Annotated in this window: 39 protein-coding genes and 2 tRNA genes (1 of these 41 running past the window's edge); 24 read left to right on the forward strand and 17 right to left on the reverse strand. The window is 71.8% G+C overall.

The genetic code is table 11. From position 1 onward, the window contains the following. Positions 1-421: 421 nt before the first annotated feature. On the forward strand, positions 422-622 hold the full coding sequence (locus AB0B14_RS26860; protein ID WP_357066579.1) for a hypothetical protein: 201 nt from the start codon (positions 422-424) through the stop codon (positions 620-622). Between the two features lie 107 nt (positions 623-729). Here the strand turns inward: AB0B14_RS26860 and AB0B14_RS26865 are convergent, their stop codons facing one another. From AB0B14_RS26865 to AB0B14_RS26880, 4 genes are read right to left on the reverse strand one after another with little or no spacing between them, the layout of a single operon-like run. Next, positions 730-1,158: an Rrf2 family transcriptional regulator gene (locus AB0B14_RS26865; RefSeq protein ID WP_357524805.1), complete on the reverse strand. Its 429-nt coding sequence runs from the start codon at positions 1,156-1,158 to the stop codon at positions 730-732. Between the two features lie 3 nt (positions 1,159-1,161). After that, on the reverse strand, positions 1,162-2,046 hold the full coding sequence (locus tag AB0B14_RS26870; protein WP_357066583.1) for an ABC transporter permease: 885 nt from the start codon (positions 2,044-2,046) through the stop codon (positions 1,162-1,164). After that, a complete protein-coding gene (locus tag AB0B14_RS26875) occupies positions 2,036-2,815 on the reverse strand; it encodes an ABC transporter ATP-binding protein (protein WP_357066585.1) in 780 nt (259 codons plus the stop codon). Before AB0B14_RS26875 ends, AB0B14_RS26870 begins: the two co-directional genes overlap by 11 nt. Next, complete coding sequence (locus AB0B14_RS26880; protein WP_357524807.1) at positions 2,812-3,879, reverse strand: ABC transporter substrate-binding protein; 1,068 nt, start codon at positions 3,877-3,879, stop codon at positions 2,812-2,814. Before AB0B14_RS26880 ends, AB0B14_RS26875 begins: the two co-directional genes overlap by 4 nt. 141 nt (positions 3,880-4,020) lie before the next feature. Between AB0B14_RS26880 and AB0B14_RS26885 the strand changes: the two genes are divergently transcribed. From AB0B14_RS26885 to nudC, 4 genes are read left to right on the forward strand one after another with little or no spacing between them, the layout of a single operon-like run. Continuing rightward, on the forward strand, positions 4,021-5,148 hold the full coding sequence (locus AB0B14_RS26885; RefSeq protein WP_357524809.1) for an LLM class flavin-dependent oxidoreductase: 1,128 nt from the start codon (positions 4,021-4,023) through the stop codon (positions 5,146-5,148). Between the two features lie 10 nt (positions 5,149-5,158). Beyond that, the gene (locus AB0B14_RS26890) at positions 5,159-6,469 is read left to right on the forward strand and encodes a pitrilysin family protein (RefSeq protein ID WP_357524811.1); all 1,311 of its coding nucleotides are present in this window, start codon (positions 5,159-5,161) and stop codon (positions 6,467-6,469) included. Next, on the forward strand, positions 6,466-7,821 hold the full coding sequence (locus AB0B14_RS26895) for a pitrilysin family protein (RefSeq protein ID WP_357524813.1): 1,356 nt from the start codon (positions 6,466-6,468) through the stop codon (positions 7,819-7,821). Before AB0B14_RS26890 ends, AB0B14_RS26895 begins: the two co-directional genes overlap by 4 nt. Then, a complete protein-coding gene (gene nudC, locus AB0B14_RS26900; RefSeq protein WP_357066595.1) occupies positions 7,818-8,777 on the forward strand; it encodes an NAD(+) diphosphatase in 960 nt (319 codons plus the stop codon). Before AB0B14_RS26895 ends, nudC begins: the two co-directional genes overlap by 4 nt. A gap of 129 nt (positions 8,778-8,906) precedes the next feature. Here nudC and AB0B14_RS26905 read toward each other — a convergent pair whose 3' ends face one another. The 3 genes from AB0B14_RS26905 to AB0B14_RS26915 form a co-directional block, all read right to left on the reverse strand. Then, positions 8,907-9,182, reverse strand: a complete 276-nt coding sequence (locus AB0B14_RS26905; protein ID WP_357066597.1) for a hypothetical protein — start codon at positions 9,180-9,182, stop codon at positions 8,907-8,909. 211 nt (positions 9,183-9,393) lie between these two features. Next, positions 9,394-9,633: a DUF397 domain-containing protein gene (locus AB0B14_RS26910; protein ID WP_357524815.1), complete on the reverse strand. Its 240-nt coding sequence runs from the start codon at positions 9,631-9,633 to the stop codon at positions 9,394-9,396. A gap of 73 nt (positions 9,634-9,706) precedes the next feature. Next, positions 9,707-10,687: a helix-turn-helix transcriptional regulator gene (locus AB0B14_RS26915; protein WP_357524817.1), complete on the reverse strand. Its 981-nt coding sequence runs from the start codon at positions 10,685-10,687 to the stop codon at positions 9,707-9,709. 219 nt (positions 10,688-10,906) lie between these two features. Between AB0B14_RS26915 and AB0B14_RS26920 the strand changes: the two genes are divergently transcribed. Next, positions 10,907-12,211 (forward strand): MFS transporter, encoded by a 1,305-nt coding sequence (locus tag AB0B14_RS26920; RefSeq protein WP_357524819.1) that lies wholly within the window; start codon positions 10,907-10,909, stop codon positions 12,209-12,211. A 68-nt stretch (positions 12,212-12,279) separates the two neighbouring features. Here the strand turns inward: AB0B14_RS26920 and AB0B14_RS26925 are convergent, their stop codons facing one another. Continuing rightward, on the reverse strand, positions 12,280-12,522 hold the full coding sequence (locus tag AB0B14_RS26925) for a mycoredoxin (protein WP_357066605.1): 243 nt from the start codon (positions 12,520-12,522) through the stop codon (positions 12,280-12,282). Between the two features lie 92 nt (positions 12,523-12,614). On the opposite strand from AB0B14_RS26925, the gene AB0B14_RS26930 reads away from it, so the two are divergent. The 3 genes from AB0B14_RS26930 to AB0B14_RS26940 all read left to right on the forward strand — a co-directional run bounded on the left by AB0B14_RS26930 (position 12,615) and on the right by AB0B14_RS26940 (position 15,645). After that, entirely contained in the window at positions 12,615-14,777 is a 2,163-nt protein-coding gene (locus AB0B14_RS26930) for an ATP-dependent DNA helicase UvrD2 (RefSeq protein WP_357524822.1), read from the forward strand. 123 nt (positions 14,778-14,900) lie between these two features. Continuing rightward, the gene (locus tag AB0B14_RS26935) at positions 14,901-15,149 is read left to right on the forward strand and encodes a hypothetical protein (protein WP_357066609.1); all 249 of its coding nucleotides are present in this window, start codon (positions 14,901-14,903) and stop codon (positions 15,147-15,149) included. Positions 15,150-15,279: 130 nt separating this feature from the next. Further along, positions 15,280-15,645: a WhiB family transcriptional regulator gene (locus AB0B14_RS26940; RefSeq protein ID WP_328420094.1), complete on the forward strand. Its 366-nt coding sequence runs from the start codon at positions 15,280-15,282 to the stop codon at positions 15,643-15,645. A gap of 307 nt (positions 15,646-15,952) precedes the next feature. Here AB0B14_RS26940 and AB0B14_RS26945 read toward each other — a convergent pair whose 3' ends face one another. From AB0B14_RS26945 to AB0B14_RS26955, 3 genes are all read right to left on the reverse strand, one after another. Beyond that, positions 15,953-17,299, reverse strand: coding sequence for an AarF/ABC1/UbiB kinase family protein (locus tag AB0B14_RS26945; protein ID WP_357066611.1), 1,347 nt, complete (start codon positions 17,297-17,299; stop codon positions 15,953-15,955). Beyond that, the gene (locus AB0B14_RS26950) at positions 17,296-18,408 is read right to left on the reverse strand and encodes a hypothetical protein (RefSeq protein WP_357524824.1); all 1,113 of its coding nucleotides are present in this window, start codon (positions 18,406-18,408) and stop codon (positions 17,296-17,298) included. The genes AB0B14_RS26945 and AB0B14_RS26950 overlap by 4 nt, the downstream gene beginning before the upstream one ends. A 186-nt stretch (positions 18,409-18,594) precedes the next feature. After that, positions 18,595-18,765, reverse strand: a complete 171-nt coding sequence (locus AB0B14_RS26955) for a DUF5679 domain-containing protein (protein WP_167457767.1) — start codon at positions 18,763-18,765, stop codon at positions 18,595-18,597. A gap of 515 nt (positions 18,766-19,280) precedes the next feature. Between AB0B14_RS26955 and AB0B14_RS26960 the strand changes: the two genes are divergently transcribed. Next, the gene (locus AB0B14_RS26960) at positions 19,281-19,811 is read left to right on the forward strand and encodes a M48 family metallopeptidase (protein ID WP_357524826.1); all 531 of its coding nucleotides are present in this window, start codon (positions 19,281-19,283) and stop codon (positions 19,809-19,811) included. 164 nt (positions 19,812-19,975) lie between these two features. Continuing rightward, on the forward strand, positions 19,976-20,584 hold the full coding sequence (locus AB0B14_RS26965) for a hypothetical protein (RefSeq protein ID WP_357524828.1): 609 nt from the start codon (positions 19,976-19,978) through the stop codon (positions 20,582-20,584). A 102-nt stretch (positions 20,585-20,686) separates the two neighbouring features. On the opposite strand, the gene AB0B14_RS26970 is transcribed toward AB0B14_RS26965, so the two are convergent. After that, entirely contained in the window at positions 20,687-21,907 is a 1,221-nt protein-coding gene (locus AB0B14_RS26970; RefSeq protein ID WP_357067187.1) for a zinc-dependent metalloprotease, read from the reverse strand. Between the two features lie 184 nt (positions 21,908-22,091). Here AB0B14_RS26970 and AB0B14_RS26975 point away from each other — a divergent pair, with 184 nt between their 5' ends. The 6 genes from AB0B14_RS26975 to AB0B14_RS27000 all read left to right on the forward strand — a co-directional run bounded on the left by AB0B14_RS26975 (position 22,092) and on the right by AB0B14_RS27000 (position 28,173). Then, positions 22,092-23,105, forward strand: coding sequence for a PDZ domain-containing protein (locus AB0B14_RS26975; RefSeq protein WP_357066620.1), 1,014 nt, complete (start codon positions 22,092-22,094; stop codon positions 23,103-23,105). Between the two features lie 96 nt (positions 23,106-23,201). Beyond that, positions 23,202-26,231, forward strand: a complete 3,030-nt coding sequence (locus AB0B14_RS26980; protein ID WP_357066623.1) for a UPF0182 family protein — start codon at positions 23,202-23,204, stop codon at positions 26,229-26,231. Between the two features lie 187 nt (positions 26,232-26,418). After that, positions 26,419-26,928 carry a SigE family RNA polymerase sigma factor gene (locus AB0B14_RS26985; RefSeq protein WP_357066625.1) on the forward strand — a complete coding sequence of 170 codons (510 nt, stop codon included), beginning with the start codon at positions 26,419-26,421 and terminating at the stop codon, positions 26,926-26,928. Further along, a complete protein-coding gene (locus tag AB0B14_RS26990) occupies positions 26,918-27,811 on the forward strand; it encodes a hypothetical protein (RefSeq protein ID WP_357066627.1) in 894 nt (297 codons plus the stop codon). Before AB0B14_RS26985 ends, AB0B14_RS26990 begins: the two co-directional genes overlap by 11 nt. Before the next feature lie 84 nt (positions 27,812-27,895). Next, positions 27,896-27,969 (forward strand) — tRNA-Met (locus AB0B14_RS26995). Between the two features lie 127 nt (positions 27,970-28,096). Further along, a tRNA-Met gene (locus AB0B14_RS27000) sits at positions 28,097-28,173 on the forward strand. 79 nt (positions 28,174-28,252) lie between these two features. Here AB0B14_RS27000 and AB0B14_RS27005 read toward each other — a convergent pair. Further along, complete coding sequence (locus tag AB0B14_RS27005) at positions 28,253-31,066, reverse strand: BTAD domain-containing putative transcriptional regulator (RefSeq protein WP_357524830.1); 2,814 nt, start codon at positions 31,064-31,066, stop codon at positions 28,253-28,255. Between the two features lie 184 nt (positions 31,067-31,250). Here AB0B14_RS27005 and AB0B14_RS27010 point away from each other — a divergent pair, with 184 nt between their 5' ends. The 3 genes from AB0B14_RS27010 (at position 31,251) to AB0B14_RS27020 (ending at position 46,895) form a co-directional block, all read left to right on the forward strand. After that, the gene (locus AB0B14_RS27010) at positions 31,251-37,403 is read left to right on the forward strand and encodes an RHS repeat-associated core domain-containing protein (RefSeq protein WP_357524832.1); all 6,153 of its coding nucleotides are present in this window, start codon (positions 31,251-31,253) and stop codon (positions 37,401-37,403) included. A 97-nt stretch (positions 37,404-37,500) separates the two neighbouring features. Beyond that, entirely contained in the window at positions 37,501-43,629 is a 6,129-nt protein-coding gene (locus AB0B14_RS27015; protein WP_357524834.1) for an RHS repeat-associated core domain-containing protein, read from the forward strand. Positions 43,630-43,649: 20 nt separating this feature from the next. Further along, positions 43,650-46,895 carry a LamG-like jellyroll fold domain-containing protein gene (locus AB0B14_RS27020; protein ID WP_357524836.1) on the forward strand — a complete coding sequence of 1,082 codons (3,246 nt, stop codon included), beginning with the start codon at positions 43,650-43,652 and terminating at the stop codon, positions 46,893-46,895. A gap of 64 nt (positions 46,896-46,959) precedes the next feature. Here the strand turns inward: AB0B14_RS27020 and AB0B14_RS27025 are convergent, their stop codons facing one another. Beyond that, positions 46,960-50,718, reverse strand: a complete 3,759-nt coding sequence (locus tag AB0B14_RS27025; protein ID WP_357524838.1) for a S8 family serine peptidase — start codon at positions 50,716-50,718, stop codon at positions 46,960-46,962. 182 nt (positions 50,719-50,900) lie between these two features. Here AB0B14_RS27025 and AB0B14_RS27030 point away from each other — a divergent pair, with 182 nt between their 5' ends. After that, positions 50,901-51,155 carry a hypothetical protein gene (locus AB0B14_RS27030; RefSeq protein WP_357524840.1) on the forward strand — a complete coding sequence of 85 codons (255 nt, stop codon included), beginning with the start codon at positions 50,901-50,903 and terminating at the stop codon, positions 51,153-51,155. Between the two features lie 59 nt (positions 51,156-51,214). Here AB0B14_RS27030 and AB0B14_RS27035 read toward each other — a convergent pair whose 3' ends face one another. Next, positions 51,215-52,546, reverse strand: a complete 1,332-nt coding sequence (locus AB0B14_RS27035) for an extracellular solute-binding protein (protein ID WP_357524842.1) — start codon at positions 52,544-52,546, stop codon at positions 51,215-51,217. Between the two features lie 138 nt (positions 52,547-52,684). Here AB0B14_RS27035 and AB0B14_RS27040 point away from each other — a divergent pair, with 138 nt between their 5' ends. Continuing rightward, entirely contained in the window at positions 52,685-53,518 is an 834-nt protein-coding gene (locus AB0B14_RS27040; protein ID WP_357066644.1) for a phosphoribosylaminoimidazolesuccinocarboxamide synthase, read from the forward strand. 16 nt (positions 53,519-53,534) lie between these two features. On the opposite strand, the gene glpK is transcribed toward AB0B14_RS27040, so the two are convergent. Then, the gene (glpK, locus tag AB0B14_RS27045; protein WP_357524844.1) at positions 53,535-55,019 is read right to left on the reverse strand and encodes a glycerol kinase GlpK; all 1,485 of its coding nucleotides are present in this window, start codon (positions 55,017-55,019) and stop codon (positions 53,535-53,537) included. 102 nt (positions 55,020-55,121) lie between these two features. On the opposite strand from glpK, the gene AB0B14_RS27050 reads away from it, so the two are divergent. Continuing rightward, on the forward strand, positions 55,122-56,060 hold the full coding sequence (locus AB0B14_RS27050) for a ribose-phosphate pyrophosphokinase (protein WP_357524846.1): 939 nt from the start codon (positions 55,122-55,124) through the stop codon (positions 56,058-56,060). 230 nt (positions 56,061-56,290) lie between these two features. On the opposite strand, the gene AB0B14_RS27055 is transcribed toward AB0B14_RS27050, so the two are convergent. After that, on the reverse strand, positions 56,291-56,746 hold the full coding sequence (locus AB0B14_RS27055) for an ATP-binding protein (protein ID WP_357524848.1): 456 nt from the start codon (positions 56,744-56,746) through the stop codon (positions 56,291-56,293). A 119-nt stretch (positions 56,747-56,865) separates the two neighbouring features. On the opposite strand from AB0B14_RS27055, the gene AB0B14_RS27060 reads away from it, so the two are divergent. Next, on the forward strand, positions 56,866-57,671 hold the 5' portion of the coding sequence (locus tag AB0B14_RS27060) for a DUF5931 domain-containing protein (protein ID WP_357524850.1). 328 nt of this gene lie beyond the right edge of the window; 806 of the gene's 1,134 nt are visible here — the first part of the coding sequence; its start codon is at positions 56,866-56,868; the stop codon falls past the right edge of the window.

A 57,671-nucleotide genomic window follows, 5' to 3' on the forward strand; every position in this document is an offset into this window, starting at 1 on the left:
CCACGTCCAGGCTGCGCGAGTGCTCATCCGCCAGCGGCTACCCACCAGGAGTCTGCCGCACCCACCAGCCAACTCCCAGAACTCATTAGGCGGCGAGCGGGGGGTCCGCTCCTCCTGGCCGGCCACGTCGCTCACTCGGTGGGCCGGCCACGTCGCTCACTCGGTGGGCCGGCCACGTCGCTCACTCGGTGGGCCGGCCACGTCGCTCACTCGGTAGGCCGGCCACGCGGCTCACTCGGTAGGCCGGCCACGCCGCTCAATCGGTGGGCCGGCCAAACCTCTTGGTCGGCGGGCCGACCGAACCGTTCAGTCGGTAATCAGCCTCGGCTGGGTCGGCTGGCCGATTGTGCCCCGGCTGGCCGTGGTCGAAGCTGGCCAGCGGGGTACGTCGGGCGGGGGGCCCGACGCGGGAGGGATGGCCATGGCGGGCGAAGCCGGCTCGGGTGCACTGCACGAGCTGATCCTGGTGGTCGCGGTCGCGCTCGCAGGTCTGTTGCTCGCCATGGTTGCGGCCTTCGCACCGTGGCATGCCACCCTGGCGGGCGACGCTCCCGCTGGCCTGGTGGAACTGCACAGCCCCGACAATCCGGGCTCCGGCGCGGTGGTCGCACACGTGGGCTGAGCGGTGGCCGGCCGACCGGTGCCGGCGGAGGGGCCGGCCCGGTCAGGAACGGTACGAGAGGTGGTCGGGTCGGCGGGGCGCCGACCCGACCACCTCGCCTCCGGCGCTCAGGTGGTGGGGGCGTGGTCCGTCGAGTGGCGGCTGAGCAGGTTGGCCAGGGTGGTGCTGTCGACCACCGTGGCGATCGCCCCGTGCACCGCCAGCCAGACGTCGGTCAACCCCGCGGCCACTCCGTGGTAGCCGGCGCGCTCGGCCGGCAGGCCGCGCACCGTGGTGAGCGAACCGCCGACCGCGCGCAACACGTCCCCGACGGTGATCTCGTCGGCTGGGCGGGTCAGCTCGTACCCGCCGTCAGCGCCACGATGACTGTGCAGCAGACCCGCTCGGCGTAAGTCGAGCAGGATGCCCTGGAGGAAGCTGAGCGGGATGTCCTGCACCTCGGCGAGGCTGGCCGCCTTGACCAACTCGCCGCCACCACCGGCGGCGACGGCGAGCATCGCCCGGAGCGCATAGTCGCTGCGCGCGGAGACGTACACCGGTCAGTTGCCCGCCTGGTCGAGCACGCCCCAGCGGCGCCGGATCGCCTTGTCCGCGGCACCGAAGGCGGCGTCCACGCCGAGACCGAGCACCAGGATGACGATCATGGTGGAGAGCAGCCAGGGTGCGTCGGACAACTCGCGCGAGTAGGTCAGTTGGGCGCCGAGCGAGGTCTGTGAGATGCCGACCACGAGCAGTTCACCGGCCATCAGGCTGCGCCAGGAGAAGGCCCACCCCTGCTTCAGGCCGGCGACGATCGCCGGCAGGGCGGCCGGTGCGATGACGTACCGGTAGAGGTTGAGCCCTCGGGCACCCAGGTTGCGGCCGGCGCGCAGCAGCAGCGGCGGCACATAGTCCACACCGGAGATCACCCCGTTGGCGATGGACGGCGCGGCACCGAGCACCACCACGAAGAAGATCGCCTTCTCGCTCAGCTCGAACAGCAGGATGGCCAGCGGGAACCAGGCGATCGACGGCATGGTCTGCAACGCCGTGATCATCGAGCCGATGGCCGCCCGGAGCACCTTGGACCGGGCGACCGCGAGGCCCAGCAGCAGGCCGACGGCGACCGAGAAGACGTACCCGAGGGCAGCCCGGCGCAACGTCGTCACCAGGCCCTCCCAGAGCTGTGGGCCCTGGGCCTGGGCGACCAGCTCACGGCCGACCTCCAGTGGCCCCGGCAGCGAGTACGGCGGCTTCCAGCCCGACCAGACCACGAGCTGCCAGGCCAGGATGGCGATGGCCAGCGCCGCCAACTTGGGCCAGGTGGCGGCCCAGAAGCGGGCACCCCGGGAGACCTCCTTGTCCCGGCCGGCGATGTCCAGCGCGTCCAGGCCGGAGATCTGCGCGTCGGTACGCGCCGAGTCGGTGAGGGTGTCACTGGCCATGGCGGCCCACCTCCGTACGGAGCCGCTCGGTGACCTCGGCGGCGATGGCGGCGACCTCGGGGGAGTCGATCCGCCGTGGGCGCGGGATGTCCACCTCGGCGGAGTAGATGATCCGGCCGGGGCGGCTGGAGAGCAGGATGATCCGGTCGGCCAGCCGGGCGGCCTCGCGGACGTTGTGCGTCACGAAGAGCACCGAGAGTTGGCGCTCGGACCAGATGCGTTCCAGTTCGTCGTGCAGGATGTCGCGGGTCATCGCGTCCAGTGCGCCGAACGGCTCGTCCATCAGCAGCACCGGGGTGTCCAGGGCCAGCGTGCGGGCCAGCGCGACCCGCTGGCGCATGCCGCCGGACAGCTCGTGCGGACGCTTGCGGCCGAAGTCGCCCAGGTGCACCGTGCGCAGCAACTCGGCGACCCGCTCGCGGCGTTCGGCCCGGGGCATCCCGCGTAGTTTGAGCGGCACCTCCACGTTGCCCTCGACGGTCAGCCACGGAAACAGCGCCGGCTCCTGGAACATCAGCCCCGGGTTGGCGTCGCCGGCCAGCCCGATCTGCCCGCCGCTGGGCCGGTCCAGCCCGGCGACCAGGTTGAGCAGGGTGCTCTTGCCGCAGCCGGACGCACCGACCAGACAGACGAACTCGCCGGGTGCGACGTCCAGCGACACGCCGTCCAGGGCCAGGACGGCGTTCGCCCCGCGCCCGTACACCTTCGTCACGCCGGAGAGCGCGACCGCGGTGGTCGCGCTCTGCGGCGTCGTCGTGGTCGACGTCATGGCTGGACGACCTCGGGCTTGCCGGCCGCCTTGAGGGCGTTGTTGAGGTACTTGAGGTCGTACAGGCCCTTGAGGTCGACCGGGTCGGTCAGCTTGACCTCGACGGCGTGGTCGAGGCCCGCCTTCAGGGAGGACGGGATGGGGTCGTTGGTGAACTCCAACGTCGGCCACGCCTGCTTGATCAGCTTCAGGTCCAGCGGCTTACCGGTGATCTGGCCGATCGCGTCGGAGATGGCCTGCTGGGCCTCCTCGGGCTTGCTGTTGACGAACTCGTTCGCGGCCACCTGGCCGTCGACCAGCTTCTGCACCACGTCCGGGTGTGCCTTGAGGAACTTCGTGCTGACCAGCAGGTTGGTGATGACGAACTTCTTGTCCGGCCACAGGTCGCGCTCGTCGACGAGCACCTTGCCGCCGGCGTTGACCAGGCGGGAGACGAACGGCTCGGGCACCCAGGCGCCGTCGATCGCACCGCTGTTGAACGTCTCGACAGTCTGGGCGTTCTCCTGTGGCACGATCTTGACGTCGCCGCCACCCTCCTTGGTGGTGGTCAGACCCTGCTGCTTGAGCCAGTAGCGGATCGCCACGTCCTGGGTGTTGCCCAGCTGCGGGGTGGCGATCTTCTTGCCCTTCAGGTCCGGCGCGCCGGTGATGCCGGGCTTGACGACCAGGGCCACGCCGCCGGAGGCGGCGCCGGAGATGACGCGGACGGCTTCGCCCTTGGACTTGGAGAAGGCGTTGACCGTCGGGTTCGGACCGATGTAGGTGGCGTCCAGCGCACCGGAGAAGACAGCCTCGATGGCCGCCGGGCCGGCGTTGAAGGTCTTCGGTTCAAGCTTGACGTCGGCGCCGAGCTTCTCGGCGAAGATGTTCTTCTGTACGCCGACGACCGCCGGCGCGTGGGTGATGTTGGGGAAGTAGCCGAGACGCAGCGTCACCGGGCCGCCGGAGGCGCCACCGGTGCCATCGCTGTCGTCTCCGCACGCGGCGGCGCTGCCCACGGTCGCCGCCCCGAGGGCGGCAAGGGTGGCCAGGGTGACCAACCGGCGCAAGGGGAGCCGTCTCATCGTCCATCCAATCCGCAGTATTCCTACTTAGTTGGTAGGAAGACTGGGCCAGGGCGGAGCCAGCGTCAAGGCTCATCCACATGCCGGGAAGGGGCGTCTCAGTCATGTCGGTATTTCCTACTGATTAGCTAGGGTAGGCGGGTGACCCGATCGATGACCTTCCACTGGTTCCTGCCCACCTCCGGCGACGGCGACCAGGTTGGCGCCGCCACCGTCACCGCGGGTGCCGCCCGGCACGACCGGGCCGCCACCGTGGCGTACCTGGCCGAGGTCGGCCGGGCCGCCGAGACGCACGGCTTCACCGCCGTCCTCACGCCGGTGGGCGCCGGCTGCCCCGACCCGTGGATCGTCTGCGCCGCGGTCGCCCAGCACACCGAGCGGCTGGGCATGCTCGTCGCGGTACGGGCCGGCTTCGCGCTGCCCACCCTGATCGCCCAGCAGGCCGAGGCGTTCCAGGCCGTCTCCGGTGGCCGACTGTCGCTCAACATCGTGACCGGCGGCGACCCGACCGAGCAGCGGGCGTACGGCGATTTCCTCGGGCACGACGACCGCTACGCGCGTACCGGCGAGTTCATCGAGGTGCTCCGCCGCGCCTGGGCCGGACGGCCCTTCGACTACGCCGGGCGGCACTACCGGGTCGACGGCGGCGGCCTGGCCACCCCGCTCGCCCCGGCGCCGCCCGTCTACTTCGGCGGCGCGTCCCCGGCCGCCGAGACGGTGGCCGGCCGACAGGCCGACGTGTACCTGATGTGGGGCGAACCACCGACGTCGATCGCGGCCCGGGTCGCCCGGGTGCGGGCACTCGCCGCCGAACAGGGCCGCACCCTGCGCACCGGCCTGCGGCTGCACGTCATCGCCCGAGGCACGAGCACCGAGGCGTGGGCGGAGGCCGACCGGCTGCTGGCCGGGATGAGCCCGGAGCGGATCGCCGCCGCCCAGGCCAGATTCCGCCGGATGGACTCCGTCGGACAGGCCCGGATGGCCGCGCTCAACGCCGGCCGCACCGACGGGCTCACCGTCGCACCGAACCTCTGGGCCGGCGTCGGCCTGGTCCGCGAGGGCGCCGGCACCGCGCTGGTGGGCAGCTACGCCGAGGTCGCGGCCCGGATCGACGAGTACGCGGCGCTCGGCGTCGACGAGTTCGTCCTCTCCGGCTGGCCGCACCGGGAGGAGGCCGAGCGGGTCGGCGCCGAGGTGCTGCCCCTCGTCACCGCCCCGGTCGCGGCGGCTCCGCGGAGGTCGCGGGTGGCGGGGGTGCCGACACGCTAGGGTCGACTCCGTGGCTGCCCGGAGATCCAGAATTCCAGCGACGAAGTATCCGGTCGAGCGGTTCACCCTCGACAACGGCCTGCGGGTGGTGCTGACCCCTGATCGCAGCGCCCCGGTGATCGGGGTGGCGGTGGTCTACGACGTCGGCATCCGCTCGGAGCCGGAGGGGCGCACCGGCTTCGCCCACCTCTTCGAGCACCTGATGTTCCAGGGCTCGGAAAATCTGGAGAAGCTGGCCCACTTCCGGCACGTGCAGGGGGCGGGTGGCACGTTCAACGGCTCCACCCACCTGGACTACACCGACTACTTCGAGACGCTGCCGAGCAACGCGCTGGAACGCGCGTTGTTCCTGGAGGCGGACCGGATGCGCGGCCCCCGGCTGACCGAGGAGAATCTGCGCAACCAGGTCGACGTGGTCAAGGAGGAGATCCGGGTCAACGTCCTCAACCGGCCGTACGGCGGTTTCCCCTGGTTGACCCTGCCGCCGGTCATGTTCGACACCTTCCCGAACGCGCACGACGGCTACGGCTCCTTCGACGATCTGGAGTCGGCGACGGTCGCCGACGCCGCGGACTTCTTCCGCCGCTACTACGCCAGCGGCAACGCCGTGCTGGCCGTCAGCGGCGACATCGACGTGGCGGAGGCGACCGAACTCGTCACCCGGCACTTCGGCGACGTGCCGGCCCGACCGGCACCGCTTCGGCCCGACTTCACCGAGCCCGACCTGACCGCCGAGCGGCGCACCTCGTACACCGATGCCCTGGCGCCGCTGCCGGCGGTCGCCGGGGCCTGGCGGGTGCCCGACCCCGTCACCGACTTCGCCGGCTACCTGCCCTACGTGGTGCTGGCCGAGGTGCTCACCGACGGTGACGCGTCGCGGCTGGTGGAGCGGCTGGTGCAGCGCGACCGCACGGTGACCAGCCTCGGCGGGTACCTCGGTTTCATGGGTGACCCGTTCGACGTCCGCGACCCCACCGCGCTGCTGTTGCAGGCGCACCTGCCGCCCGGGGGTGACGTGGACAAGGTCCTGCGCACCATCGACGAGGAGTTGGACCGGCTGGCCGCCGACGGGCTGACCGACGGCGAGCTGGCCCGCACCCAGGCTCGGATGGCGACCCACCTGCTGCGCGACACCGACGCGGTGCTCGGCCGGGCGCTGCGGATGGCCGTGTTGGAGCAGCAACGCGGCGCGCCGGGCCTGCTCAACGAACTGCCCCGGCTGGTCGGCGAGGTCACCGAGGAGCAGGTCCGGGCCGCCGCGGCCACCCTGCGCCCGGAGCGGCGCGCCGCGATCGAGGTCATTGCCGGAGGTGCCCGATGACTGCTGCTACTGCCACCACCACCGCTCCCGCCGGGCCGCGTACGCTGCCTCCGCTCGGGCCCACCCGCAAGCTCAAGGTGCCCAGGCAGGCCGAGCGCACGCTGCGTAACGGCCTCACCGTGATCGCCGTACGCCGGCCCGCCGTGCCGCTCGTCGAGCTGCGGCTCTGGGTGCCGTTCGGCCGGGTGCACCTGGCCCGCGGCGCGATGCTTTCGCAGACCATGCTGTCCGGCACCGAGTCGATGACGAGCGTGCAGATCGCCGCCGAGTTGCAGAAGGTGGGCGGTGGGCTCTCCGCGGGCGTCGATCCGGACCGGCTGATGCTCTCCGGCGCCGGCCTGGTCACCGGCCTGGACCGGATGCTGGAGCTGTTGGCCGAGGTGCTGACCGGCGCCAGCTACCCCAGCGACGAGGTGGCCACCGAACGGGACCGCCTCGTCGACCGGATCCAGGTGGCGCAGAGCCAGCCGTCGCACCTGGCCCGGGAGGCGCTGCTGAAGCGGATCTACGGGCGACACCCGTACGCGACGCAGACCCCGGAGCCCGGCCAGATCCGCGCCGTCCGACCGGCGGCGCTGCGCAGCCTGCACGCCGAGCGGGTGCACCCGGCCGGCGCGCAGCTGGTGGTGGTCGGCGACGTGCAGCCGGAGAAGGCCCTGGACGCGGCCGAGCGGGCGCTGGGCGGCTGGGCCGGCGCCGGGCGTGTCGCCGAGCTGCCGGCGACCCCGCCGCTGGAGCCGGGGCCGCTGCTGCTCGTCGACCGGCCCGGCTCGGTGCAGTCGTCGTTGCGGATCGCGCTTCCGGCCGTGTCCCGCACCGACCCGGACCACGCCCCGCTGCAACTGGCCAACCTGATCTTCGGTGGCTACTTCTCCTCCCGCTGGGTGGAGAACATCCGCGAGGACAAGGGCTACACGTACGGCCCGCACTCGGGCATCGAGCACTCGGTGGCCGGGTCGGTGCTCGTCGCCGCCGCCGACGTGGCCACCGAGGTCACCGGTCCGGCGTTGCTGGAGACGACGTACGAGCTGGGTCGGCTGGCGTCGCTGCCGCCGAAGCCCGAGGAGTTGGAGCAGGCCCGTCAGTACGCCCTGGGCACCCTCCAGCTCGGCATGTCCACCCAGGCCGGGTTGGCGGCGTTGACAAGCGCGTACGCGGGCAACGGGCTGCGTCTGGACTTCCTCGCCGAGTACGCCGCGAGGTTGGCGAACGCGAGCATCGACGACGTCGCACGGGTGGCCGCCCGTTACCTGGCGCCGGCTCGGGCGGCGATCGTGGTGCTCGGTGACGCCGAGCAGGTCACGCCGGGGCTGGCCGCGCTGACCACGATCCGTACCGAGCCGGTGTCATGAGCGGCGAGGTCGCGCCACCGTTGGCCCGGTCGACGCTGGATCGGGCGGCCCACCGGCGGGGTGACGCGCAGTGGTTGACCGAGGCGTGGCTGCGCGCCCGGGTGTTGGTGCTCGACTCGTCCGACGAGGGTCGGGCGTTGGCCCGTGCCGACACGTCACCGCCGGCGCTCGTGCTGCTCTCCTCGGCCGACGTGCCCGCCGGGTCCGAGTCGACGGCGATGTTCCTCGGCGTCGAGCCGGACGGGGTGCCGGTCTTCGCGGTCGACGCGCCGCTGCCGCAGGTGCCGGGGACCCGGGCGGTCAACCTGCGCGAGGTGGGTCACCTGCTCGCCGACCGGGAGGCCGGCATCTTCACCACCGCGTTGGCGCTGGTCAACTGGCACACCCGGCACGGTTACTCGACGAGCACCGGGGCGCCGACCGCCATGGACGAGGCCGGTTGGTCCCGGGTGGACCGCAACGGTGGGCGGGTCTGGCCGCGTACCGATCCGGCGATGATCGTGCTGGTGCACGACGGCGTGGACGGTCCGGACGGGCGCTGCCTGCTCGGCAACAACGCCAGCTGGGCGGGCACCCCGGATGGCCGGCGGTACTCGTGTCTGGCCGGCTATGTCGAGCCGGGCGAGTCGGCGGAGGCCGCCGTGCTGCGCGAGGTCCGCGAGGAGGTGGGCATCGGGATCGACCACATCGGGTACGTGGGCAGCCAGGCCTGGCCGTTCCCGGGCTCGCTGATGCTGGGCTTCCTGGCCACCGCGAACCCCACCGATCCGGTGCGGGTCGACCCGTCCGAGATCGCGTACGCGCGGTGGTTCTCCCGCCGGGAGATCGGGGCGGCGCTGGCCGGGCGGACCGTCGATGTGGGCGACGGTGCCCGGCTGATCCTGCCGCCACCGTCGTCGATCGCGTTGTTCCTCATCCACCGCTGGCTGGACGGTTGGGTGGACGCCGGCCGCTGAGCACGGTCCCGGCCCGTGGCCGCCGTTGCCGCGACGGTCACAGGCCGGGAACACGGGCCGTCGTGGTCGGCGGGTGCGAGAAACGCGGCGGGGGAGCCGGTCCGACCACGACGGACGTCCGGGGTGGTGTCAGGTGCCGAGGCGGCCCGATCTGCTGCGGAAGGCGGGCCGGGGCTCGTTCAGCGGCAGGACCTTGACCCGTTGCTTGCCGGCGCGGACCGCGCCGACCGTGGCCAGGGCGCGGGCCAGCAGGAGTGCGGCGTCCCGGTCATCGGCGTGCACGATCTGCCGTCGCGGCTCGGGCGCGGTCGTCTCGTCGCGGAGCAGGTGACCATCCACCCAGGCGGCGGCGATGTCCCCGTCGGCGACGGAGCGGATGTCGGTGCGAACGATCAGGAACCGCATGAGGGTCTCCGGATGAACCGCGACGGATGAGCCAGTGTGGAAGTTCCACGGACTCGACGGCCATGTTACGCCGCGTGGTCGTTCCAGTAACGCAAACTCGCCTATCGGCCCGGAGCCTCGTCCGATCATCCGATGCCTGCTCAGCGGGCCTACGCGCACAACGAGACGGGGCCGCCGGCGAGATGCCGACGGCCCCGTCCCGGTCACCGGGTCAGTTCAGATCGAACTGGCCACCCTTCGCTCCGGCGATGAAGCCGAGCCAGCCGGCCCGATTGAACAGCAGCACCGGGCCGCCGCGGTCCTTGCTGTCGCGCAGCGCGACGGCGGACGGGCCGGTGCCCAGTGGGGCGACCTCCACGCAGTTGGAGGTCTGGCTGCGTGTGCTGGTACGCCACGGGGCGTCCGCCAACGAGCGGGCGGAGGCGGACAGCGTCGTGCGGATGTCGTTCATGGCTCTGCTCCTGTGTGAACCGATCCGATGGGACGAGTGGTGCCGCACGTCCCGACGGATGGGCCCCCGTGGATCACCGGTCCGTCAGCCGCCCCGAGTCACGGCGGCGTTGGGTCGGCGCCGTTGCCGGCCCGAACGCCACTGTGGATGGGGGCACCGCCTCGGTCAGCCGTCCCGTCGACTCGATCAGCCAGGAGAGGGTTTCCGACTCGGTTAGTGCCGCCGTGCATAGCCACTCGAACACCACTTTATAGCTATTTAGTGTGATTACCTCGGTCGACATGACGTCGGTGAACCCCCCTTCGATGGCCAATGTCTCCGGATCGAGCGGATCGGCGAACCGGTAGACGGAGAAGGCGGTCGGCGGAAGGTAGAAATTGCCGACCGGTGTATCCCGGAGCAGCACGTGCAGCGTCACGTTGGGCAGCAGGGCCAGCTCGCAGAGCTGGACCAGTTGCTCGTGCAGCACCTCGGGCGGCCCGGCCCGGTTGCCGAGGGCCGCCTCCTCCAGGACCGCGGTGTAGCGCGGGGCGTGCGGCTCCCGGGTCAGCAGCAACTGACGGGCCATCCGCGCCTGCACCTCGGTGTCGGGCTCGTCGCCGGGCTCCGGTTCACCGGCGCCCGCGCCCACCTCGCGGGCCGAGACGATGCGGACCTTCGCGTACCCCGGGGTCTGCAACAGGCCCGGCACCAACACCGGGTTGTACTCGGAGATCTCGGTGCAGCCGGCCTCCAGCTCGGCCCACACCCGCTGCTGCTGGGTCATCACCGGGAAGTTCTTCAACCAGCCGCGTATGTCGCCGGCCTCGCCGGCTATCCCGAGCAGCTCCGCGTGCAGCCCCTCGTCGGCTCCGTACAGGTCCAGCAGAACGCCCACGTCCTGTGGGTCCGGCCGGCTACGGCCGTTTTCCAGGCGGGACAGCTTGGATGCGGATGCCCAACCGATCCTCTCGATGACCTGATCACCGGTGAGGCCCGCGGCCTCGCGTAGGCGGCGCAGTTCTAGGCCCAACCGTCGTCGACGCATGATCGGGCTGGGTGCGGCAGGAGGCACAGTGTCCTCTTTCCCGTCGACCGCCGCAGACGCGACGGTAACTGTATGAAATTCGCCCCCCACGGCCAGTATGGACGGCGCGACCGGCGTCGGAGGTTCCGGCGGGGGCGTGTCTTGCGAAAAATGGACCACGGGAACGCCGGACGACGACGGACCTGTGGTCGCAGCCCCGTCGACCCATGCCCATTCCCGGGCACGCCATCCCCGCCGGAGGGACCCATGCGCACCGTCCTGCGCCGACCCGACTTCCGCCTGCTCTTCGGTGGCCTGCTGGCCAGCATGACCGCCGAGTCGATCCTGCTGCTCGCGCTCGCCATCTGGGTCAAGGATCTGACCGGCTCCAACGGGCTCGCCGGCGGCACGATCTTCGCCGTCGTCGCCCCGATGACACTGGCACCGGTGATCGGCTGGTTTGTCGACCGCCACCCACGCCGCCCGTTCTTCGTCGCCGCCAACGTGGTCACCGCGGTGCTGCTCACCCCGCTGTTCACCGTCGCGGACGCCGGTGACGTCTGGATCGTCTACCTGGTGGCGGCCCTGTACGGGCTGTCGTCCATCACGCTCGGCGCGGCGCTCAGCGGGCTCATCCGGGAGTTGGTGCCGGTCGAGCTGCTGGCGGAGGCGAACGGCGCGTTGCAGACCGTGCGTCAGGGCATGCGGCTGGTCGGTCCGCTGGCCGGCGCGGGGCTCTACGCGGCGCTCGGTGGGTGGGCGCTGGCCGGGGTCGGCATGGTCGGATTTCTGACCGCGGCGGCCGTGGTGACCGCGTTACCCTCCCCGCAACAGGTGCCCTCGGCCAGGCGACTGCGCTGGCCGGCCGAGATGGGCGCCGGTCTGCGACATCTGGCCGGCGAGGCGGCCCTGCGTCGGGCCCTGCTCGGCTACGGGCTCGGATCGCTGGTGATGGGCTTCAGCGAGTCGCTCATCTTCGCCTACGTGGACCAGGGCCTGCACCGGGACGCCGCCTTCGTGGGTGTGCTGGTCACCGTGCAGGGCGTGGGCGGGCTGCTCGGCGGGCTCTGCTCACCGACGCTGGTCCGCCGGCTCGGAGAGGTCGGCACACTGGCCGCCGGGGTCGCCTTTTTCTCACCGGCCGCGCTCGCCCTCGCGTACCCCGATCTGCGGCTGGCGTTCGTGGCGGTGCTGCTGGCCGGCATCTCCCTGCCCCTGACGATGGTGGGGCTGCACACGCTGATCCAGCGTCGGACCCCGCCGACGCTCGTCGGCCGGGTCGCTGCGGCCACCCAGGCGGTGGTCAGCGGGCCGCAGGCGCTCTCCATCGGGGCGGGCGCGTTGCTCGTCGGTTTCCTGGACTACCGGGTGCTGTTCGCGCTTGTCGGGATGGCCACCCTGGCGGCCGGCACCTACCTCTGGCGGGGCCGGCACCTGAGCGCGCCGCCCGGCTCCCGCCCGCCACCGCCGCCGACCCGTCCGACCCACCCTCGGGTCCCGGCGCCCCGCCGACCGGTCGAGGACGCCGAGCGGTCGGTCGCGACCGGCACCCACCGGCCGCCGGCCGGGTGACGGATACCGGACACGACGAACGGCCGCCCCGACTGGGGCGGCCGCTCACCGACAAGGGATCCGGCCGGTCAGGCGTCGAGGGTCTCCAGGTGTTGCTTGACCTGGGTGATCGAGGGGTTCGTCAGGGCGCTGCCGTCGGCGAAGCGCAGCGTCGGCACCGTCTGGTTGCCGCCGTTGACGCTCATCACGAACTCGGCGGCCTTCGGGTCCTGCTCGATGTCGACCACCTCGTACCCGATGCCCTCCCGGTCGAGCTGCGACTTCAGCCGGTGGCAGTAGCCGCACCAGGGGGTGGAATACATCGTCAGCATCCTCGGATCCTCCAACTCCTCCGGCCGCGGCTTGCGGATCAAGCCGAGCCTGTTCGCTGCAACGCTCGGAGGAGCTGAGATGATTCCTGGTTGTGGTGGTTCACTCAGCGTCGGAACAGGTGCTCGCCGGGCTGGACCCGGAGCAACGCTCCGCGGTGACCGCACCCGCCGGCCCGGTCTGCATCCTGGCCGGCGCCGGCACCGGCAAGACCAGGGCGATCACGTCCCGGATCGCCCATCGGGCGCTCTCCGGCGAGATCTCGCCCCGGCACGTGCTCGCGGTCACCTTCACCGCCCGTGCCGCCGCCGAGATGCGGAGCCGGCTCACCGTCCTCGGGGTGGGCGGCGTGCAGGCGCGGACCTTCCACGCCGCCGCGCTGCGCCAGGTGCGGTACTTCGCGCCCCGGTTGCTGGCCGGCCGCGCCATGCCCGAGCTGCTGGACAGCAAGGTACGGCTGGTCACCCTCGCCGCGGCCCGGGTCGGCCTGCGCACCGACCGGGCCGCCGCGCGCGACCTGGCCGGCGAGATCGAGTGGGCCAAGTCGTCGCTTGTCGAGCCGAAGGACTACGTGGTGGCCGCCGCCCGCGCCCTGCGCGACACACCGCACGAGCCGGCGAAGGTGGCCGACGTGTTCACCGCGTACGAGCAGCTCAAACGCTCGAACGGCGTGATCGACTTCGAGGACATGCTGCGCGCCGCGGTGTGGGGCATCGAGGAGCACCCGGACGTCGGCGAGCAGATCCGCGGCCAGTACCGGCACTTCGTGGTCGACGAGTACCAGGACGTCAACCCACTCCAGCAGCGGTTGCTCGAAGCCTGGCTGGCCGGCCGCAACGACCTCACCGTGGTCGGTGACGCCAGCCAGACGATCTACTCGTTCACCGGGGCGACCTCGGCGTACCTGGTCGACTTCCCACGCCGGCACCGGGGTGCCACGGTGGTCCGGCTGGTCCGCGACTACCGCTCCACCCCGCAGGTGGTCGGGCTGGCCAACGCGGTGATCGCCCAGGCCCGGGGCACCGAGGCGCGGCTGCGGCTGGAGCTGAGCGGGCAGCGCCCACCCGGCCCCGAGCCGGACCTGCGGATCTTCACCGACGAGCCGGCCGAGGCGAACGCGGTGGCGGCGCGCTGCCGGTCGCTCATCGACGCGGGCACGCCGGCGAAGGAGATCGCCGTGCTGTTCCGGGTCAACGCGCAGTCCGAGGCGTACGAGAAGGCGCTCACCGAGGTCGGCGTCCCGTACGTCGTGCAGGGCGCGGAGCGCTTCTTCGAACGAACCGAGGTGCGCCAGGCGATGATCGCGCTGCGTGCCGCCACCCGGTCCATCCCGGGGGAGACGCCGCTGCCGGCCGCCGTTGTGGAGGCACTCACCGCCGTCGGCTGGGCCCCGGACGCACCCCCGGCCGGTGGGGCCGCCCGCGAGCGCTGGGAGGCGCTGTCCGCGCTGGTCCAGCTCTCCGAGGAGTACGCGGCCACCCCCGAGGTGGTGCCGATCGGCGAGGCCGCCTCGGTGGAGCGCCCGGTCACCCTCACCGACTTCACCGAGGAGTTGGCCCGCCGGGCCGCCCAGCAGCACGTACCGACCGTGGACGGGGTGACCCTCGCCTCACTGCACTCGGCCAAGGGGTTGGAGTGGGACGCGGTCTTCCTGGTCGGTCTCGCCGAGGGCACCCTGCCGACCACGTACGCCAAGACCGTCGAGCAGGTCGAGGAGGAGCGCCGGCTGCTCTACGTCGGCATCACCCGCGCCCGGCAGTGGCTCTGGCTGTCGTACGCCGCCGCGCGCTCGCCGGGCGGACGAGCCCGCCGGCCGTCGCGGTTCCTGCCCCAACTGGACCGCTCCGGCGGCACCGAACGGGCGACCGGCACCGGTCCGGCCCGCCGCCCCGAGCGGCGGCGCACCCAGATCGTGTCCTGCCGGATCTGCGGCGCCACCCTGCTCGCCGGCCCGGACCGCAAGCTCGGCCGCTGCCCGACCTGCCCGTCCGACATCGACGATGAGCTGCACGAACGGCTGCGTGAGTGGCGGCAGCGGGTGGCCGGTGCGCAGAAGGTCCCGGCGTACGTGGTCTTCACCGACGCGACACTTGTCGCGCTGGCCGAGCGGCGGCCCGGCCGGCCCGAGGAGCTGATCGCCATCGCCGGTATCGGCCCCCGCAAGCTGGGCCTCTACGGGGAGTCGGTGCTGGCGTTGGTCGATGGCGCGGGGGTGGACGACGTCTGCCCGGAGAAAACTTTCGAAATCGAGTCGTAAATTCGTTTGCCCTCGCCCCGGCGCGAGGAATAGCCTCAGGACACACCACGCGAGCGGCGCCATTCCGGCTGCTCACGGGGGTTGGTCCAGTCGATTCCGAGGAACGTGAGGGAGGTGGGTCCCGTGAAGATCTTCACCTATGAGCGTCTGGCGGCGATGCCGTCTGTCTGCGCTCCGCTGTCGACTGTCCGGGTGGCCCTTACGGCCGCACGACCGTCGGTTCCGCAGGTGCACCAGGTTCAGGCCGAGCTGATCCTGGCCGTCGCACCAACCGGAGTCGATGGGACCAGTGGCTTCACGGGCATGGACATCCAGGGCGTCAAGAAGCGCACCAATGTCCGCGGCGTTCCACCTCGAGGTAAACCGGTCTGACCATCAGACACCGGCTCACCTCGAGGCCGCGGAACCCGCTTACCGGGATCCGCGGCCTCAGTTTTTTGCCCCGCCGAAGTACGTCGGAATGCGATCCACGAGATCGATGTGAGAGAGAGGTGACCGGGAGATGAGTCTGGCGTTGGCCCCCCTCGACGTGAGTGTCGAGATGGAGGCGAACCTGCCCTGCCGGAAGTTCGACCCCGACCTGTGGTTCTCCGACTCGCCTGCCGAGCTCGAGCTGGCCAAGTCGCTCTGCGGGGACTGCCCGCTGCGCGTCGAGTGCCTGGCCGGGGCGGTGGAGCGGGCGGAGCCGTGGGGCGTCTGGGGCGGCGAGATCTTCGAGCGTGGCGCGGTTGTCCCGCGTAAGCGGCCCCGTGGCCGTCCGCGTAAGGAGGACGTCGCCCGTGACGCCGAGCTTCGGGTCGAGGCCGAGGCGCGCCTGGCGGCCAGTGGGCTGTCCGAGGTGCGTGGCGCGGTCCGACTGGCAGCCTGACATGTTCCCGACCCGTACCAACTACGCCGGTGTCACACCGGCAGTGAGCGAGAAGACGATGTTCAACCTTCCGAGTGGAGCCTTCGAGATGCAACTACTTCACGAAGCGTTGTCCCGGGCTCGAATGCGCCGGCCTCAGGCCGGTCGTATCACCACGAGCACTGAGGCAACCCGTTCCGCCCGTACCGTCGCCATGAGCAGCCGCAACCAGACGGCTCGCGACCTGGGCGTTCTCTAGATTCACTCCGCGTAGAAGGGCGGGTGCCGACCGGCACCCGCCCTTCGTCACGTCCTCAGCCCGGTGGGCTCACGCCACCGGGGCGAAACCGGGCAGCCAGCGTTCCAGGATGCTGCGGTACGGGGCCTTCGCCTCCAACTGGCAGAGCACCCCGATCGACCCGAGCGTCACCCGGTGGATCAGCAGGTACGACGGCGGCAGGTTGAGCTGCCTGCTCAGCTGGTACGTGGGGGAGCGGGGGCTGGCGAGTCGACCCGCCTCACCCCGCAGCCAGGCCCGGGTGAACCGGAACCCGTCCGCCGCGATGGGCTCCAGCATCGGACGGATGAAGTCGAGCACCCCCTCGGCGTCGATCTCCTCCGCGGAGCCGATGAACCCCTCCGACCGCAGCCCGGCGACCACCCCGTCGGCGTCGCCCCGCAGGGCCAGCGCGGCGATGCGACCGATCGGCTCCGGCGTGCCCTCCGGCATCCGGGCCACCGCACCGAAGTCGATCACCCCGAGCCGGCCGTCGGGCAGCAGCCGGAAGTTTCCCGGGTGCGGGTCGGCGTGCAGCAGCCCCGCCCGCTGCGGCGCGGAGAGGTGCAGGGTGGCCATCAACCGACCCGCCTCGTCCCGCTCCTCCTCGGTGCCCTCGCGGATGATGTCAGCCAGCGGGGTGCCCGTCATCCACTCGGTGACCAGCACCCGGGGCGCCGCGTTGATCACCTTCGGGATGTAGATCTCCGGGTCGTCGGCGTACGCCTCGGCGAAGGCGCGCTGCGACTCGGCCTCCAGCTCGTAGTCCAACTCCTCGGTGATGCGTTCGCGCAGCTCGACCAGGAGCGGCTTGACGTCCAGGCCGGGCTGGATGGCCCGGAACATCCCGCCCAGGCGGGAGAGCTGCTTGAGGTCGGAGAGCAACGCCTCACCCGCGCCCGGATACTGGATCTTGACGGCCACGTCCCGGCCGTTCGGTGCGCCCGACTCGTCGACCCCCGGCTCCCGCCACCGCGCCCGGTGCACCTGGCCGATGCTGGCGGCGGCGGCCGGGGTGTCGTTGAACTCGACGAACAGCTCCCGCCAGTCGGGACCGAGCTGCTCGGCCAGCACCTTGTGCACGCTGGCGACCGGCAGCGGTGGTGCCGCCTCCTGGAGCTTGGTGAGCGCCTGGCGGTAGGGCGCGGCGATCTCCTCCGGCAACGCGGCCTCGAAGACCGACAGCGCCTGGCCGAACTTCATCGCCCCGCCCTTGAGCTGGCCCAACACGCTGAACAGTTGCTCGGCGGTGCGCTGCTGGATCTCCGCGGAGATCACGTCGGAGGCCAGCCCGGTGACGCGCTTTCCCATGCCGAGAACGGTCCGGCCGGCGAAGCCGAGCGGCAGGGCGGCGAGCTTGGCGGTGCGGGACACGGCGCGGCGCGGGATGTCGGTCACTCGGTCATTGTTACCGACCGGAGGGCCCCGCTGCTGCTCTGCGGCCGGGCTGGTGCGGACACTCGCCCCCGCGAGCACGCACACGCCGGGTGTGGCGGCCAGCCCCGACGACGGAAACGGCCGGCGCCAGTGATCTCCATGGCCCCACCCAGCGTCTCCGGCTGCCCGCCGTCGAGCTGTGCCAGTGCCTCGGCGAGCGCGTACCCGATGGCCGCGAACAGCGTCCCGGTCGCGCCGGCGGTCACCGGGTCGGCGGCGGCGATCTGGGCGGCGAGTCGCGGCCAGTCCGGGTCGCGGTCCGCCCGGTGCAGTTCGACGCAGTGCAGGCAGGGCCCGGCGGGTGGGCAGACCAGCGGCCCGATGACCGGTACGCCCTCGCGCAGGGTGATCAGCAGGTGCGGCTGCCGACGTTGGGCGAGACCGGCGGCGAGCAACGCGGGTGGCCGGTCCGTGCCGAGTTGGATCACCAGGTCCACCCGTCTGGCCCGGATCGGCTGGGTGCCCGTACCCGGCGCGACGCGGTCGACCGCGGCCCGCACCGCCGGTGCCAGCGGCTGGCCCAGCTCGGTGGCGGGAATGCCGGTCCCGACCAGGTCGATGGCGCGCACCGGGCCGGGGAGAAGCGGCACCACCTGCCCGACGCCGGATTGGGCCAACGCCACCGTCAGCGGCCCGCCGAGCGCCCCGGCGCCGCTGAGCACGACTCGGGCGATCCGTCGCCGACGCAGCACCTGGGCGGGGGTGCCGGGCAGTCGAGCGGCGGCCAGGGCCAGCGCGCCGGCCTCCGCGGTGAGCCGGGCGCGGACCGGGCCGGTCAGGTCACGGGGGAGCAGGCTGTGCGCGGGCACCAGCAGGCCGGCCGTACGCAGGGCGTCGAGCAGGGTGCGCGCATCGTCGGTGCTGACCTGGGCGGTGGCCGCCTGAGCCAGCACGGCCCGCTCGCTGTGGGTGCCGTCGAGCAGGTCGAGCAGGTGGGCGGCGCGGGGATTGGCCAGCTCCAGCAGCACCGCCGGCCCGGGGCCGACGCCGAGTTGAAGGGTGTGCCGGTCCCGCCAGAGGCGGTGGAGGCCGGGCAGCAGCGTGGGGCGGGGCAGTACGGTGCGACTCATGGTCACGAATTGTGATCACACATTCGCGTTGGGTCGACGGTTGTCCACAGGCGCGCGAGCCTCTGTCCAGCGTTGTCCACAGGCTTCGCCGAGTTATCCACAGCCTGCCAACGAGGCTGTCAGTGACCCGACATGCCACGGGGGCGGGGTGGCCACCGGCCAACCCGCCCCCGTCACTCGTACGGGTCAGACCTTGGCCTTACCCAGGATGCGGTTCACTGTTGTTCCGCATACCGGACACTTGCCCTTGGCCATGTTCATACCGGTCTTCGAGACCTCAACGTGCCCCTCGAAGTCCCGCTTCTCCTTGCACTTCACGCAGTAACCGTTGTAGGTCGTCTGGGCCTGGTCGGCCACGGTGCCCTCCTCGTCTCGTCCGCCGGTCGATGCCGTCCCGGCGGGTTGCCCGGCGGCGGGCCACACGGGGCGCCGGCGCTGGGTCTCACTCCACGGCCACCTTCGTGACCGCTGGTCCGCGGACCCTACCCAGGTCTGGGCGGTTCCATGTCAGCTGTGCATCGACACTGTGAGCAAGTCGACGTCGAGAGTGTGCATGGCGAAATAGGTCGGATAAGTCAGTTTGGCGGGGACACGCCGACCAAACCCCCACAGCCACCCGTGCGAGTGCCCCCGGGGCGGCATCCGGCGTCGTGATCACCTACGGTGGAGAGAGGTGCCGCGCACTGGTGCCGTCGGTGTTCACCAAGGGTGACGAGACGGTGCGATGGCGTCGCGGTCAAGAAATTTTCGGGACACCTGACGACCAATCACCATTTTCCGGGCGCGTGTCGTGTGGTTGACTCTTGCGGACCCCTGGTCAGAGGGCATTAGCTGTCCTTCGTGACACGTAGCCGAGGCTGCGCGGGCCAGTGATGGCGGGGACGCGCAAGCCGGTCGTCGAGGTGCGGCGCAGCCAGCGTCGGCGACGCACGGTGTCTGCGTACCGTGACGGCGAGCGCGTCGTCGTCCTCATTCCGGACCAGTTCTCCCGCGCCGAGGAGAGCGAGTGGGTCGACCGGATGCTCGCCCGGCTCGCCGCCCGGGAGGGGCGCCTGGCGCGCTCCGACGCCGAGCTGCTGGCCCGCGCCACCCGGCTCATCGACCTCTACCTCCCCGGGTACGCCACGAAGGCGGTGCCGGCCAGCGTCCGATGGGTCACCAACCAGAACGGCCGGTGGGGCTCGTGCACGCCTGCCGACCGCAGCATCCGGATCTCGCACCGGGTCCAGGAAATGCCCGACTGGGTGATCGACTACGTGCTGCTGCACGAGCTGACGCACCTGATCGTGCCCAGCCACAACGCCCGGTTCTGGGCCCTGGTCGGTCGCTACCCCAAAGCGGAACGCGCCCGCGGCTACCTCGAAGGTGTCGCCGCCGCCTCCTGCGCCCCGGTCCCGACCTGATCCCACAGCCCGCCGAGCCGCCTAGATCCACTCGCCTTCCTGAATACCGCGCTATCCGGGTCGCCGGGACACCGCGACTTCAATGAAGCCGAGTCGATCATGTGGTCGAGCCGCGCCAGGGTGGGGTCGGGTGGCCGTACGGGACAGGGCGCTAGGGTCGGGGGATGGCGCGACGGGTGGTGGTGGCGTTGCTCGGGCCGGTGCACTGGTCGCCGCCGGGCGTGGACCTGGCGGATTGGCGAGCGGCTCTCGCGGAGGACGTCATCGACCTGCTCGCGACTCTCCACGAGGTGGAGACCGCGGTCGCGGTGACGCCGGCCGATCGTGCTCTGGCCGACGCGCTGGTGTGGCCCGGCACGGCCGTGCACGAGGTGGCCGAGCCGACGCCGAACGCCGTGTTCGCCGCGCTGGAGGGTTACGACCAGGCAGCAGTGCTCGCCGGCGACGTGCCCGACCTGCCCGCACTGACCGTCGGCAAGCTGCTGCGCCCGCTCACCACCCGACCGGTCGCGGTGGCTCCGGTCGAGGGCGGCGGTCCGGGCCTACTCGGGGTGGCTGTGCGGCTGCCGGTGCCGGGTTGGCTCCCCGCCCTCGACCTGGACACGACAGCGGCGGCCGACGTGCGCTCCGGTGCCGCCGCACCGGGGGACGTGGCGGTCACCACCGGGTGGCGACGGCTGCGCGGCCCGGCTGACCTGGCCACGCTGGACCCGGCCTTCGAGGGCTGGGAAGCGACACGCGCTCTTCTCTCGGGCTCGCGCCGACCCACCTGACCAGCCAGTCGCGCCCCCGGGCGCCGAACGGGGCGGGCCGGCCGGTCAGCCGTGCCGGCGGGTGCCCGCTGTCGATCGGGCGGGCACCCGGGCGCTGGCGCGTCAGGGCTTGGCGTCGCCCTCGTCGTCGGTCTTGTCGGGCTGGCCCGGGGCCTTCTCCTCCGCGCCGCCGGGTGCGCTGAAGTCGAAGCTGTCCAGCTCGCTCAGGTCCATGTCGTTCATGGCGAAGGCGACCGGGTCGGCGAAGTCGTCATCCGAGGGGAGCAGGTCCGGGTGACCCCAGACGGCGTCGCGGCCCTCGATGCCGCGGTGCTCGGTGAGCGCGGCCCAGAGCGCCGCGGCCTCGCGCAGTCGGCGCGGGCGCAGCTCCAGGCCGACGAGGGCGGCGAAGGTCTGCTCGGCGGGGCCGCCGGCGGCACGGCGGCGGCGGAACGCCTCGCCCAACCGGACGACGTTGGGCAGCCGGTCGCTGGCGGCGCTGTCCACGACGTGGCAGACCCAGCCCTCGACCAGGGCGAGTGCGGTCTCCAGTCGGGCCAGGGAGGCCTTCTGCGCCGGAGTGTCCTCCGGCGTGAAGATGCCCTCCAGGGCGATCGCCTGCATCGACTCCGGGTCGGTCGGGTCAACCCGGCCCATCGCCTCCTCGATCGCGTCCCGGTTGACCCGGATGCCCGAGGCGTACATCTCGACCGCGCTGAGCACGTGACCGCGCAGCCACGGGACGTGCTGGAACAGCCGCTGGTGGGCGGCCTCGCGCAGCGCCACGTAGAGGCGGACCTCGTCCTCGGGAAGCTCCAGGCCCTCGCCGTACGCGCGGATGTTGGCCGGGATCAGCGCGGCCGTGCCGGCCGGGCCGAGCGGCAGCCCGATGTCGCCGGCGGAGAGCACCTCCGCGGCGAGCGAACCGAGGGCCTGGCCCAGCTGACCGCCGAAGAGCGCGCCGCCGAGGGTGGCCACCATCGACTGCATCGGCCCGAGCTGGGCGCGCGCCTCCGGTGGCACCAGGTCGCCCATCGCGCCGACCATCCGGCTGGCGACCGGGTCGCAGAGCTTGCGCCACACGTCGAGCGTCTTGAAGATCCACTCATTGCGGTTCCAGGCGACCGGTGACTGGATGCCCGACGGCCATGCCGAGGCCGGCTCCAACCACAGGTCGGCCAGGCGCAGCGCCTCCTCGACGGCGTTGCGCTCATACGGTGACACCGCCGGGTCGCCGGCGGCCGCGAGCTGGCTGGCCGCTACCTGCCGGGCCAGGTCCCAGTTGACCGGACCGCTGCCCGGCGCGGAGAGCAGGTGCTGCAACTGCGACATGAACTGCTGCATCTGCGCGGGATCGTTGGGGTCTGGTGGTTGCCCACCCGGGAGCGCGAAACCGAACGGAATATCAGGCACGACGTCTACGGTACGCGGACCGCGCCCCAGGTCGCCGCCGCTGGCGTTGCGCTGAGGGCGAAGTCGCCCGACGCATTCGGCAGGAGGCGCCCGGCCGGTCGGTACGCTCTGCGGCATGAGACGTCGTGGCCTGACGGTCCTGCTCGGTGCCCTGTTCACCGCCCTGCTGAGCATCGGGGTGCTGCGGGTGCCGATCCCGTACGTGGTGCTCGGTCCGGGCCCGACGGTCAACACCCTCGGCACGGCCGACGGCAAGGAGGTCATCCAGGTCTCCGGACGGGAGACCTCGACCTCCGCGGGCCAGCTGCGGCTGACCACGGTGGGGGTGCAGCCCACGGTGCGGCTGCGCGGGGCGATCGCGGGCTGGTTCTCCGACGACGAGGCGGTGGTGCCGCGCGAGCTGGTCTACCCGCCGGGAGAGTCGACCGAGCAGGTCGAGCAGCGCAACGCCGAGGACTTCAAGGCGTCGCAGACCAGCGCGGAGACCGCCGCGCTGCGCGAGTTGGGCTTTCCGGTGCAGGTCGTGATCAAGACGGTGGCCGGGGACGGCCCGGCGGCCGGGACGCTGAAGGCCGGCGACGTGATCACCGCGGTCGACGGTCAGCCGGTGCCGGTGGCCGCGAAGGTCACCGAGCTGGTTCGGGCCAAGCCGGCCGGTACGGCGTTGACGATCGCCTACACCCGCGACGGCGCGCCGGCCACGGCGACTGTGACAAGTCGCGAGCAGGACGGCCGACCGCGGATCGGTGTGGAGATCGATCAGCAGCAGCCGCACCCGTTCACCCTCGGCATCGACCTGGGGGACATCGGCGGGCCGAGCGCCGGTCTGATGTTCGCCCTGGGGATCGTCGACAAGCTGACCCCGGCCGATCTCACCGGCGGCCAGATCATCGCCGGCACCGGCACCATCGACGACGAGGGCACCGTCGGCCCGATCGGCGGGATCGCCCAGAAGCTGGTCGGTGCGAAGCGGGCCGGCGCCAAGGTCTTTCTGGTGCCGGCGGACAACTGCGCCGAGGCCGTCCGCAATCCGCAGCCGGGTCTGCCGTTGTTGCGGGTGGGTTCGTTGGACGAGGCGATGACCGCTCTGGACACGTTGCGCGCGGGGGGTCAGCCGACCCGCTGCTGACCGGTGTGACCGTGCCCCGACACGCTCAGGAACACCCCGTACTCTGGGTGCCTGGTCGGAGCCGATCACATCGAGCGTGCGGAGCCAACAGTGGTCATGCGTAGCAGCAGCCCCCTTCCCAGGATGAGCCGGCGCGGGCGCGTCACCATCGCTGTCCTGGTCGGGGTGTTCGTGCTCTTCACCCTGCTCGGCTGGGGTGTCCAGGCGTGGACGGACTGGCTCTGGTTCGACGAGGTCCGCTACACCGAGGTCTTCACCGGTGTCCTGCTGACCCGGCTGGTGCTCTTCCTCGCCATCGGGCTCGGCATGGCGGTGGTCGTCGGTGGCAACCTCTGGCTGGCCCACCGGTTGCGCCCGCGACTGCGTCCGCACTCGGTGGAGCAGGCGACCCTGGAGCGCTATCGGATGGCGCTCAGCCCCCGACTCGGCACCTGGATCACGCTGGTCGCCGCGGTGGTCGGGCTGTTCGCCGGCCTCTCCGCGCAGAACCGGTGGAACCAGTGGCTGCTCTTCCGCAACGGCGGTGACTTCGGGATCAAGGACCCGGAGTTCGGGGTGGACATCGGCTTCTACGTCTTCCAACTGCCGTTCTGGCGTTACCTGCTCGGGGTCGCCTTCACCGCGGTGGTGCTGGCCGTGATCGGCGCGCTGGCGGTGCACTACCTCTTCGGCGGGGTCCGTCTGCAGGGCATCGGTGACCGGATGAGCAACGCCGCCCGCGCGCACCTGAGCAGCCTGGTCGCGGTGTTCGTGCTGCTGAAGGCCATCGCGTATGTGCTGGACCGGCGGGCGATGCTGCTGGAGTACAACGAGGGTGCCAAGTTGTACGGCGCCGGCTACGCCGACGTCAACGCGTTGCTGCCGGCGAAGGAGATCCTGGCCTACATCTCGATCGTGGTGGCGATCGCGATCGTCGTGTTCTCCAACGCCTGGATGCGCAACCTGGTCTGGCCGGGGATCTCGCTGGCGCTGCTCGGTGTGTCCGCGGTGGCCATCGGCGGCATCTACCCCTGGGCGGTGCAGACCTTCGAGGTCAAGCCGAGCGCCAAGGACAAGGAAGCGCCGTACATCCAGCGCAGCATCGACGCGACGCGGGCGGCGTTCGGGCTGGGGGCCACCCAGACGACCCCGTACGCGGCGAGCAACCTCACCCCACCGGCGAACCTGGCCACCGACACCTCGGTGGTGTCGAACGTGCGGCTGCTCGACCCGCAGTTGGTCAGCGAGACGTACACCCAGCTCCAGCAGGTGCGTGGCTTCTACGACTTCGGCCCCAAGCTGGACATCGACCGCTACGGGGTGAACGGGAAGGTCTCCGACTACGTGGTCGGCGTCCGGGAGATCAACTACGGCGAGCTGACTGACCAGCAGAACACCTGGATCAACCGGCACACCGTCTACACCCACGGGTACGGGCTGGTGGCCGCCCCGGCCAACCAGGTGGTCTGCGGCGGGCAGCCGTTCTTCGTCTCCGGCTTCCTCGGCGAGAAGACCCAGGAGGCGTGCTCCTCGCAGACCGAGCAGATCCCGGCCAAGCAGCCGCGCATCTACTACGGCGAGCGGATGGCGCCCGACGACTACGCGATCGTCGGTCAGGCCGACCCGAACAAGAAGGCCGAGTTCGACAGGCCGGTCGGTGAGGGTGGCGGCGAGTCCTACACCTACACCGGTGAGGGCGGCGTCGAGATCGGGTCCTTCACCCGCCGGCTGCTGTACGCCATCAAGGAGCAGGAGTCGAACTTCCTGCTCTCCGAGGCGGTCAACAAGGACTCCAAGCTGCTCTACGTGCGTAATCCGCGGGACCGGGTGGAGAAGGTCGCGCCGTTCCTCACCCTCGACGGCGACCCGTACCCGGCGGTGGTCGGCGGTCGGGTGCAGTGGATCGTCGACGGCTACACCACGGCGGCCACCTACCCGTACGCCGAGCGGGTCAACCTGCAGACCGAGACCACCGACGAGTTGACCAACCGGGGCACCTTCCAGTTGGCCCGGGAGAACGTCAACTACATGCGCAACTCGGTGAAGGCCACCGTCGACGCGTACGACGGCACCGTGAAGCTCTACGAGTACGACGACACCGACCCGGTGCTCAAGGCGTGGAACAAGGCGTTCGGCGGTGACCTGGTGCTGCCCAAGGCGGACATCCCGGTCGAGTTGACCGAGCACCTGCGCTACCCGGCGGACATGTTCAAGGTGCAGCGCAACCTGCTCACCAAGTTCCACGTGACCAACCCGGGCGACTTCTACTCCGCCCAGGACTTCTGGCAGGTGCCGACCGTGCCGGACGCCCCGGACAGCGGCCAGAAGCAGCCTCCGTACTACCTGTTCACCCAGTTCCCCGGGCAGGAGAGCCCCCGGTTCCAGCTCACCGCCGCGGTCACCCCGAACGGTCGGCAGAACCTGGCCGCCCTGATCTCCGGCTCGTACGTCGACGGGAATCCCCGGCTGGAGGTGCTGGAGTTGCCGGATCAGACCCGGATCTCCGGCCCGGTGCAGGTGCACCAACAGATGACGAACAACGCCAACATCCGTCAGCAGCTCAACCTGCTCTCCAGTAACCAGGCGCAGGTGCAGTACGGCAACCTGCTCTCGTTGCCCTTCGCCGACGGCATGCTGTACGTCGAGCCGGTCTACGTGAAGAGCAACCAGCAGGACGCGTACCCGCTGTTGCAGAAGGTGCTGCTCTCCTACGGTGACGGCGGCTCCTTCGTGGCGCTCGCCGACAACATCAACGACGGCATCAAGCAGTTGGTGGAGCAGGGCAAGAAGGCCGGGCAGGGCACGTCGCCGCCACCGACCACCGGGGGCAACCCGACAACGCCGACGACCCCCACGCCGACGACCCCCACGCCGACGCCGAGCGCCGGCACCGGCACCCCGCCGCCGACGGGTCCGTTGGCCACGGCCGCCGACCGGGTGCAGAGCGCGATCACCGAGGTCCGGGCCGCGCAGACCTCTGGTGACTTCGAGCGGTACGGGCGCGCGCTCAAGGCGCTGGACGAGGCGCTGACCGCGTTCCAGCAGGCGCAGCAGGCCGCCAACCCGACGGGGGCGCCCAGTGGTAGCGCGGCACCGAGCGGCGGCGCGTCACCGTCGCCCAGCGGCAGCCCGAGCGCGGGCGGCTGACCGCAGTCGTCGGCTGCGACTCTCGGAGCCCCCGTCGTCGGACCATCCCGGTCCGCACGACGGGGGCTCCGCTGTCGTCCGGCCGGCTGTCCGCCCGTCGCCGCGCCGAAAAAAGTTCGACCGACCGCAACCTGTGACACCGGCCCGCCGTCCTCAGGTCGACGGTGTGCGACGAGGGGGAACAGTCTTGCGGGACACGCAGAGCTTCGATGACTTCTACCGCGGCACGGCGCGGCGGATGGCGAGGTACGGCTATGCGGTCGCCGGCGATCACAACGAGGCGCAGGACCTGGTGCAGGAGGCGTACACCCGGGCCTGGCGGCACTGGGGGCGGCTGGCGGCACATCCCGCGCCGGAGGCGTGGCTGCGGCTGGTGGTCGCGCGGTTGGCGACCGACCGCTGGCGTCGGCTGCGCGGCCTGCGCGGGGCGTTGCGGTTGGCGGGGCCCCCACCGGCGGCCCCGCCGCCCAACGAGGACAGCGTGCTGCTGCTCCAGGCGCTGCGCCAACTGCCGGCGAACCACCGGCAGGCGTTGGCCCTGCACTACCTGTTCGACATGCCGGTGGAAGAGATCGCCCGCGAGGTCGGCGCGCCCGTCGGCACGGTGAAGTCCTGGCTCTCCCGGGGCCGGGCCCGGCTTGCCGCGCTGCTGCCCGATCTCGCCAAGATGGAATTGGAGACCAGCGATGTCGCGTGAACTTGCCGAGTGGTATCGGCGCCTCGCCGCCGACGCCGATGCCGGTGACCTGGGCGTTCCCGACGTGCTGCGGCGGCGGGCGGACCGGCGGGCCCGGCTGCGCGCGGCCGGGGGTGCCCTCGCCGCGGCGTTGCTGGTGGGTGGCGTGGTGATCGGTACCCAGGTGGTCGCCATGCCGACGCCGACGCCCGTCGCCCCGCCGGCCGGCACACCGACGATTCCCGCGCCGAACGTGACTGCCGGGTCGCCGTCGCCGTCCGCCACGCCGGGCCGACCTCCGGGTACGACCCCCGAGTCTCCGCGGGTTCCCGGCGGCATTCCGGATCGGGCGTTCTTCACGCTCCCGCCGGCCAACCAGACCGGCATCGCGCCGGACTACCGAGACGTGGCCGCGTTGCCGGGCCTGTGCGGTGCCCACCTCCCGAGCGAACCGATCCTGCACCGGCGCACCCGGTCGTTGGTCTTCAAGCTGCCGAAAACGCCCCAGGGGAACGACCCGGACGGCAGCTACGCGCACTCCATCACCGTCTACCGGGCCGGGCGAGCCACACACGTGCTGGAGGAGTTGCGGCGGGCGGTGCGCGACTGCCCCGAGCAGCCGGCACTGCGTCTCCAGGTCCCGCCGGTGCCGAGCAGGCAACGGCTGCTCAGCGACGTCGGGTACGGCGACGAGTCGGTGCTGTTCGAGCTGCGGAAGCCGGCTCAGGACCGCAACGGCGACCCGACCGGCGGGGAGGAGGTCCGGCTGGTCCGGGCGATCCGGGTCGGCGACGTGGTGACCACGCTCTGGGAGAAGGGCTGGGAGACCGGGTCCAGCCCGCGTACACAGGTCGACGCGGACAGTCGCCGCGCGGTCGACGCCGTCGAGGCCTGGCTCGGTTGACCCCGGCGTGCCGGATCGCGATCCGGCGGATTCAGATGTCGTTTTGCGGGGCCCGGGGGTGGTGCGCTACGGTTAGCGAGCCGACGCGGGGTGGAGCAGCTCGGTAGCTCGCTGGGCTCATAACCCAGAGGTCGCAGGTTCAAATCCTGTCCCCGCTACAAAGTGAAGCCCGTCTCCCGCACCTCGGGGAGGCGGGCTTCTTCTTGCGCGGGCGACGCACCCACGACGGGTGCCGACCCCCGGCTGATCATCGCCGACCGGGATGGGTTAGGGTTAACCAGTCGACGCGGGGTGGAGCAGCTCGGTAGCTCGCTGGGCTCATAACCCAGAGGTCGCAGGTTCAAATCCTGTCCCCGCTACCACACCGGCGAGGGCCCGTCCCCAGATTTTTCTGGAGACGGGCCCTCGTTCGTTGGTGGGTAGGCCCACCCCTGGTCGCAGCTACGTGCTGTTGCGGATGGCAGCGGGCGTGCTCGGCGTCGGCTCCGCCATGATCGCCTTGATGTCGTCGTCGCCGACGTACCCGCAGTCGCGCAGGACTTCGAGGGCCGACTGCCAGTGCGACCGGGCCTGGAGTCGATCACCCAGGGCGTCCAGCGCAAGACCGAGCCCCCACAACTGCTGGGCCTCCCCGAAGCGATTGCCGCACTGCCGCAGGACGAGCAGGCCCTCCTGAAAGATGGCGACCGAGTCACGGGGACGCCCGATCAGCCGGACGCAGTCCGCGAGCGCGCCAAGCGTCAGGCCCAGGCGGTAGTCGTCACCCAGGCGGCGGAAGATCTCGACCGCCTGCTCGCAGGCGGCGACCGCGTTGGCGTACCGACCGAGACGGCGCTCGACCACCGCGAGATTCTGGAGGCCGCGGGCCTCGTTGTTACTGTCGCCCAGAGCGTTGAACTGGGTGATGCAGCGCTCGTGGCAGCGCGCGGACTCTGTCAGGTCACCCCGCATGCGGTTGAGGATGCCGAGGTTGTTGAGCACCTTGGCCGTGTGATGCCTGTCGTCGAGCCCTTCCCACAGCTCCAGGGCGGTGCGGAACTCGGCAAGGCCCTCGTCGAGCTGGTTGGTCTGCCCGTACGCCATGCCGAGGTGGTTGCGCGCCAACGCCTCCACCTCCGGCTGGCCGGCGGCCCGCGCGGCGCGAATCGCGATCCGGTCGAGGCGGATCATCTCGGGCCAGTGGTCGCGGATCGCGAGGGCCGGGTAGGCCAGCAGGGCGAGGCGGGCGGCGCCGGCGGTGTGCTCCGCCCCGGCGGCCAGGCCCGCCACGACATCGGGCAGGTGCGGGGCGTTGGCGTCGATCCACTCCCTCGCGGCCGCCCGGTCGGGCAGGCTGAACCCCGCCGGGTGGGTGGGAGCCGGGCCGACCTGGAGGTCCACGGGTTCGTTCGGATCGAGAAGGAACCTCGCCTGCTCGGCGACCGAGAGGTAGTGGGCCAAGGCACGACCGAGGGCAGCCCGCCGTTCGGTGTCGGTGAGGTGACGCTCGGCCTGGTCGCGGGCGTAGAGGCGGATCACGTCGTGCATCCGGAAACGATTCGGCGCGGGGGAGTCGACAAGGCGGGCGTCGACGAGCCGCTCCATGGCGGCCTCGGTGTCGGTGAGCGTGCTCCCGGCGAGTGCCGCGGCGAGCGCGAGGTCGAACTCGGGCACCCCGAGCAGGCCGAGGAACGGGAACCCGCGTATCGCGTCGTCGCCGGCGCCCCGCAGGCCGACCGCCAGGCTGGCCCGCATGCTCAGGTTGTCGACCTGCAACTCGTCCAGGCGTCGTTGTTCCTGACTGAGACGGTCGGCAATCGCCTGGATCGTCCAGGACGGGCGGGCCATCAGCCGGGCGCTCACGATCCGCAGGAGCAGCGGAAGGTGCTCGCACAGGTTGACGATCATGTCGGTGGCGGCGGGATCGTCGGACACCCGCCGCTCGCCCACCAGTCGACTGATCAGCGTGACCGCGTCGTCGGTGGTCAGCGGTTGTAGCCGAACGAAACTCGTGCAGTCGAGTGTCGACAGCACCGATCTGCTGGTGACCAACGTGGCACAACCGGGCCCGGACGGCAGCAGGGCCCGGATCTGCTCCGGCGACACGGCGTCGTCGAACAGCAGCAGAAGCCGCTTGCCGGCCAGCAGTGAGCGCCACAGCGCGGCCGCGTCCGCAAGCTGCGCGGGCACCGCACTGCCCGCGACGCCGAGCTGCCGCAGCCATCGACCGACGATCGCGGACGGCTCCAGGGGCGGCATCCCGACGCCCGCGCCCTGGAGGTTGACGTAGAGCTGACCGTCCGGGAACGAACCGGCGACGCGGCTGGCCACGTGCAGGGCGAGCGCGGATTTTCCGACCCCCGCCACCCCGTCCACGGCGACAAGTGGTGGGTGGTCGTCGCGGGGGTGCAGCAGCGCCGCGCAGAGCGCCGCCACCTCCTCGTCGCGCCCGGTGAACTCGGGTGGTGGTGCGGGTAGCTGGCGCGGTGTCGGGTGGATCAGCGCCGACGCGCCCGGATCGCTTGCGGCCGGCGTCGTCTCGGCGCAGAGCAGCTGCTGGTACAGGCGCTGAAGCTCCTGACTCGGGTCGATCCCCAGCTCCGTGGCCAGCCGGGCGCGGAGTTGGTCGTAGAGGCGGAGGGCATCGGCCACCGCGCCGTTTGCGCCGAGCGCCCGGATCAGCAGCGCGTGCAGGGGTTCGTCGAACAGGTGGGCGTCGACGAGGCGTTGCAGTTGTCGTACCGCCACCGAGGGGTCGCCCACCCGCAGGCAGAGGTCGGCCAGGTCGCGGGCGGCGGCCTGCCGCTCGCGTTCGAGGGCGACCACCATCGGAGCGTCGTGCAGCCAGCTCACCGCCGAGCCGAGGACCGGGCCTCGCCACAGGTCCAGGGCGCGGTCCAGGGCGGCTATCCGCTCGCTCTCGACGCCCGCCGCGCCCTGGACGACCAGGTCGCGAAACGCCGCGGTGTCCACGTCGCAGCGCGGGGTGCGCAGCAGGTAGCCGTCGTCGGCCCGCTCCAACGTGACGCGGTCGGCGAACCTGTCGCGTAGCCAGGCGCGCAGCCGGTAGACGCTCGTGTGCAGTGCGGCCTGGCTGCCCCGGTCCGGGCCCCAGATCAGCTCGACGAGCTGATCCGGATTCACCGGCTGGCCCGGTGACAGCGCCAGCACGCCGAGCAGCATGCGTGGCCCCGGCCCGGGTAGCGCAACCGTGCTGCCGCCCACGCTGACCCGCAGTGGCCCCAGCACAGCCACCGAAACGACGTCCTCCTGCATCGACGAAATTCTAAGCCGGGCAGCGGCGTACCCGTTGGCCCGGAAAAGCCGCCCCCGGACCCCGGTCATTCCGCGAGCCTGGCCGTCAGGTCGCTGTGAGTGACCTGTGAGAACCCGGATGCCACGCTGCGATCCCGCGCCGGGTGGGCGCGGACGGCGGCTGGTTGACATCGGGGAGACGCGAATGACGGCTGCACGGGGGATCCGATTCTTGTTCGCCACGACTGCCGCGTTCCTGGCCGTCGTCCTGGTCAATTCCGGGGGCGGCGTCGCACCCGCGTACGCGGGCCCGAACCGGGTCGGGCCTCCGGGGGCGCAGGCGGCACCCGCCTCGGTGCCGCTGCGGGCGGCACCGACCTGGGCCGCCGCGCGGCCCGGCCCGGAGGACGTCGCGGCTGTGCGGTCGGCACCCGCGGTGACCTGGCCCGCGCCGGGTGCCGTCGAGGTCGACCGGCCGGGGACGGGCGCGGCGCCGGCCCGGGTGGGGAGCCTGCCGGTCTGGGTGGCCGGGCAGCGCGACGCGGCGACGCGGCGCACCGACACCACCGCCGGTCGGGTACGGGTGGAGGTGCTGGACCAGGCTGCCGCGCGTCGGGCCGGAGTACCCGGGGTCCTGGTGCGGCTGGCGTCGGGCGGGGCGACCGCGGGCGCCCGCCCGGCTGGTGTCGCCCCGGTGGACGTGGAGTTCGACTATTCCGGGTTCCGCAACGCGTACGGCGGCGACTGGGCCGCCCGGCTCGGCGTGGTGCGACTGCCCGAGTGCGTGCTGTCCACTCCCGAGGTCGCCGGATGCGCCAGGGGCGAACCGGTGCCCTCCCGCAACGACACTCGCAACGCGCGGGTCGGCGCGCGGGTCGACGCCGGTCTGTTCGCCGTCACCGCCGCGTCCGGTGGCAGTTCGGGAAGCTTCCAACCCACCTCGCTCGCCCCGTCGGCCGCCTGGTCGGTCGGCTTGGAGTCGGGCGACTTCGGCTGGCAGTACCCGATGAGCGCACCCGCGATGCCGGGTCTGACGCCCGGCATCGCGCTCGGCTACTCCTCCGGCGCGGTGGACGGGCGGACCGCCTCCACGAACAACCAGCCGTCCTGGGCGGGGGAGGGTTTCGACCTCCAGGGCGGGTTCATCGAGCGGTCCTACGTGGCGTGCAAGGAGGACGGGCAGGCCGGCTCGGAGGAACTGTGCTGGCGGTCCGACAACGCCACGGTGTCGCTGCCCGGGATGAGCGGCGAGCTGGTCCTCGACGACGCCACGGGGCACTGGCACGCCGAGCGCGACGAGGGCTGGCGCATCGAGCGGCTGACCGACGCGAACGCGGGCAACGGCGACAACGACGGCGAGCACTGGAAACTGACCGCACCGGACGGCACGCAGTACTTCTTCGGCCGCGCCCCGGCCGCGAACTCCACCTGGACCGTCCCGGTCTACGGCAACAACGTGGTGGGGGGCAAGGACGAGCCGTGTCACCAGTCGACGTTCGCGGCGTCGTGGTGCCAGCAGGCGTACCGGTGGAACCTCGACTACGTCGTGGACCGGCACGGCGACGCGATGGCGTACTTCTACCAGCGGGAGACGAACAACTACGCCCGCGGCGGCGCCACTCCCACGCCGTACACCAGGGGTGGTTACCTGGACCGGATCGAATACGGCCTGCGGACCGACTCGGCCGCGCCCGCGTCGGCGCGGGTGGTGTTCTCCGTCGCCGACCGCTGCGTCCCGGGCAGCACCTGCACCCAGGCCCAACCACAGAACTGGCCGGACACGCCGTGGGACCGGGCCTGCGCCGGTACGCCCTGCCAGGTCGTCTCGCCGACGTTCTGGATCAGCAAGCGGCTGGCCAAGGTCACCACCCAGGTCCGCTCCGGTGGCAGCTACCAGCCCGTGGAGTCGTGGACGCTCACCCACTCCTTCCCGGCCACCGGTGACATCACCACCGCCTCGCTGTGGCTCGACTCGATCGTGCGAACCGGGCACGTCGGCGGTACGGCGAGCCTGCCGCCGATGACCTTCACGGGCGAGCGCAGGGCCAACCGGGTCGACACCGTCGACGACAACGGCGACGCCCCGATGAACAAGTGGCGCCTCGTGGGGGTCACCAACGAGACCGGCGGTCAGGTCCGGATCAGCTACACCGAGGTGCCCTGCACCCGGTCGGCGTTGCCGGCCCCGGACCAGAACGCCGGGACGTGCTTCCCCGCGTTCTGGGGGCGGTCGGGCGCGGTCGATCCGCAGCTCGACTGGTTCCGGAAGTTCGTGGTCAGCCAGGTCGTCGAGGACGACCGGTTGGTCGAGAACCCGGACGAGATCACCCAGTACGAGTACGTCGGCGCGGCGGCCTGGCACCACGACGACACGGAACTGACCCCGAACCGGTTCCGCACCTGGGGGCAGTGGCGTGGCTTCCAGCGGGTGGTGGTGCGCACCGGTGATCCCAACGGCGGCGAACAGACCCGGACGGAGCACCTGTTCCTGCGGGGCATGCACGGCGACCGGACCAGCACCGGCACTCGTGACGTCGAGGTGACCGACTCGACCGGGAAGAAGAAGGTGGACGAGGCGTACTGGCGTGGCTTCGCCCGGGAGGTGACCGAGTACAACGGCACCAGCGGCGCCTGGACCGAGCGGACGATCTCGGAGCCCACCATGCTGGCGACGACGGCGACCCGGGACCGCCGCGACGGCACCCAGCTCAAGGCGTACCTGGTCGAGGAGTTGTCCCAGCGGGCGTACGTCGCGTTGGCCGACGGCACCGAACGCGTCACCGAGTCGGTCCAGAAGTTCGACGCCAACGGCACCCTGGAGCAGACGAACGACCTCGGCGACGTCGCCACCGACGCCGACGACACCTGCACCGACTACACCTACACCAGCAACAGGGACGCCTGGATCATCGACGCGGAGTCCCGGGTCCGCACCGTCGGGGTGCGCTGCGGCGCGGACGTGTCCTACCCCGGGGACCTGCTCTCCGACCAGCGCTACTACTACGACGACAGCAAGACCTGGGGGGCGCCGCCGACCGTCGGGGACGTCACCGCGGTCGAGGAACTCGCCTCCTGGTCGAACGGCCCGGTGTACGTCAGTGGCCGCAGCGTCAAGCTGGACAAACACGGCCGCACGACCACGGCGACCGACGCGCTCGGCAACACCGACCAGGTCACCTTCACGCCGGAGGTCGGTGGGCCGGTCACCAGGGTGACCACCACCAACGCGCTCGGGCACACCAGCACTGTCAACCTCGACCCGCTGCTCGGCGACGCCACGACCACCGTGGACGCCAACGGCCGGCGTACCGAGCTGAGCTACGACCCACTGGGCCGGGTCGTCGCCGCCTGGGCCCCGGGCCGATCCAGGTCCGCCGGCGACAGCCCGCACGCGAAGTTCGCCTACCTGATCCGCAACAACGGCGCCAGCGCGGTGACCACCAGCACGCTGCGACCCAACGGCGCGTACCGGGACGGCAACAGCATCATGGACGGCTTCCTGCGGGCCCGCCAGACGCAGGCCCCCTCCGCGACGGGCGGCCGGCTGGTCACCGACACGTTCTACAACAGTCGCGGCGAGGTGGTGAAGACCAACCCGGCGTACTGGAACAGCGCCGCGCCCAGCACGACCCTCGTCGCCGCACCTGCGGATTCGAACCTGGTCGCGCAGAACCGCTACCTCTACGACGGCGCGGGTCGGCAGACGGCGGAGATCCTGGTGTCGCGGGGTGTGGAGAAGTGGCGGACCAGCACCACCTACGGCGGCAACTGGACGGCTGTCGACCCGCCCGACGGCGAAACCCCGACCATGGAGATCTTCGACGCCGACGGGCAGGCTGTCGAGCTGCGCCAGTACACCGGCACCGGCCCGACCGGCGCCTACGACGCCACCCGCTACACCTACACCAGGTCGGGGGAGCAGGCCACGGTCACCGACCCGGCCGGCAACACCTGGCGGTACGGCTACGACCTGCGGGACCGCAAGATCCGGGCTGAGGACCCGGACACCGGGACGAACACCTTCACCTACGACAACGGTGACCGGCTGGTCTCCAGCACCGACTCGCGCGGCCGGACCCTGGTCAACACCTACGACGCGCTCGACCGTCGGACCACCGTCCGCGAGGGGTCCGCCACCGGCACGAAGCTGAGCGAGTGGACGTACGACTCGCTGCCCGGCGGCAAGGGGCTGCCGGTCGCCGCGAAGCGGTTCGTCGGCACCGACGTCTACAGCAGCGAGGCGCTCGGCTACCTGGCCGCGACCGGGCTGCCCACCGGCAGCCGGGTCACCGTCCCGGCGAGCGAGACCGGGCTCGGCGGCAGCTACGACACGACAATCGAGTACGACACGTCCGGCCGGATCACCAAGACCACGTTGCCGGCGGCCGGCGGGCTCGGCGCGGAGACCCTGACCCAGGGCTACGACGCCTCCTCCGACCTGCCCAGCACGCTCACCGGGCTGGCCCAGTACGTCGCCGGCACCTCCTACGACAGGTTCGGCGACGTGTCCTCGGTGACCCTCGGGGCGGCGGGCAGCCAGGTCTGGCAGTCCTACCAGCGCGACGAGGTGACCCGACGGCTGGCCCGCACATCGGTGATCCGGGAGACCGACGACGATCCGCAGGTCAGCGCCCGTAGCTACACCTGGGACCCGGCGGGCAACCTGCTCTCGGTCACCGACGCACCGGACGGGGTCACCGCCGACACGCAGTGCTTCCGCGCCGACTACCTGCGCCGGATGACCGAGGCGTGGACGCCGGCCTCGGGCGACTGCGCAGCCGCCCCGGAGACCGCGGCACTCGGCGGGCCGGCCCCGTACTGGCACTCGTACCGCTACGACAAGGTGGGCAACCGGCTCGCCGAGGTGCAACACGCCGCCACCGGAGACACCACCCGCACCTACGGCTACCCGGATGCCGGCTCGGCCCAGCCGCACACGCTGCGGTCGGTCGCCACCACCGGGCCGGGCGGCTCGCGTACCGACACCTACAGCTACGACAGCGACGGCAACACCACAGCTCGTACCGCCGCCGGCCGGACGCAGTCCTTCGACTGGGACGCCGAGGGCCACCTGGTGTCGGCGACCGAGAACGGCACCACCACCGACTACCTGTACGACGCGGAGGGCAACCGCATCGTCAGCCGGGACCGGACCGGCACCACCGTCTACCTCGGAGCGACGGAGCTGCGCCGGGAGGCCGGCAGCGGGCTGGTCAACGCGACCCGGTACTACAGCCAGGGCGGTGGCACGTTCGCGGTACGCACCGGCACCGGCTCGGACGGGTTGAGCTGGCTCGTCTCCGATCACCACGGCACCGCCGACACCGCCATCCGAGCGGACACCCTCGCCGTCACCCGCCGCTACTCGCTGCCGTTCGGTGAGTCCCGGGGAGCGAAGCCGACCACCTGGCCCGGTCAGCGCGGCTTCGTCGGCGGGTCGGCGGACCCCACCGGCCTGGTGCACCTGGGCGCCCGCGAGTACGACCCGGCAACGGGCCGGTTCCTCTCCGTCGACCCCGTCATCGACGACGAGGACCCGCAGCAGATGCACGGGTACGCGTACGCCAACAACAGCCCGGCGACCTACGCCGACGCCGACGGCCTGCGCGCCTGCGCGAACGAGAAGTGCACCACGTTCGTCAAGCCGAAGCCCAAGGCCAAGCCGGCGGCGCCGAAGCCCCGGCCGAAGGCGACTGTCGCGAAGAGGCCGAACGCCTCGAACGCCGCGGCCCGAAAGCGGCTGTTGGCCAAGGACGCCCAGTTGGATCGCATGGAGAAGCGGGGCGGGGCGTCGACCGCGAAGAAGCGGGTGAAGGCGGCGGAGAAGGCCAACGCCAGAGCGCGGAAGATCCAGGCGCAGCAGTGGAAGGGAAAGGCCGCAGCAATGAGAAAACAATACATAAAAGATGCTGCGGAAAAGATTAAGACCCCAATGAAGCACACGTCCCAGGTGGGTGATGTCGCCGAGGAGGTCGCGAAGCGCCGGAACAAGCAGCGCGACAAGGCGCTGGATGAAGCGTTGCGTAGCGAGAACCCGGCGAAGAAGGCTGCGGGCGTGGGAAAGCTGCCCAAGGTCGACTACGGCCTTGGTGGGCTGAAGGGGCTCGGGAAAGGCGCGAATGTGGTTGAGAAAGGTGTCGAGTTCTATGCCGACATCAAGACCGGCATGGATCCCTGGCAGGCCGCGGCAAAGCAGGGCGGGACGTTGGTTGCGGAAGCTGCCGGTACGGCGGTGGGAGCGATCATTGGCTTCTCGGCGTGTGGGCCGGTCGGGCCGCTTTGTGCGGCTGCTGGTGGTGTCGTCGGCGGATGGATCGGCGGCGAGTTGGCCGGTTGGTTCTACGAGAACGCCATCTGACGTGACGTCGACGCGGGACAGGGCTGCCCTTCAGCCTGTCGAATTCGGCTCTTCTGGTCGATCGCTGCCCAACCGGCGGCAATTAGCGGAGGTTGAGATGCGCGCACCGCGCGGATATCTGTCCATGATGGCCACGGGGGTGGCAGTAGCGCTGGTCGCGTCGTCGCTGTGGAGCGGGCCCGCCTCGGCCGCCCGCCCCGCAGCCCCGAAACCACAGGCGATACCGTCCGGCCCGGCGCTCTCGGCGGCCCGGCCGGCACCCGTACCGGCCGCCGATCCCAGCGCCACCAGCACCCTGCGGAAGGCCCCGGCGGTGAGCTGGCCGACCGCCGGCACCGCCGAGGTGAGTTTGCCCGCGGTGAGCGCGGCGGCGGTCAAGTCGGACGCCACACCGTCCTGGCAGCGGGCCGGCGACCTGCCGATCCGGGTGGGCCACCCGGATGCCGCCGGTCCGTCGACGACCCGGGTGTCCGGTGCCCGGCCGGAGACGACCGTCCGGGTCGAGGTGTTGGACCGCAAGGCCAGCGCGGCGGCCGGCGTACGGGGAGTGGTGCTGCGGCTGGCACACGTCGGCGATGCGGTGGGCCCGGCGTCGGTGGAGGTGGACTACTCGGGCTTCCGGCACGCCTACGGCGGCGACTACGGCTCGCGGTTGCGGCTGCTCCGGCTGCCGGAGTGCGCGCTGACCACCGCCTCCGCAGGCAACTGCGCGCCAACCCCGCTGGCCAGCACCAACGACGCGGTCACCGGGCGGGTGCGGGCGAAGGTGAGCGACGGGCTGTACGCCCTGGCCGCCGCGCCCAGCGGCAGTGCGGGCACCTTCCAGCCGACGTCGCTCGCCCCCTCGGCCACCTGGCAGGTGGGGCTCCAGTCCGGCGACTTCAACTGGTCGTACCCGATGGCACTGCCGCCCATGCCGGGCCGCGCGCCGGAGGTCTCCCTGGCCTACTCCTCCGGCAGTGTGGACGGCCGGGTGGTGGCGACGAACAACCAACCGTCCTGGGTGGGTGAGGGCTTCGACCTGCCCAGCGGGTTCATCGAACGGTCGTACCGGGCCTGCCGCGACGACGGTGGGACGGGCAGCGGTGGCGACCTGTGCTGGGAGGCCCCCAACGCCACGCTGGTGCTGCCCGGCCTGGCAGCCGGTGAGCTGGTGCCGGAGACGTCGGCGACCGACAACAAGAACTGGCACCTCGCCGACGACCGGGGCTGGCGGGTCACCCTGCTGACCGGGGCGTCCAACGGCGACGACAACGGCGAGCACTGGCGGGTGACCGCACCGGACGGGACGCAGTACTTCTTCGGCCGGACCACGGCGGCGAACTCGGCGTTCACCGTTCCGGTCTTCGGCAACGGGACCGGTGAGCCCTGCCACCAGTCGACGTTCGCCACATCGTGGTGCCAGCAGGCGTACCGCTGGAATCTCGACTACGTGCTCGACCGGCACGGCGACGCGGTGGCCTACCACTACGACCAGGAGATCAACTACTACGCGCGCAACGACACCACCCCGACCGCGTACGTCCGCGGTGGCAACCTGGCGCGCATCGAGTACGGGCTGCGGGCCGGATCCAGCGCCCCCGCCGGAGCACGGGTGGTGCTCACCGCGGCCGACCGGTGCCTGCCGGGCAGCACCTGCACCCAGGCCCAGCCGCAGAACTGGCCGGACGTGCCATGGGACACCGCCTGCTCGGCGGCGTCCTGCGCGGTCACCACGCCGACCTTCTGGAGCACCAAGCGGCTGGCGACGGTGACCGCGCAGGTGCGCGTCGGCACCGCCTACCAGAACGCCGACTCCTGGACGCTCACCCACGGCTACCTGGACACCGGTGACGGCACCAGCCCGGGGCTGTGGTTGCAGTCCGTCGTGCGCACCGGGCACGTGGGCGGCAACACCAGCCTGCCCGCCGTAACGTTCGGCGGCACACGGTGGGCCAACCGGGTCGACGGGCTGGAGAACATCTCGCCCATGAACAAGTGGCGGATCACGACGATCACCAACGAGACGGGCGGTCGGATCGCCGTCTCCTACGGTCGGGAACCGTGTGACCGGTCCGCGCTGCCCGTCCCGGACACCAACACCACCAGGTGTTTCCCGGTGAAGTGGACGCCGGACGGCGGGCAGCTCGTGCCGGACTGGTTCATCAAGACCGCTGTCACCCAGGTCGTCGAGGACGACGCGACGACCGGACCGGACCGGATCACCCAGTACCAGTACCTCAGCGCCGGGGACGCGGCCTGGGCGTACGACGACGCCGAACTGGTGCCCGCCGACCGCAAGAGTTGGGGACAGTGGCGCGGCTACCAGCGGGTCCGGGTGCTGACCGGCGCTCCACCGGCGGCCGGGGCACCTGATCTGCGTACGGTGACCGAGCACCTGTTCCTGCGCGGCCTGGACGGCGACCGGACGGCGGGCGGAACCCGTACCGTGTCGGTGGTCGACTCGCGTGGTGGCAGCCTTCCCGACCGGGCCTACTGGCGCGGCTTCGCCCGCGAGACGACCACCTACCGGGGAGCGGGCGGCGGGTGGGTGTCCACGGTGATCTCCGAGCCGACGCAGCTCAGGGAGACCGCCAGCCGGGACCGGCCGACGAGCACGCCGCTGGAGTCGCACCTGGTCGCCGAGCGGGCCGAGGAGACCTACACCGCGCTGGCCGACGGTGGGGTGCGCCGGACCAGGGTGGTCTACACGCACGAGCCGGACCACGGCACGCTGACCGAGGTCGACGACCAGGGCGACGTGTCGCTCGACGGGGACGACACCTGCACCACGTACACCTATGCCCGCAACACGACGGACTGGATCGTGGACAAGGTCTCCCGGGTGCAGAAGGTCGGCGTGCGGTGCGGCGGCGACGTCTCGTACCCCGGTGATCTCATCTCCGACCAGCGCTACCACTACGACGAGAACGCCTGGGGCACCGCGCCGACGAAGGGTGACCTGACCCGCACGGAGGAGGCGGCCACCTGGGTTTCCGGGACGCCGGTCTACCAGACCCTGTCCCGGGTCGTCGCCGACCAGCACGGACGGCCCGTCGAGGAGTTCGACGCCCGCAACAACCGGACCGGCATCTCCTACACGCCGGCCCTGGGTGGCCCGGTGACCCAGCTGGTCCGGACCAACCCGCTCGGCCACACCAGCACGACGACCCTGGAGCCGCTGCGCGGTGCGGTCACCGCGGAGGTGGACGCCAACGGCGGCCGGACCAGCCGGGCGTACGACGCGCTTGGTCGGGCGACCTCGGTCTGGCTGCCCGGCCGGGCCACCACGGATCCGGCCAACCTGCGCTACGAGTACCTGCTGCGCTCCAGCGGGGCGGCGGTGACCACGCGCAGCCTGCTGGCCGGCGGCGGTTACCGGACCAGCTACGAGGTGTACGACGGGCTGCTGCGGCTGCGGCAGACCCAGGACCCCTCGCCGGCCGGTGGGCGGGTGCTCACCGACGTCCAGTACGACCCGGTGGGCCGGGTGGACCGCAGATCCGGACCGCAGTACGACCGCAGCGGGCCGCCCGGCACCACGCTGCTCGGCCTGCCCGACAGCGCGGCCGAGTCGCAGACCCGCACCGTGTACGACAGCGCGGGCCGGCCGGCGGCGGAGATCCTCCTGTCCCGGGGCGTGGAGAGGTGGCGCACCAGCACCACGTACGGCGGCAACTGGACGGCGGTGGACCCACCCCAGGGTGGCACCGCGACGATGACCCTGGCGGACGCGGCCGGCCGGGTGGTGGAGCGGCGTCAGTACGTGGGTGACACGCCGAGCGGAAACTACGATGCCACCCGGTACGGCTACACCCGGGGTGGGCAGTTGGCCACCGTGGTCGACCCGGCCGGCAACACCTGGCGGTACGCGTACGACATGCGTGGCCGCCAGGTTCGGGCCGAGACGCCCGACACCGGCGCGACGACGCGCACGTTCGACGCCGAGGGGCACGTGCTCTCCACGACGGACGCCCGTGGGCGCACACTCAGCCACACCTACGACGCGCTCGGGCGTCGGACGAGCACCGACGAGGGTGCGACCCGGCTCGCCGGGTGGGCGTACGACACCGCGCCCAACGGCAGGGGGCTGCTCGCCGCCTCCACCCGCCACGTCGGGGCGAACGCGTACGTGAACGCGGTGACCGGCTACGACGTGCGTGGTCGGCGTACCGGGACCGCGGTGACGATCCCGGCGGCGGAGACCGGCCTGGGCGGCACCTACGCGACCGGCTACCAGTACGACGAGACCGACCAGGTCACCAGCACCACGATCTTCGGTGGCGGCGGCCTGCCGGCGGAAACCCTCGTCTACGGCTTCGACGGGCTCGGCCTGCCGACGACCATGACCAGCGGCGCCGGTCGGTACGTCGGGGCGACCACCAGGGACGGCGTCGGCCGACCGATCTCCCGGACCTCCGGTGCATCCGGCCGGCGGCTCTGGCAGGCACAGCAGTGGGATGCCGCGAGCGGGCGGCTGACCGCCACGTCGACGACCGTGGAGGACGAGTACACCTCTCGGGTGACCGCGCTGGGCTACACCTACGATCCCGCGGGCAACGTCCGATCGGTCGTGGACGCACCGGACGACGGGAGCGCGGCGGACACCCAGTGTTTCGGCTACGACCACCTGCGCCGACTCACCGACGCCTGGACGCCGACCGGTGGCTGCGCGACACCCGCGGTGAGCGGTCTCGGCGGCGCGGCGCCGTACTGGCACTCGTACGGCTACGACCGGACCGGCAACCGCCTGGCCGAGGTGCGGCACCTCGCGGGCGGGGACATCACCCGCACGTTCGACCACCCGGCCGCCGGGACGGCCCAGCCGCACACCGTGCGGGCGGTGACCAGCAGCGGCCCCGGCGAATCCGGGACCGACACCTTCGGGTACGACGCCAGCGGCAACCAGACGAGTCGTCGCGTCGACGGCACCTCCCAGCAACTCGACTGGGATGCCGAGGGCCACCTCGGGTCGGTCACGACGGGTGCCGGCGGCACCAGTTACCTGTACGACGCCGACGGCACCCGGCTGCTGCGTCGGGACGCGGGCGGTACGACGCTGTACCTGGGCGACACCGAACTACGCGCGACCGGTACCGGCGCGGTCACCGGCACCCGGTACTACCGGTTCGGCGGTGACCCGGTGGCGGTACGCGTCGGTGCCGAGCTGAGTTGGCTGGTGACCGACCTGCACGGCACGGCCGGGGTCAGCGTCGACGCCGAGGAGCTGGGCGTCACCCGCCGCTACCGGCTGCCGTTCGGTGGACAGCGCGGCGTCGACCCGGCCGCCTGGCCCGGCGGCCGGGACTTCGTCGGCGGGGTGGCTGACCCGACCGGTCTCACCCACCTCGGGGCTCGGGAGTACGACCCGGACACCGGGGGGTTCGTCTCGGCCGACCCGATCGTGGACCACGACGACCCCCAGCAGGTGCAGGGCTACTCGTACGCCAGTGGCAACCCGGTCTCGTTCAGCGACGCCAACGGGTTGAAGGTCTACCGGGGCATTCCGGCGCCGGCCGCGGACGGCCTCTACGACCCGTGGGCCTGCGCCAACTTCGGGTCGATGTGCAGCGGCACTGTCGACCCGGCCGGTGACCTCGGCTGGGAGATGATCCACGAGGTCTACACCCCGAACTCCACCCGGGACGCGTCGAAGTCACCGGTCTACGGCTGCTCGTACGACAACCCCGGGCCGGCCGTCGCCTGCCAGCAGCGCAGTCCGAGCCAGAGCGCGTACGTCCTGGCCGAGCGGCCCTGCCGTGGTTGGGACCAGTGCATCTCGCCGCGTCCGGTGGAGTGGCAACCGGCGGACGAGGTGGAATCGACGGGTTCCTCCACCAGCGGCGGTGGTCTGTCGCTGGCGGCGACGCTGGCCCACCCGGCGAAGAGCGCGGGCGGGGCGTCGGCGGGTGGCGTCTGGGCGGGTGCGGCGTCGAACAGCGCGAACTCGCTCCCCAAGTACGGGCCGGACAAGGAAAAGCCGCAGGGGAAGTCCGGCAAGAAGCCGCCCGGCAAGTCAGGCTTCGGTGTCGCGTTTGGCTGGCTGGAGGAGCTGGCGGAGGCGCCGTCCTGCGGGTACCCGTTGCCGTGCCCGGGACCGGCACAGGTGTACGGCGGGCCGTACGGGGTGCCGAAGGGCTCGTCGTCGCCGCTGCGCCCGGTCGGTGGTGGGTCCGGAAGCTCGTCGGGTGGCTTGGTGATCCCCCGGACGGCCGGGTCGCCACGCGGCGTCGTGATCGTCGGCTGACGCGGGACGGGGGAGGGCAGGTGTCGAAGAGTATCCGGCTCGGCGTGGTCGGGCGAGCTGTCGCCACAGTGGCGGTGTTCGTCCTGGTGGCTGCCGCCATGACCGTGCCCTTCCCCGCTCCGCAGGGCCGGGCGGCGGCAACCCCGCTGGTCGCCCCGCCGGGGCCGGTCCGGTCGACGGCTCGACCGGCCCCCGGGGCACCGTCGTCCTGGCCGGCGGCCACGGCGTCGGCGGCCACGGCGTCGGCAGTCCGGCTCGGCCGCCGCGTCGAGATGCCCGCACTGCGTACGCCGGACCGGACCGTCTTCGCCAACCCGGACCGCACCTTCACCGCCGAACTGCGGGCCGGCACCGCCAGCGCCGACCCAACCTCACCGGGCCAGCGCCAGCACTGGGCGATGACCTCCCGGGAGCTGCCCTCCCAGGTGTGGTGGGACATCGACGATTATCACGCCCGGGTCGGGCACGACCCGCAGGAGTCCTCGTACAACATGTACCACTCGTACTTCCAGATGGACACGGCGTTCTTCGCCGGCAAGACCATCCTGGAGAACACCGCCTTCAGCCTCAACCAGCTGTACTCCTACTCGTGCTATCCGCAGGCCCTGCAAACGCACCTCACCGGCCCGATCAGCCCGTCGACGAGTTGGTCGAATCCGCCCACCGAGCAGCGGCTGCTCGGCACCGTGCGGACCGGCAAGGGCGGCGGCCCCGAATGTCCGGGCGGCACGGTGGAGGTGGACGTGCGGGCCCTGATGCGCGAGGCGGCGGCGAACAGTTGGCGACAGCTCACGCTGGGCCTGACCGGAGACGACCAGAGCATCTCCGGGGCGATGGCCTTCGACAACAAGCCGGTGCTCGCGGTGCAGTTCAACACCGTGCCGGAAACGCCGGTGATGACGCCGACCGACAGCATGTCCGGCTGTTCCGGTGCCGGGGCGACGGCCTGGGTACGGACCCTCGGGCCGGTGCTGGCCGTGGAGGTGGCCGAGGATCTCGCGTCGGGCAGCCAGGGCGGCGGCCAGCAGGTCACCTTCGAGGTGCAGGCGCCGGACGGCACCCCCGTGCACACCAGCGAGCGGCTGCCCGAGCACATCAAGACCTACCAGGTGCCCGACTGGGTGCTCGCCGAGGGCGGCACGTACCGGTGGCGGGCGACGGTCAACGACCAGATCGACACCGGGCCGCCGGGGCCCTGGTGCGAGTTCACGGTGGACACCACAGGTCCCACCACCGTGCCGACTGTCACCTCGGTCGACTTCCCCTCGTCCGGGCCGGGCGCCAGGGTCGACCGCACGGGTGTGTTCCGGTTCGACGCGGACGGCGACCAGGACGTGGTGGCCTTCGAATACCAGCTCGGCGGCACGGACGGCTACCTCACCGGGCGGGTGACCGCGGACCGACCGGGTGGCAGCGCTGTGCTGCGCTGGACCGGCCAGGAGCCCGGCGGGTACGAACTCCGCGTGCTCGCCGTGGACCGGGCCGACAACCTCGGTTGGCCGCAGTCGTACGGCTTCAATCTGCGATCGGTGCCGGCGCCGCTTGTCGAGCTGCCGCTCGACGAGGGGCAGGGCGTCATCGGCCGGGACGTGGCGACACGCGCCCCCGACGGCAGCGTCACGTTCAGCGGCGGGGCGTCGTGGCAGGCGTCCGGGCGGCACGGCGGCGCGGTGCTGCTGAACGGCGTCGAGGCCAGTTACGGTCGGTCGACCGGACCGGTGGTGAACACCGGCCAGAGCTTCTCCGTGCTGGCCTGGGTCCGACTGGACCAGGTCGGCCAGGACCGGGTCGCGGTGGCCCAGGCCGGGGTCGCCGGCAACGGTTTCGTGTTGCGCTACGACAGTGCCCGCAGACGGTGGGCATTCGTGCTCCGCGAGGCGGACGGCACGGCGGCGGCGGAGCGGGTCGCGGTGGCCAACACGGCTCCCCAACTCGGCACCTGGACCCACCTCGCCGGCGTGTACGACCACGATGCGGGCGAGTTGCGGATCTACCTCAACGGTCGGCTGGCCGGCAGTACGTCGTACCGCAGCACCTGGAACGCCTCCGGTCCCCTCCTGGTCGGCCAGGCGAACGGTGTGTCCGGCGGGCGTGGCGCCTGGACCGGTGCGCTCGACGAGGTCCAGCTCTACGACTACCCGGCGGCGCCCAAGAAGATCATCGAGGAGATGGCCGGCGAGCCGTTCGGCCCGGAGGCGTGGTGGCACCTGAACGAGCCGACAGGTGTGGTCGGCACGGATGCCAGCGGGAACGGTCACTCGCTCTACCTGGCACCTGGTGCGGCCTTCCACCGGGAGGTGCGCGACGGGGGCGTGCGCCTGGACGGGACGTCCGGAGTGGCGTACACGGCGGGGCCGGTGGTGGCGGGGGACGCCAGCTTCACCGTGTCGGCCTGGGTGCGACTCGCCGGGGCCGGTCGGGATGCCGTCGCGGTCGGCCAGGACGGGCAGCACACCAGCCGGTTCCGGCTGCGCTACGAGGCCGCGACCGGCCGGTGGGCCTTCCGGATGGACCGGGTCGACGAGCCGGGCGGCAGCGCGGCCACCGACGCGGCGGTGTCCTCGACGGCGAGCGTCGACAGTTGGACGCACCTGACCGGTGTCTTCGACGCCGCCGCCGGCCAACTACGGCTGTACGTCAACGGGACGCTTGCCGGCACGGCGAGCCACGTGGCGAGTTGGCCGGCCACCGGTGCCCTCGTGCTGGGCCGGGGGCTGCGCGACGGCTCGGCGGCGGACTTCTGGCCGGGTGACGTCGACGAGGTGCGGGTGCTCCCGCGTGCCGTCACCGCGCAGGAGGTGCCCGGTCTCGTTGGTCTGCCGCCAGCCGTCACCCCGGGGCCGGTGCGGATCCGCGCCGTGCACAGCGGCATGTGCCTGACCGAGCAGGGTGGCGACAGCGGCTACCTCTACCAGCAGCCGTCGTGCGGCAGCCAGTTCCCGAGGATGACTCTGGTGGCGGCCGGGAGCGACACCTATCGGATCACGACCGACCACGAGGTGTACGGGCCCGGCTGCACGGGGGTGCAGAACGGATCGGTGAGCGTCGGCGCGCCGCTCTACGACGACTACTGCGCCACCGGGCGCGGGCAGCTGTTCCGTGTCGAGCCGGTGGCCGCGCCGCTGTGGGGTTATCGGCTGCGACCGGTACACAGCAACCTGTGCGTCGGCTTCCGGGACAACTCCGCAGTGGCGGGCGCCCAACTGGTCCAGCTCGCCTGTGACTCCCTGGCGCGGGGTCAGGTGTTCCTCTTCGACAGCCGGTGAGGCCGCGCCGCACGGCACGTCGTCGTGGGGCCGGTGCCCGGCAGGCACCGGCCCCACCCGGTTGTTACCGGAGGCCGAAGGCCCGGGTGACGCGCTGGGTGACGCCGTCGCCGCTGCGCTGCCTGGCGGTGACCCGGATGGACACGAATTCGGCCCGGTGCGGCGCGTTCAGGTGCGCCTGCCAGGTGCCCCGCTTCTCGGTCAGGCCCTGCCGCTGCCAGGTCGCCCCGTCGTCGTAGGAGACCTCCAACGTGAGCGAGGACACCGCGTCACGTGCCGCGGTGCTGCCCACCACCACCGGCGTGATGGAGAAGTCGGTCCTGCGCGTCGCCCGACCCGCCGCGTCCACGTCCGTTCCGTAGTCCAGTTGGACAAGCGGGATGGCCTGCACCTCCGTGGTGCCACCGGAGACGAAGCGCCACTCGGTGTGCGTGGCTGTCGAGTACGGGCTGAACTCGGGCTTGCCCGTGGTCTCGACGACCAGCCGGTACGGCAGTTTCTCCGGCGACAGGTCACCCGCGCCGACCTTCGGCCAGCCGTCGAACCGGGTCAGCTCCCTGTCGCCCTGATAGAAGGTGACGACCTGCGGCATGCTGGCCCCGCCGCTGTGCGCGGCCCCCGCGTCGCCGAACCCCTGGATGTACGCGCTCATGGCGGTCTCACCGCGGAACGGGATCTCGGTGCTGAGCAGGCGCGGCCGGGTGATGGGCCCGAACCAGCGGTCCCGCTGGACGCTGCCCGGACGGTAGGCGATCGCCTCCGTGTTCGACCGCGCCCAGTCGGCGACGTCGGCGTACTGCATCCACCTGACGCCGTCACCGGCGGAGACCCAGTCGGTCCGTGGCCCCGGTGCGACCGGCTCGAACGGGAACGAGCGGGCCGCCGCGTACTCGTAGGGCGGGAAGTCCATCCGCGTCTCGCTGGACTGCTTCCCCGGCGGCGGGGCGAAGGTCAGGTCGATCCGGGCGAGGTCGCGGGGGCCGGTCCGGGCGGACGGGTCCCTGGGCACCCCGCCACGGTGGTAGTCCACCAGGTCGTACAGGTATTTCGGTGCGGGGTGGGCCGTCACGGCCAGCCGTACCGTGTGGCGCCCGGCGGCGCCGATCTTCTGGATCAACGCCTCGCCCTCGTCCATGCTCACCGAGGCGACCGCGATCGGGCCGGTCGGCACGGCGTCGGGGCTGCCGTACCAGTCGCTCCGGCGGCCCTCGCGGTCGTTGACCACGACAAGCATCGCCGCACCGGCCGCGTGTGCCGACGCCGCCTGGTCCGTGGGGGGCACCGAGTCGTTGGCGCGTACGACCACGGCCCTGCCACGGACGGACCGGCCGGCGTAGTCGCTCGTCGCGCCGTTGCCCGCGAAGACGGCGTCGAGGCGGGCGGTGCCGTCGGCCAGTGGCCGTGCACCGGGCTGCACGAGGGGATCGCTGACGCGTCGGCCGCCGTAGCTGATCTCCAACGGCGTCTGCACGGCGCGAATCCTGGTGGTGAGGACGAAGCTGCCCCTCGTCACCCGTTCCTTGCTCGGCAGGGCCCACAGGCTGTCGTAGGTGGCACCGGGCCAGAAGGTCTCGCGCAGGGCGGCCCAGTCGGTGGGCGTCGGCTCCGGTGAGGTGAAGGAGCGGTAGACGTCGATCCTGGTGTTGGTGACGGCGGTCGGCTGGGCGGTCGCCACCTTCACCTGGCGTGCCCGCGAGGCGTCGAGCTCCACGACCCGGTCGGTCGACAGGTCGACCTCGGGAACCGTCAACATCGCCAGCCCGAGGGAGCGGGGCCCGTTGCGGCCCTGCACGTCGGCGGCGGCGACGACGGTGTAGGAGCCGGGAGCCCAGCGGCTGGTCAGCTTGCCGTCCGGCACCCACACGAAGGTGGAGCCCTCGTCGGCGCTGACGATCTCGACCTCACCGCTCATGGGTCGGCCGGCGCGGTCCTTCAGGTGGATGGTGAGGTCGTACTTCTTCGCCTCGACGACGACCCCCACGGCCGTGTGGACCTCGCCGGTCGCGGAGCGGGCCGTGACCTGCGCGGAGTACCGGCCCGGCGGGAGACCCCCCGGGTTCACCACGACGTCGACTGTCGAGGTGCCGTTCGCCGGCACCGTCACGCGGTCGGTGGCCGCGGTGAACGCCTGCGCGGGGGAGGTGCCACCGTCGACGGAGAGTGCCAACGGGACCGGGTCGGCAGTGGTGTTGGTGTAGGTGATCTTCCGCGTGATCGGCCGCTGTGGCGTGTCGGAGGACGACCTGACCAGCCCGGCGTCCACCGAGCCGGTCGCGATGACCTGGTCCTGGTGGTAGGCGCCGGCCACGTTCAGCCGGCCACTGCCCGCCTGGTAGGCGTCGTAGCCGGGCGTGCGCACGCTGGTGCTCATCAGCGCGTCCTTGATCTGCTGCCCACTCCACGTCGGGTGTTTCTGGACCAGCAGGGCTGCCGCCCCGGCGACGTGCGGCGCCGCCATGGAGGTGCCGCTGTCGGTCTGGTAGTAGCCCTCGCCCCAGGGGATGTGCTGCGAGCGCGCCGCCAACACGTCCACCCCGGGAGCGGTCAGGTCGGGCTTCAGAGCCTCGTCGATCATCCGCGGCCCGGCACTGGAGAAGTCGGCCAGGTGGTCGGAGCCGTCCACCGCGCCGATGGTGAGTGCGGCGTCCGCGGTGGCCGGTGCCCCGAGGGTGTACGGGTCGGGACCGCTGTTGCCGGCGGCGACGACGAAGAGTGCGCCGGTCTCGGCGGTCAGCTGGTTCACGGACTGGCTCAGTGGGTCGTCCTGGGTGTGCCACGCGCTCACACCGAGGCTCATGTTGACCACCTTGGCGCGTTCGGTGCGCGTCGCCCACTCCATCCCCGCGATGATCCCGGAGATGGACCCGCTGCCGTTCTGGTCGAGGACCTTGCCCACCACCAGGTCGGCGTCGGGAGCGACGCCGCGTTCCTTCCCGCCGGAGGCGGCACCGGTGCCGGCGACGGTGGAGGCGGTGTGGGTGCCGTGCCCGTTGCGGTCGATCACGTCCTGGCCGGGGATGAAACTGCGGGACGCGACCACCCGGTTCACGAGATCCGGGTGGGTCGTGTCCACCCCGCTGTCCAGGACGGCGACCCGGACACCGCGGCCGGTGCCTCCCGCGGCCCAGGCGGCGGGCGCGCCGACCTGCGCGGTGGTGTCGGCGAGGGACGCGTTGGCCTTGCCGTCGAGCCAGACCTTGTCGACCCCGGCGGTGAAGGCCGGCGTGGACGGGGCGGCACCGCGGCTGGTTGGTGCCGGGCCGCTGGTGAGGGCCGACCAGAAGTCGGCGGCCGTGGACCGGTTGGTGCGGATCGCCTCGCCCCGGACGGACGGAAGTTCCAGTGTGGTCCGCGCGCCCGGCAGCGTGGTGCCGGTCCGCAGCGTCGCCGAGCCCGTCGTGCGGGTGACGATCAGGGGGAGTTCGCTGGTCCGCGCGTCGTCGTAGCCCTGGGCGATCAACCGGGTGACGTCGAACAGCTGCTTGTCGAGTCGACCGGTCGCCAGGTAGGGCATGGCCTCGTCGGGATACACGTAGGTGCCGCCGCGCTCGGTGGCGACGCGCACCGGGCCGGTGGCACCCGGGGCGCGTGTGACGTCCACCGCGGGGGCCGCGCCGTCGACGCCCGGGGTTACCGTCACCCGGTCGCCGGTGATCAGCGTGACGGTGACGGGTGCGGGCGGCGTGTTGCCGGTCGCGGCGGGTGGCCTCGGAGGGGGTGGGGACGGTGGGGCGCCGTGGGCGGTCGTCGGGGTCAGAAGAGCGGCGACGAGGGTGACGCCGACCGCTGTTGCCGCAGATCTTCGGGTGAGAGAGAGCCGCACATCGCCTCCAGGGTTGACCATGCGCGAATCCGATCACCTCCGGAGATTCATGTAAAGATCATCATCTTTGCCGGCAGGTTGCGGGCACGTTGCGTGCGATCCGGGGTGCTCCGGACGATCTCGGTCCCTGGTTCGGCGTGGACCGACGTGCCTAGGTTGCGTCCTTCGGCGAGGATGGGCACATGTCTTCTTTCGGTAAGTGGTGGGGCCGGCTGAGCACGGTCCTCGGTGCGGCCGTACTGGCGGTCTTCGTGCCCGTCGCGGCGTGGGCGTCCACGGGCACCGGCGAGGTGGTGGTGGAGGCCGCGCGGCGGCGGTCCCGTGGCAGCGGCGGCTTCGGCATCCTCAGCCTGCTCTGCTGCCTGGTGGTGGTCGGGGTCATCGTGTTCCTGGTGCTGCGTCTGACCCGCAATCGTCGGAACCGCCCGCCGCGCTGAGCAGCGGGTCGTCCCCATCGGTCGGTCGACGGCGGCGGGCCGTCGGCCGACCGCCGGGGTCACGCCGCCAGTGCGGCGTTGGCCTGGGAGAGGAAACGCGAGGTGGCCGCCCGGGTGCCGGCCCGCTTGACGCGGATGCTCTCCGCGGCGGCGACCAGCAGGGTACGCACCCTGGCGTGCCCCGTCGACGGTGGTGCCGGCGCCGGCCCGAGCTGGTCGGCGAGGCTGGCGCCGAACGCGGCGGCGCGCTGCTGGGCCGGGTCGGTGATGCTGCCCTCGGTGTAGCGGCGGACGGCGAGGCTGGGATTCAGCCCGCGTTCGTGGCCGAGGACGGTGCCGGCCTCTCCGTTCGTGGTCAAGAAGTTGATCACGTCGGTGACGGTGTCCGGGTGGCGGGTGCCCCGGAACGCGGCCCAGTACATCGACGCGCGTGCCCACTGCGCACCCGGCGGCCCGGGGAGCCCGACCACACCCAGCTCGGCCTTGGTGAGCCGCTGCAACTCCGGTAGCTGATGCGACCAGGCGAACGACGCGGCGGTCATCCCGGTCACCACCAGTTGCCGGTTCAGCTCCCTGCTGTCGACCTGCTCGACAAGCGCGGCACCCGGTGTGGCCCGCGCGGTGCGAGCCCGCTGCCACAGCTCGAACCACGCGATCAGCTCGTCCGCGCCGAAACCGAGCTGGTTGCCCCGGTAGAATTCGCCACCCTGCGATCGCAGCCACAGCCAGAGCGCCCGGTGGTCACCGGACGCGTCCACGGTGCCGGCCACCTGACCTTCGCTGGTCTCGGTGACCTGCTCCGCCCAGGCGATGTAGTCGGCCCAGGTCATTCCGGCCCGCGGCTCCGGCACCTTCAGATCCCGCAGCAGGTCCCGGTTGAAGACCACGGCGGCGTGGGTCTGCCCGCCGGCCACCGCCATCGTCCGCCCCTGGACCGTGCCGGAGCGGATCAGGCCCTCCGGCAGGCTCCGCAGATCGAGGTGGTGGTTGGCGACCCGATCGGTGAGGTCGAGGATGATCTGGCGTTGGGCGTACTCGGTCAACACCGCGTCGTCGATCTGGATCAGGTCCGGTACGTTCCCGCCGGCCGCCTGGGTGGCCAGCCGCTCGTAGTAGCCGTCGGCGCCCTGCCAGGTGACCCGGAAGGTGACCCGGGGGTTGCGATCCGAGTAGAGCCGCAGCACCTTCTCGGTGAGCTCGGCCCGTTTGGTCCCGCCCCACCAGAAGACCGACAGCTCGACCGGCCCGTCCTGGGTCGACGTGTCGGCCCCGTCGCTGCAACCGGCCAGCCCAGCGGACGTGAGCAGGGGTGCACCGAGCAGCGCGGTGAGCAGTCGGCGCCGGCCCGGGTCGGCGCCGAGGCGGTCGATCGGGGATGGAACAACGGGCACGGGGGTCTCCTGGACCTGCGGGAGTACGGCGGCACCATTCACGCAGGGAGCGCACGAAGGTGTCAACGTCCGTCCGGTCAGCCCCCGGCGCGGGTGGTCGAATCAGGTCCCCCGATGTCGCGTGGTGTACTAGGGCGCGTGGAACTTCTGCACTCGGGCAAGGTTCGGGACGTCTACGCCGACGGCGACGACCTGATCCTGGTCGCCTCGGACCGCATCTCGATCTACGACGTGGCGCTGCCGACGCCGATCCCGGACAAGGGTCGCCTGCTCACCGCACTCTCGCTGTGGTGGTTCGAGCAGCTCGCCGACCTGGTGCCGAACCACGTCATCTCGGCCACCGACGTGCCCGCCGAGTTCGCCGGGCGGGCGATCCGCTGCCAGCGGCTGGACATGCTCCCGGTCGAGTGCGTCGCCCGCGGCTACCTGACCGGCGGTGGCCTGCGGGAGTACGAGCGGACCGGTGCCGTCTCCGGCGTGGCACTGCCCCGCGGGCTCGGTGAGGCGTCGATCCTGCCCGAGCCGATCTTCACGCCGTCGAGCAAGGCGCCGATGGGGGAACACGACGAACCCATCACGTACGACCAGGTGGTGGACAAGGTGGGCCAGGCCACCGCGGAACGACTGCGGCAGATCACCATCGACGTCTACCGGCGCGGGGCCGAGCTGGCCGCCGACCGGGGCATCCTGATCGCCGACACCAAGATCGAGCTGGGTTGGGCGCCGGACGGCACCCTGGTCCTCGCCGACGAGCTGCTCACCTCCGACTCGTCGCGGTTCTGGCCGGCCGAGTCGTACCAGCCGGGCCGCGTGCAGTTCTCCTACGACAAGCAGTACGTGCGGGACTGGGCCACCGGCGGCGGCTGGAACAAACAGGCCCCGGCGCCGGACGTGCCGGACGAGGTGGTCGAGGCGACCCGTGCCCGCTACGTCGAGGTGTACGAGAAGCTGACCGGCAACCGCTGGGAGTGACCCGCCGGGCCGGCCATCACTCCACCCAGTCCAGGGTGCGCTGCACGGCCTTGCGCCACTGGCCCAGCTCCTGCTCGCGCAGCTCCGGGGCCATCGCCGGCTCCCACTGCGCGTCGGAGCGCCACTGCGCCCGCAGGGTGGCCAGATCCGGCCAGAAACCGACCGCCAGACCGGCCGCGTACGCGGCGCCCAGGCAGGTGGTCTCGGTGATCCGGGACCGGATCACCGGCACGTCGAGCACGTCCGCGAGGAACTGCATGAGCAGCCCGTTGGCGGTCATCCCACCGTCCACCCGGAGTCGGCGCAGCGCCACGTCGGAGTCGGCGTCCATCGCGTCGACCACCTCGCGGGTCTGCCACGCCGACGCCTCCAGCACCGCCCGCGCCAGGTGCCCCTTGGTGACGTAGCCGGTCAGGCCGGCGATCACACCACGCGCGTCGCTGCGCCAGTGCGGGGCGAACAGCCCGGAGAACGCCGGCACGATGTAACAGCCGCCGTTGTCGTCCACGGTGCGGGCCAGCTCCTCCACCTCCGCGGCCGTGGAGATCAGCCCGAGGTTGTCCCGCAGCCACTGCACCAGCGAGCCGGTCACCGCGATCGCGCCCTCCAGGGCGTACGCCGGGGGTTGGTCCTTGATCCGGTAGGCGACCGTGGTGAGCAGGCCGTGCGTGGACGGGACCGGGCTGGCCCCGGTGTTGAGCAGCAGGAAGCTGCCGGTGCCGTAGGTGCACTTCGCCTCACCCGGCTGGAAGCAGGTCTGCCCGAACAGGGCGGCCTGCTGGTCACCGAGCGCGCTGGCCACCGGCACCCTGGCGAGCACCCCGGTGGCGTGGCCGTACACCTCGGCGGAGCAGCGGATCTCCGGCAGCATCGCCGCCGGGACGCCCATCGCGTCCAGCAGGTCCGGTGCCCAGTCCAGGGTGGTGAGGTCCATCAGCATGGTCCGGCTGGCGTTCGTCACGTCGGTGACGTGCGCGCCGGTCAGCTTCCAGATCAGCCAGCTGTCCATGGTGCCGAAGAGCACCTCGCCGCGCTCCGCACGCTCGCGCAGGCCGTCGACCTCGTCGAGCAGCCAGCGCAGCTTCGGCCCGGCGAAGTAGGTGGCCAGCGGCAGGCCGGTGCGGGCCCGGAACCGCTCCTCGCCGTACGCCGAGGCCAGCTCGCGCAGCAGCGACCCGGTCCGGGTGTCCTGCCAGACGATGGCGTTGGCCACCGGGCGGCCGGTGGCCCGGTCCCAGACGACAGTGGTCTCCCGCTGGTTGGTGATGCCGACGGCGGCCAGCCCGGTCGCGTCGGTGCCGGCGGCTCGCAGGGCCTCGGCGACCACCTGCTGGACGTTGTCCCAGATCTCCTCGGCGTCGTGCTCCACCCAGCCGGGGCGGGGGAAGATCTGCCGGTGTTCGCGCTGGGCCACGGCGACGATCTCCCCGGCCCGGTCGAAGACGATGCACCGCGAGGAGGTGGTGCCCTGGTCGATGGCGGCGACGTACTCGGGGGTCACCGCAGCACCGTACCCGGACCGGCGGCGCGGTGCGACGGTCGTCACGGCCAGTCTCGGCCCGCCACCCTTCACCGTCGGCCGCTTCGCCTACGATGTGCGAACGTGCGCGACATCGCCGTTTTCAGTGGAACCGCCCATCCCGACCTCGCTGCCGAGATCTGTGCCCACCTCGGGGTGCCGCTGCACCCGGTGCGGGTTTCCCGATTCGCGAACGACTGTCTGGAAGTGCAGTTGCAGGCCAACTGCCGGGAGCGCGACGTCTTCCTGATCCAGCCGCTGGTGCCACCCGTCCAGGAAAACCTGGTCGAGTTGCTGTTGATGATCGACGCCGCCCGGGGCGCGTCCGCCGGCCGGATCACCGTGGTGTTGCCGCACTACGCGTACGCCCGTTCCGACAAGAAGGACGCGCCGCGGATCTCGATCGGCGCTCGGCTCGTCGCTGATCTGCTCACGTCGGCCGGGGCGGACCGGGTGCTGGCGATGACGCTGCACTCGCCGCAGGTGCACGGCTTCTTCAGCGTTCCCGTGGACCACCTGCACGCGTTGCGTGAGCTGGCCACCCACTTCCGGCGCTACGACCTGAGCGACACCGTGGTGGTCTCACCCGACCTGGGTAACGCCAAGGAGGCGGCGGCCTTCGCCCGGCTGCTCGGCACGCCGGTCGCGGCCGGTGCGAAGCAGCGGTTCAGTGACGACCTGGTCAAGATCAGTGCGGTGATCGGCGAGGTGACCGACCGGGACGTCATCGTGCTGGACGACGAGATCGCCAAGGGCAGCACGGTTGTCGAGTTGATGGAGCACCTGCGCGGCCTGAAGGTCCGCTCGATCCGGCTCGCCTGCACGCACGGGCTCTTCTCCGGCGACGCGTTGCAGCGGCTCAGCGACCAGGACGGCGTCCTGGAGATCGTCTGCACCAACACGGTGCCCATCCCGGCCGCGAAGCGGGTCCCCGCGCTGGAGGTGCTGTCGGTGGCCCCCGCGCTGGCCGAGGCGATGCGCCGAATCCACAACGGAGAATCCGTCTCCGCCCTCTTCGCCTGACCTGCGTCGGCCGGTCGGCGTGGCGCCGGGCGTCACGGGCCGTTGAGCGTGATGCCTGGGCGGCATCATGATGACTCACCGGCATCACGCTGAAAGTAGCGATGCCCTGGGCGGTGACCTCAGGCCCTCCGGCGGCGGACCCTCCCGCTCGGATGCGGAGCTGTCGCCCACCACGACTCCGTGATCGACCGGCGGAGTGGGGGCGCGGGGCGGGGAGGGTGGGGTGGCGGTCAGTGCGGGGTGTGGTTGTGCTGGGTGAGGCCTGTGGTGATGCGGACTGTGGTGCCGGCGGTGCTGGTGACGACCTCCATCGCGTCGGTCAGCTCGCGGGCCAGCCACAGGCCCCAGCCGCCGGCGGTGTCCGGGGCGGGTCGACTGCGGTCGCCCAGCCGCTGCGGGCTGATCCCGTGCCCGTGGTCGGCGACCTCGCACACCAGCAGGTCCGACTCGTGCCAGAGTCGCAGCCACCCCTGGCCGCCGCCGTGCCGCACCGCGTTGGTGATCAACTCGTTGATCGCGAGCACGAAATCGTCGAGCCGTTGGCCGGTGAGCCCGGAGGCATGCGCACAGGAGGTGACCGAGTGTCGAATCTCGGTCACCTGGGCCTGGTCGAAGGCATCGGCGATCAGGAGGGCAGGTTCGATGGGCACAACCGTACGCGGTGCGTGCGGATCTGCATTCGTCATGGCCCCGTCCCGGCGGCGGATCTCAGAGTATTTCGCGGCTTTTCCACCGTACGTCAGGGTTTCCCGAACCGCACTCGCTGCTCGCCCCGCCACTTGCCGCGTGTGGCATCGTGACCGCCATGCCGTCGCCGTCGGGTGGGTTCGAGGTGCCACTGTGGCGTGCGCTCGCGGTGTTCCGGATGGCGTCCCTGGCGTACGTCTGCGTGCTCGCGGTGCGCGACGCCGACCGGTACGCCCATCCGTACGCCGTCGCCGCCCTGGTCCTTGTGATGATCATCTGGACCGGGGCGACCGCGATCGGGTACGCGCGGCCGGCCTGGCGGCGCTGGCCGCTGCTGGTGGCCGATCTCGGGGTGGTGTTGGCCATCGTGCTGGCCACCCCGTGGGTGGTCGGGCGGACGGCGCTCACCCACGGCGTACCCACCATGGGGGTCGCCTGGATGGCCGGCCCGGTGCTGGCCTGGGCCGTCTCCGGCGGCCGGCGGCGGGGCACTGTCGCGGCGCTGCTCGTCGCCGGCGCGGACCTGGCCACCCGGGAACGGATCGGCCAGTCGTCGTTCACCGGGGTGATCCTCATGCTGCTCGCCGGAGTGGTGGTCGGGCACGTGGCCCGGCTCGCGGCGGGCGCCGAGGAACGACTGCAACGCGCGGTGGAGCTGGAGGCCGCCACCCGGGAACGGGAGCGACTGGCCCGCAACATCCACGACTCGGTGCTCCAGGTGCTGGCGCTGGTGCAGCGGCGTGGTGCTGACCTGCCCGGCGAGGCTGGCGAGCTGGCCCGGCTGGCCGGCGAGCAGGAGGCCGCGTTGCGGGCGCTGATCGCCGGTGGCGGCCCGGTCGTCGCCAGCCTCCCGGCCGGCCCCGAGGCGGTGGACCTGCGAACCCTGCTCAGCCGGTACGCGTCGTCGGCGGTGGCGCTCTCCGC

This window comes from Micromonospora sp. NPDC049171 (assembly GCF_040648275.1).
Taxonomy (GTDB): Bacteria; Actinomycetota; Actinomycetes; order Mycobacteriales; family Micromonosporaceae; genus Micromonospora.

Bases quoted from the DNA above. Each gene is read 5' to 3' on its own strand.
- AB0B14_RS26860 (WP_357066579.1), top strand. From the start codon at position 422: ATGGCGGGCGAAGCCGGCTCGGGTGCACTGCACGAGCTGATCCTGGTG.
- AB0B14_RS26870 (WP_357066583.1), bottom strand. From the start codon at position 2,046: ATGGCCAGTGACACCCTCACCGACTCGGCGCGTACCGACGCGCAGATC.
- AB0B14_RS26875 (WP_357066585.1), bottom strand. From the start codon at position 2,815: ATGACGTCGACCACGACGACGCCGCAGAGCGCGACCACCGCGGTCGCG.
- AB0B14_RS26880 (WP_357524807.1), bottom strand. From the start codon at position 3,879: ATGAGACGGCTCCCCTTGCGCCGGTTGGTCACCCTGGCCACCCTTGCC.
- AB0B14_RS26895 (WP_357524813.1), top strand. From the start codon at position 6,466: ATGACTGCTGCTACTGCCACCACCACCGCTCCCGCCGGGCCGCGTACG.
- nudC (WP_357066595.1), top strand. From the start codon at position 7,818: ATGAGCGGCGAGGTCGCGCCACCGTTGGCCCGGTCGACGCTGGATCGG.
- AB0B14_RS26905 (WP_357066597.1), bottom strand. From the start codon at position 9,182: ATGCGGTTCCTGATCGTTCGCACCGACATCCGCTCCGTCGCCGACGGG.
- AB0B14_RS26910 (WP_357524815.1), bottom strand. From the start codon at position 9,633: ATGAACGACATCCGCACGACGCTGTCCGCCTCCGCCCGCTCGTTGGCG.
- AB0B14_RS26920 (WP_357524819.1), top strand. From the start codon at position 10,907: ATGCGCACCGTCCTGCGCCGACCCGACTTCCGCCTGCTCTTCGGTGGC.
- AB0B14_RS26925 (WP_357066605.1), bottom strand. From the start codon at position 12,522: ATGCTGACGATGTATTCCACCCCCTGGTGCGGCTACTGCCACCGGCTG.
- AB0B14_RS26940 (WP_328420094.1), top strand. From the start codon at position 15,280: ATGAGTCTGGCGTTGGCCCCCCTCGACGTGAGTGTCGAGATGGAGGCG.
- AB0B14_RS26950 (WP_357524824.1), bottom strand. From the start codon at position 18,408: ATGAGTCGCACCGTACTGCCCCGCCCCACGCTGCTGCCCGGCCTCCAC.
- AB0B14_RS26960 (WP_357524826.1), top strand. From the start codon at position 19,281: ATGGCGGGGACGCGCAAGCCGGTCGTCGAGGTGCGGCGCAGCCAGCGT.
- AB0B14_RS26965 (WP_357524828.1), top strand. From the start codon at position 19,976: ATGGCGCGACGGGTGGTGGTGGCGTTGCTCGGGCCGGTGCACTGGTCG.
- AB0B14_RS26970 (WP_357067187.1), bottom strand. From the start codon at position 21,907: ATGCAGCAGTTCATGTCGCAGTTGCAGCACCTGCTCTCCGCGCCGGGC.
- AB0B14_RS26975 (WP_357066620.1), top strand. From the start codon at position 22,092: ATGAGACGTCGTGGCCTGACGGTCCTGCTCGGTGCCCTGTTCACCGCC.
- AB0B14_RS26980 (WP_357066623.1), top strand. From the start codon at position 23,202: ATGCGTAGCAGCAGCCCCCTTCCCAGGATGAGCCGGCGCGGGCGCGTC.
- AB0B14_RS26990 (WP_357066627.1), top strand. From the start codon at position 26,918: ATGTCGCGTGAACTTGCCGAGTGGTATCGGCGCCTCGCCGCCGACGCC.
- AB0B14_RS27005 (WP_357524830.1), bottom strand. From the start codon at position 31,066: ATGCAGGAGGACGTCGTTTCGGTGGCTGTGCTGGGGCCACTGCGGGTC.
- AB0B14_RS27010 (WP_357524832.1), top strand. From the start codon at position 31,251: ATGACGGCTGCACGGGGGATCCGATTCTTGTTCGCCACGACTGCCGCG.
- AB0B14_RS27015 (WP_357524834.1), top strand. From the start codon at position 37,501: ATGCGCGCACCGCGCGGATATCTGTCCATGATGGCCACGGGGGTGGCA.
- AB0B14_RS27030 (WP_357524840.1), top strand. From the start codon at position 50,901: ATGTCTTCTTTCGGTAAGTGGTGGGGCCGGCTGAGCACGGTCCTCGGT.
- AB0B14_RS27055 (WP_357524848.1), bottom strand. From the start codon at position 56,746: ATGACGAATGCAGATCCGCACGCACCGCGTACGGTTGTGCCCATCGAA.